Origin of the sequence: Enterococcus xiangfangensis (assembly GCF_005405365.1) — a bacterium.
Classification (GTDB): domain Bacteria; phylum Bacillota; class Bacilli; order Lactobacillales; family Enterococcaceae; genus Enterococcus_A; species Enterococcus_A xiangfangensis.
The window spans coordinates 1-57,671 of the sequence record NZ_BJDX01000004.1 but is presented as its reverse complement, the minus strand read 5'-3'; the positions used below and the strand labels follow the sequence as shown (position 1 = coordinate 57,671).

The 57,671-nt window shown below is 39.3% G+C and carries 51 protein-coding genes and 1 riboswitch (1 of these 52 running past the window's edge); of the genes, 7 read left to right on the top strand and 44 right to left on the bottom strand.

Going from position 1 to position 57,671, the window contains the following annotated elements:
- On the bottom strand, positions 1–137 hold the 5' portion of the coding sequence (locus FFM68_RS06075) for a xanthine phosphoribosyltransferase (RefSeq protein WP_137618534.1). 445 nt of this gene lie to the left of the window's left edge; only the first 137 of its 582 coding nucleotides appear in the window; its start codon is at positions 135–137; its stop codon lies off the left edge, out of view.
- Between the two features lie 76 nt (positions 138–213).
- Positions 214–311, bottom strand: a riboswitch (purine riboswitch).
- A gap of 241 nt (positions 312–552) precedes the next feature.
- On the opposite strand from FFM68_RS06075, the gene FFM68_RS06070 reads away from it, so the two are divergent.
- Positions 553–1,470, top strand: coding sequence for a magnesium transporter CorA family protein (locus FFM68_RS06070; RefSeq protein WP_137618533.1), 918 nt, complete (start codon positions 553–555; stop codon positions 1,468–1,470).
- 49 nt (positions 1,471–1,519) lie between these two features.
- Here FFM68_RS06070 and tdcB read toward each other — a convergent pair whose 3' ends face one another.
- The 6 genes from tdcB to clpB all read right to left on the bottom strand — a co-directional run bounded on the left by tdcB (position 1,520) and on the right by clpB (position 9,466).
- Positions 1,520–2,527 (bottom strand): bifunctional threonine ammonia-lyase/L-serine ammonia-lyase TdcB, encoded by a 1,008-nt coding sequence (gene tdcB / locus FFM68_RS06065; RefSeq protein ID WP_137618532.1) that lies wholly within the window; start codon positions 2,525–2,527, stop codon positions 1,520–1,522.
- Positions 2,527–3,636 (bottom strand): alanine dehydrogenase, encoded by a 1,110-nt coding sequence (gene ald / locus FFM68_RS06060; RefSeq protein WP_137618531.1) that lies wholly within the window; start codon positions 3,634–3,636, stop codon positions 2,527–2,529. Before ald ends, tdcB begins: the two co-directional genes overlap by 1 nt.
- Before the next feature lie 466 nt (positions 3,637–4,102).
- Positions 4,103–4,552 carry a Fur family transcriptional regulator gene (locus tag FFM68_RS06055; RefSeq protein ID WP_137618530.1) on the bottom strand — a complete coding sequence of 150 codons (450 nt, stop codon included), beginning with the start codon at positions 4,550–4,552 and terminating at the stop codon, positions 4,103–4,105.
- A gap of 93 nt (positions 4,553–4,645) precedes the next feature.
- The gene (gene cysK, locus FFM68_RS06050; RefSeq protein ID WP_137618529.1) at positions 4,646–5,575 is read right to left on the bottom strand and encodes a cysteine synthase A; all 930 of its coding nucleotides are present in this window, start codon (positions 5,573–5,575) and stop codon (positions 4,646–4,648) included.
- Between the two features lie 168 nt (positions 5,576–5,743).
- Complete coding sequence (locus FFM68_RS06045) at positions 5,744–6,601, bottom strand: glucosaminidase domain-containing protein (protein WP_137618528.1); 858 nt, start codon at positions 6,599–6,601, stop codon at positions 5,744–5,746.
- Positions 6,602–6,850: 249 nt separating this feature from the next.
- On the bottom strand, positions 6,851–9,466 hold the full coding sequence (gene clpB, locus FFM68_RS06040; protein ID WP_137618527.1) for an ATP-dependent chaperone ClpB: 2,616 nt from the start codon (positions 9,464–9,466) through the stop codon (positions 6,851–6,853).
- A gap of 157 nt (positions 9,467–9,623) precedes the next feature.
- On the opposite strand from clpB, the gene FFM68_RS06035 reads away from it, so the two are divergent.
- Entirely contained in the window at positions 9,624–10,634 is a 1,011-nt protein-coding gene (locus FFM68_RS06035) for a zinc-binding alcohol dehydrogenase family protein (protein WP_137618526.1), read from the top strand.
- 21 nt (positions 10,635–10,655) lie between these two features.
- Here the strand turns inward: FFM68_RS06035 and FFM68_RS06030 are convergent, their stop codons facing one another.
- The 31 genes from FFM68_RS06030 to pcrA form a co-directional block, all read right to left on the bottom strand.
- Positions 10,656–11,690, bottom strand: coding sequence for a lysylphosphatidylglycerol synthase transmembrane domain-containing protein (locus FFM68_RS06030; protein WP_137618525.1), 1,035 nt, complete (start codon positions 11,688–11,690; stop codon positions 10,656–10,658).
- A 98-nt stretch (positions 11,691–11,788) separates the two neighbouring features.
- Positions 11,789–13,018: a peptidase T gene (gene pepT / locus FFM68_RS06025; RefSeq protein WP_137618524.1), complete on the bottom strand. Its 1,230-nt coding sequence runs from the start codon at positions 13,016–13,018 to the stop codon at positions 11,789–11,791.
- Positions 13,019–13,041: 23 nt separating this feature from the next.
- Positions 13,042–14,157 (bottom strand): Nif3-like dinuclear metal center hexameric protein, encoded by a 1,116-nt coding sequence (locus tag FFM68_RS06020; protein WP_137618523.1) that lies wholly within the window; start codon positions 14,155–14,157, stop codon positions 13,042–13,044.
- Complete coding sequence (locus tag FFM68_RS06015) at positions 14,144–14,857, bottom strand: tRNA (adenine(22)-N(1))-methyltransferase (protein ID WP_137618522.1); 714 nt, start codon at positions 14,855–14,857, stop codon at positions 14,144–14,146. Before FFM68_RS06015 ends, FFM68_RS06020 begins: the two co-directional genes overlap by 14 nt.
- A gap of 117 nt (positions 14,858–14,974) precedes the next feature.
- Complete coding sequence (gene dnaI, locus FFM68_RS06010; RefSeq protein WP_137618521.1) at positions 14,975–15,901, bottom strand: primosomal protein DnaI; 927 nt, start codon at positions 15,899–15,901, stop codon at positions 14,975–14,977.
- Complete coding sequence (locus FFM68_RS06005; RefSeq protein ID WP_137618520.1) at positions 15,901–17,214, bottom strand: DnaD domain protein; 1,314 nt, start codon at positions 17,212–17,214, stop codon at positions 15,901–15,903. Before FFM68_RS06005 ends, dnaI begins: the two co-directional genes overlap by 1 nt.
- Before the next feature lie 12 nt (positions 17,215–17,226).
- Positions 17,227–17,700, bottom strand: coding sequence for a transcriptional regulator NrdR (gene nrdR, locus FFM68_RS06000; protein ID WP_137608356.1), 474 nt, complete (start codon positions 17,698–17,700; stop codon positions 17,227–17,229).
- Positions 17,701–17,883: 183 nt separating this feature from the next.
- Positions 17,884–18,483, bottom strand: coding sequence for a dephospho-CoA kinase (coaE, locus tag FFM68_RS05995; RefSeq protein ID WP_137618519.1), 600 nt, complete (start codon positions 18,481–18,483; stop codon positions 17,884–17,886).
- On the bottom strand, positions 18,483–19,319 hold the full coding sequence (gene mutM / locus FFM68_RS05990; protein WP_137618518.1) for a DNA-formamidopyrimidine glycosylase: 837 nt from the start codon (positions 19,317–19,319) through the stop codon (positions 18,483–18,485). Before mutM ends, coaE begins: the two co-directional genes overlap by 1 nt.
- A 92-nt stretch (positions 19,320–19,411) precedes the next feature.
- Positions 19,412–22,051 carry a DNA polymerase I gene (polA, locus tag FFM68_RS05985; RefSeq protein ID WP_137618517.1) on the bottom strand — a complete coding sequence of 880 codons (2,640 nt, stop codon included), beginning with the start codon at positions 22,049–22,051 and terminating at the stop codon, positions 19,412–19,414.
- 282 nt (positions 22,052–22,333) lie between these two features.
- Positions 22,334–23,017 carry a Bax inhibitor-1/YccA family protein gene (locus tag FFM68_RS05980; protein ID WP_137618516.1) on the bottom strand — a complete coding sequence of 228 codons (684 nt, stop codon included), beginning with the start codon at positions 23,015–23,017 and terminating at the stop codon, positions 22,334–22,336.
- Entirely contained in the window at positions 23,010–23,474 is a 465-nt protein-coding gene (locus FFM68_RS05975; RefSeq protein ID WP_371851309.1) for a MaoC family dehydratase, read from the bottom strand. Before FFM68_RS05975 ends, FFM68_RS05980 begins: the two co-directional genes overlap by 8 nt.
- A gap of 184 nt (positions 23,475–23,658) precedes the next feature.
- On the bottom strand, positions 23,659–24,993 hold the full coding sequence (murC, locus tag FFM68_RS05970; RefSeq protein ID WP_137618515.1) for a UDP-N-acetylmuramate--L-alanine ligase: 1,335 nt from the start codon (positions 24,991–24,993) through the stop codon (positions 23,659–23,661).
- A gap of 101 nt (positions 24,994–25,094) precedes the next feature.
- Positions 25,095–25,544, bottom strand: a complete 450-nt coding sequence (locus FFM68_RS05965; RefSeq protein ID WP_137618708.1) for a SprT family protein — start codon at positions 25,542–25,544, stop codon at positions 25,095–25,097.
- Positions 25,537–27,717 (bottom strand): Tex family protein, encoded by a 2,181-nt coding sequence (locus tag FFM68_RS05960; protein WP_137618514.1) that lies wholly within the window; start codon positions 27,715–27,717, stop codon positions 25,537–25,539. The genes FFM68_RS05965 and FFM68_RS05960 overlap by 8 nt, the downstream gene beginning before the upstream one ends.
- Positions 27,718–27,808: 91 nt before the next feature.
- Positions 27,809–28,723 (bottom strand): DMT family transporter, encoded by a 915-nt coding sequence (locus FFM68_RS05955; protein ID WP_137618513.1) that lies wholly within the window; start codon positions 28,721–28,723, stop codon positions 27,809–27,811.
- A 185-nt stretch (positions 28,724–28,908) separates the two neighbouring features.
- The gene (locus FFM68_RS05950) at positions 28,909–29,634 is read right to left on the bottom strand and encodes a metallophosphoesterase family protein (protein WP_137618512.1); all 726 of its coding nucleotides are present in this window, start codon (positions 29,632–29,634) and stop codon (positions 28,909–28,911) included.
- A gap of 38 nt (positions 29,635–29,672) precedes the next feature.
- Positions 29,673–30,044 carry a VOC family protein gene (locus FFM68_RS05945; protein WP_137618707.1) on the bottom strand — a complete coding sequence of 124 codons (372 nt, stop codon included), beginning with the start codon at positions 30,042–30,044 and terminating at the stop codon, positions 29,673–29,675.
- A gap of 477 nt (positions 30,045–30,521) precedes the next feature.
- A complete protein-coding gene (locus FFM68_RS05940) occupies positions 30,522–31,913 on the bottom strand; it encodes an L-cystine transporter (RefSeq protein WP_137618511.1) in 1,392 nt (463 codons plus the stop codon).
- 465 nt (positions 31,914–32,378) lie between these two features.
- The gene (locus tag FFM68_RS05935) at positions 32,379–32,762 is read right to left on the bottom strand and encodes a DUF1149 family protein (RefSeq protein WP_137618510.1); all 384 of its coding nucleotides are present in this window, start codon (positions 32,760–32,762) and stop codon (positions 32,379–32,381) included.
- Between the two features lie 152 nt (positions 32,763–32,914).
- Positions 32,915–33,538, bottom strand: coding sequence for an HAD-IA family hydrolase (locus FFM68_RS05930; protein WP_137618509.1), 624 nt, complete (start codon positions 33,536–33,538; stop codon positions 32,915–32,917).
- 30 nt (positions 33,539–33,568) lie between these two features.
- Entirely contained in the window at positions 33,569–34,237 is a 669-nt protein-coding gene (locus FFM68_RS05925) for a 2,3-bisphosphoglycerate-dependent phosphoglycerate mutase (RefSeq protein ID WP_137618508.1), read from the bottom strand.
- 52 nt (positions 34,238–34,289) lie between these two features.
- Positions 34,290–34,700: a hypothetical protein gene (locus tag FFM68_RS05920; RefSeq protein ID WP_239585103.1), complete on the bottom strand. Its 411-nt coding sequence runs from the start codon at positions 34,698–34,700 to the stop codon at positions 34,290–34,292.
- 30 nt (positions 34,701–34,730) lie between these two features.
- Positions 34,731–34,859 carry a hypothetical protein gene (locus tag FFM68_RS13295; RefSeq protein ID WP_275578068.1) on the bottom strand — a complete coding sequence of 43 codons (129 nt, stop codon included), beginning with the start codon at positions 34,857–34,859 and terminating at the stop codon, positions 34,731–34,733.
- A gap of 2 nt (positions 34,860–34,861) precedes the next feature.
- The gene (gene rlmD, locus FFM68_RS05915) at positions 34,862–36,226 is read right to left on the bottom strand and encodes a 23S rRNA (uracil(1939)-C(5))-methyltransferase RlmD (RefSeq protein ID WP_137618507.1); all 1,365 of its coding nucleotides are present in this window, start codon (positions 36,224–36,226) and stop codon (positions 34,862–34,864) included.
- Positions 36,227–36,460: 234 nt separating this feature from the next.
- A complete protein-coding gene (locus tag FFM68_RS05910) occupies positions 36,461–37,471 on the bottom strand; it encodes a diacylglycerol kinase (protein ID WP_137618506.1) in 1,011 nt (336 codons plus the stop codon).
- 11 nt (positions 37,472–37,482) lie between these two features.
- Complete coding sequence (gatB, locus tag FFM68_RS05905; protein WP_137608339.1) at positions 37,483–38,913, bottom strand: Asp-tRNA(Asn)/Glu-tRNA(Gln) amidotransferase subunit GatB; 1,431 nt, start codon at positions 38,911–38,913, stop codon at positions 37,483–37,485.
- On the bottom strand, positions 38,913–40,382 hold the full coding sequence (gatA, locus tag FFM68_RS05900; protein WP_137618505.1) for an Asp-tRNA(Asn)/Glu-tRNA(Gln) amidotransferase subunit GatA: 1,470 nt from the start codon (positions 40,380–40,382) through the stop codon (positions 38,913–38,915). Before gatA ends, gatB begins: the two co-directional genes overlap by 1 nt.
- Positions 40,382–40,687, bottom strand: coding sequence for an Asp-tRNA(Asn)/Glu-tRNA(Gln) amidotransferase subunit GatC (gatC, locus tag FFM68_RS05895; protein WP_137618504.1), 306 nt, complete (start codon positions 40,685–40,687; stop codon positions 40,382–40,384). The genes gatA and gatC overlap by 1 nt, the downstream gene beginning before the upstream one ends.
- A 206-nt stretch (positions 40,688–40,893) precedes the next feature.
- On the bottom strand, positions 40,894–42,912 hold the full coding sequence (gene ligA, locus FFM68_RS05890) for an NAD-dependent DNA ligase LigA (protein WP_239585108.1): 2,019 nt from the start codon (positions 42,910–42,912) through the stop codon (positions 40,894–40,896).
- Between the two features lie 83 nt (positions 42,913–42,995).
- A complete protein-coding gene (gene pcrA / locus FFM68_RS05885) occupies positions 42,996–45,233 on the bottom strand; it encodes a DNA helicase PcrA (protein ID WP_137618502.1) in 2,238 nt (745 codons plus the stop codon).
- A gap of 153 nt (positions 45,234–45,386) precedes the next feature.
- Between pcrA and FFM68_RS05880 the strand changes: the two genes are divergently transcribed.
- The gene (locus tag FFM68_RS05880; protein ID WP_137618501.1) at positions 45,387–46,961 is read left to right on the top strand and encodes a ClC family H(+)/Cl(-) exchange transporter; all 1,575 of its coding nucleotides are present in this window, start codon (positions 45,387–45,389) and stop codon (positions 46,959–46,961) included.
- Between the two features lie 7 nt (positions 46,962–46,968).
- Here the strand turns inward: FFM68_RS05880 and FFM68_RS05875 are convergent, their stop codons facing one another.
- Positions 46,969–48,429 (bottom strand): alpha-amylase, encoded by a 1,461-nt coding sequence (locus FFM68_RS05875; protein ID WP_137618500.1) that lies wholly within the window; start codon positions 48,427–48,429, stop codon positions 46,969–46,971.
- A 156-nt stretch (positions 48,430–48,585) separates the two neighbouring features.
- On the opposite strand from FFM68_RS05875, the gene FFM68_RS05870 reads away from it, so the two are divergent.
- The 3 genes from FFM68_RS05870 to FFM68_RS05860 are packed head-to-tail and all read left to right on the top strand — an operon-like array spanning position 48,586 to position 52,220.
- Positions 48,586–49,338 (top strand): DeoR/GlpR family DNA-binding transcription regulator, encoded by a 753-nt coding sequence (locus FFM68_RS05870; RefSeq protein ID WP_137618499.1) that lies wholly within the window; start codon positions 48,586–48,588, stop codon positions 49,336–49,338.
- Positions 49,335–50,255, top strand: a complete 921-nt coding sequence (gene pfkB / locus FFM68_RS05865; protein ID WP_137618498.1) for a 1-phosphofructokinase — start codon at positions 49,335–49,337, stop codon at positions 50,253–50,255. The genes FFM68_RS05870 and pfkB overlap by 4 nt, the downstream gene beginning before the upstream one ends.
- Before the next feature lie 51 nt (positions 50,256–50,306).
- The gene (locus FFM68_RS05860) at positions 50,307–52,220 is read left to right on the top strand and encodes a PTS fructose transporter subunit IIABC (protein WP_137618497.1); all 1,914 of its coding nucleotides are present in this window, start codon (positions 50,307–50,309) and stop codon (positions 52,218–52,220) included.
- Positions 52,221–52,275: 55 nt separating this feature from the next.
- Here the strand turns inward: FFM68_RS05860 and FFM68_RS05855 are convergent, their stop codons facing one another.
- Positions 52,276–52,461: a hypothetical protein gene (locus FFM68_RS05855; protein ID WP_137618496.1), complete on the bottom strand. Its 186-nt coding sequence runs from the start codon at positions 52,459–52,461 to the stop codon at positions 52,276–52,278.
- Positions 52,462–52,476: 15 nt separating this feature from the next.
- Positions 52,477–53,802 carry a hypothetical protein gene (locus FFM68_RS05850; RefSeq protein ID WP_137618495.1) on the bottom strand — a complete coding sequence of 442 codons (1,326 nt, stop codon included), beginning with the start codon at positions 53,800–53,802 and terminating at the stop codon, positions 52,477–52,479.
- 135 nt (positions 53,803–53,937) lie between these two features.
- Here FFM68_RS05850 and FFM68_RS13110 point away from each other — a divergent pair, with 135 nt between their 5' ends.
- Positions 53,938–54,090, top strand: a complete 153-nt coding sequence (locus FFM68_RS13110; protein WP_167483465.1) for an SPJ_0845 family protein — start codon at positions 53,938–53,940, stop codon at positions 54,088–54,090.
- Here FFM68_RS13110 and yihA read toward each other — a convergent pair.
- From yihA to FFM68_RS05835, 3 genes are all read right to left on the bottom strand, one after another.
- A complete protein-coding gene (gene yihA, locus FFM68_RS05845) occupies positions 54,087–54,683 on the bottom strand; it encodes a ribosome biogenesis GTP-binding protein YihA/YsxC (protein WP_137618494.1) in 597 nt (198 codons plus the stop codon). The genes FFM68_RS13110 and yihA overlap by 4 nt on opposite strands.
- A gap of 54 nt (positions 54,684–54,737) precedes the next feature.
- Positions 54,738–55,985, bottom strand: coding sequence for an ATP-dependent Clp protease ATP-binding subunit ClpX (clpX, locus tag FFM68_RS05840; RefSeq protein ID WP_137618493.1), 1,248 nt, complete (start codon positions 55,983–55,985; stop codon positions 54,738–54,740).
- A gap of 153 nt (positions 55,986–56,138) precedes the next feature.
- On the bottom strand, positions 56,139–57,527 hold the full coding sequence (locus FFM68_RS05835; protein ID WP_137618492.1) for a GH25 family lysozyme: 1,389 nt from the start codon (positions 57,525–57,527) through the stop codon (positions 56,139–56,141).
- Between the last annotated feature and the right edge of the window lie 144 nt (positions 57,528–57,671).

The following is a 57,671-nucleotide window of genomic DNA, read 5'->3' as shown; positions in this document are numbered from 1 at the left end:
AATACTTCTGCCAGACGTTTGCCCATTGCATCCATCAATTCAGGATCCACTTGGTGAGTGATAAATTCATCAACTTTTAAAACACCCTCACCCAAAACTCGGCCATTACTTTTGATGCGATCTGTTAATTCTTTCATTATCTTTTCTCCTTTTCTTGTCGTTTTTTGATTAATACAAAAAACGCACCTCATCTGCAAAGCAAAAAAGGTACGTAACCGTACGATTTTTACTTATAGTCTTGTGTTTACGGCACAAGGTAGAAACTGTCATCCATATTATGACGATATATAAGTTTACTATAGTGAAAATTTCCACTATAGTTTATGAAATATGAAAACTATTATATCAAATACTGTTGTCCTGTAAACCAGAATCTTTACAAATGAGAAGATTTATAGCTGAATTAAATGGTTGTCTCACTTTTTCTCAAAAAAATCCTTCTATAATATGTACAGAAAAAAACGAGCGATTGAATGATTCAAAATAATTGGCAATCATCTAGTAATTTGAGATGATTAACTAAAGCTGAGCCAAAACAAGGAGGTTCTTCTGTTGATTGATTACTTTTATATTTCAAATGATGGCTTGCAAAAAAATAAACAGCAAGCCAATTGGTTAGCTGTCTCCGATCCGACTGACGCTGAAAAAGAACAACTAGTAGCAGATTATGAATTACCTAGAAATTTCTTTTCGTTTGGACGAGACTTTTCGAATGTTTCTTTTTTTAAAAAATACCAAACAGACGATGAAAAATCACTTTGTTTGATGCTTTTTATCGACATTCAATCTATCCACCGACCTGAGTCTCTATCTTCGACTGTAACAGTTTTTTTAACCTCGGACATTTTGATTACCGTAAGTGAAAAATCATTGATCACTCAAGTTTTGAACACGTTTAAAACTGAAATTTTCACTAAAGCTGGTCTGATTTTACATACTTTACAGATAATCAATGAACATTATCTGGCCTTTTTAAAAGAACAGCGTAAAACGATTGAAGAAATCAGTTACGGGACGACTAAAGGCTCAAATAAAAATATTTTAGAAAAAGCGACTGATACCGAAAAAAATCTCGTTTATATCGACAATTTATTAAAAGAACAGCGCAAAACAGTCACACAGTTATTGGAGTCTGAATTGGTTTATTCCGATCGCGACTTAGCGATCGAACTTGAACTTCAAACCAAACAAGCGACGACTTCTGTTCAGATTTATCGCGAGATGTTGAGTTCGATCAGCGGACTGATCGATAGTATGATGGACAATCGATTGAATCAATTAATGAAGTTTCTGAATACAGCCTCGCTTTTACTGGCGTTGCCGACGTTGATTTTCAGCCTATGGGGAATTAACACCGGCGGGCTGCTCTGGCGCGACTCTGAACTTGGTTCATTCTTAGTCGTATTGCTGGCGCTGATCGTTTCCATTGTCAGTGGTATCTATCTCTTCAGAAAAGATTACAACGCATAAAAGACAAAAATGAAAAAGGTGCGACAATCTTGTCGCACCTCTTTTTTGCCTATTTTAATTCGTTCGCTACTGAGAAGTGTCCGATAACATCTGTGATCCGGTTCAAGTCAACATTTCCGCCAGATACGACAGCAACGACTTTCTTACCATTCACATATTTATCCACTTTACCAGAAAGAATGGCTGCTGTTGCTAAACCGCCAGCACCTTCCACAACGATCTTCGTCCGTTGGATCAAATCTTTCATCGCAAGTTCGATTTCTTGTTCAGATACTGTAACCATATCGTCCACAAGTTCTTCTACTACTTCAAAAGTAAGATTTCCTGGGAATTCAACTGCACATCCGTCAGCGATTGTTGCGGCTTCCTTATGACCCACTTTTTTACCTGCACGGAATGATGCTGTCATTCCATGGATGTTGTCAGCTTGGACACCAATGATATTGATGTTCGGGTTAAACGTCTTCATTGCTACAGCGATCCCTGCGATCAATCCGCCGCCACCGACAGGAACGATTACAGTATCGACATCCCAAATAGAATCAAGGATTTCAAGACCGATTGTTCCTTGGCCTGCCATTACAAATTCATCATCGTAAGGAGGGATGTAAGTTACACCAGTTTCTTCAACGATTTTTTCACAGTAAGCTTTTGCTTCATCGAATCCAGAACCATGAAGGATAACTTTCGAACCATAACCTTCAGTAGCTTCGACTTTTGCTTTAGGTGCTGTTTCTGGCATAACAATCGTACTTTCGATTCCTAATAATTTAGAAGTCAATGCGACCCCTTGTGCGTGGTTTCCGGCTGAAACAGCAATAACGCCTTTATCTTTTTCCGCTTGAGTTAAATGAGCGATCTTATTGAATGCACCGCGGAATTTAAATGAACCTGTCAATTGCATATTTTCTAATTTCAAGAATACTTGACCGCCAGTTTGGGCAGTTAAGAACATTGATTGGATCAATGGTGTTACACGACCATATTGTTTTACCACATTTTTTGCTTCATGGATATCTTCAATAGATACAGGTAGATCTGCCATTGTTTCAGTCATTACAAAACATCTCCTACTCCAGTATAAGGAACATCGATTGAATCTGCTAATGCTTTAGAAACTACTTTACCATTGTAAATACTTAAACCTGAAAATAATGATTCATCAGCTTTCAATGCTTCGTCTAACCCTTTCACACTAACTTCTTTAAGGAATGAAACATTTCCTTTCGCTAGAGCGATTGTTGCTGTTCTTGGTGTAGCACCTGGCATATTAGGAACAGCATAATGGATCACACCATGTTTAGTAAATACTGGATCTGCATGGTTCGTTGGTTTGTCGATTGTTTCAACTGTACCACCTTGGTCGATTGCGATATCAACGATTACAGAACCTGGTTTCATTGATTCAACCATGTATTCTTTTACTAATTTTGGTGGCTTAGCTCCTGGAATCAAAATTGTTGAAATAAATACATCTGCTTCTTTGATTTTTGCTTCTAAGTTTTCAGTATTTGAAACAATTACATCTACATTATGATCTTTGTAACGATCTTGTAATTGTTTGATTCGTTTTTCGTTCACTTCAAGAATGATTACGTGACAGCCAATACCAACAGCCATGTCTGCTGCATTTTCAGCTGCATTTCCGCCGCCTAAAATAACGATAGTTCCAGCTTCGACACCGTCGATTCCAGGAAGTAAGATTCCTTCGCCGCCATGTTGTTTTTCTAAATAATATTGGCCTAAATTAACTGCACGACGTCCAGCGATAGCACTCATTGGTTTCAACAATTCTAAAACGCCGTTGATTGAAATGTTTTCGCCAGATAAAGCTGTAACGCCAACTTCCATCATTTTCTCAACACAAGCTTTATTTGCAGCTAAATGCAAGAAGCCCCAAATGATTTGGCCTTTTTTGAAATAGTGGTATTCGCTTTCCATAGGTTCTTTAACTTTAACGATCAAATCAGCAGTCCACGCTGTATCAGTGTCCACGATTTTACCGCCAGCTTCGATATATTGTTCATTGGTGAAGCCTGAACCTGCACCAGCATTATCATCAACTAGTACTTCATTTCCTGCTTCAACTAAAATTTTAACATTTTCAGGGGTCATGCCTACGCGTGCCTCACCTTGTTTTGGATCTTTGATTACGCCAATTTTCACAGTAAATCACTCCTATAGAATTATTATCGAAGTTCTTCAACTTCTGAACATGTTTACTATATCACAATGATTTATTGAAACAACAATCACACCTCAAGTGTTATTGATATCTCATTATTCTGAAATTCATCCTCATTTTATTAAACTAAAAAGAACTAAAACGTTGTTATTACAGTATTTACAAATAATAGTTTTATCATTTTACCTGATGTTGTTCTCTTTAAATAGTTTTTTTAATAAATAAAATCGCAAACGTTATCAGTTTTTTATGTGATTATTCTAATTTGTGAAATCATTCAATTTCGATCATCTTCTTAAAAATAAATTACTGAAGGGCTTTTAGTCCGACTTAACCGAACTATTCAAGCGGCTTCCACCTAAACAATCGATTTGATTAAACAAAAATAGCCTGCAGATCGTAAATGATCTACAGGCTAAAAAAATATTTTTTTATGACTGATCTCAGCTAAGCAGTCGCGCCATCTTCAGCTTTCTTTTGACAATCTGGGCATAAGCCATAAACTTCCAAACGGTGCTTGTTAACTTGATAACCCGTTAGTTTACTCGATGCCATCTCAACATCTTCTAATCCAGGATAGAAAAAGTCAACGATTTTCCCACACTCTGTACAAATCGCATGATAATGTTGTTTGTTAGTATAATCAAAACGGCTTGCCGCATCGCCATAATTCATTTCTTGGACGATTCCGATTTCAACAAATTTTCTCAAGTTATTGTACACTGTAGCCACACTCATGTTTTGGAAGCGACTTTCAAGGGAGCGAAAAATCTCATCGGCTGTTGGATGACTACGATATTGGATCAGATACTCTAAAATGGCATAACGCTGCGGCGTAATTCTGACTCCGCTGGCTTTTAATCCTTTAACCGCTTGGTCAACTGCCTCATTTACCATATAAGCCCCTCCTATTCATATTCTCAGTTAAATAATACTATTATCTGAGGGGAAATACTAGTTTAGAATCAAAAATTAATAATTTTCATAAAACTATTGATTAAATTGAAACAATTCAGTAGATAAATAGCGTTCGCCATTATCTGGTAATAAAACTAGAACTTTCTGATCAGGATTCATTTTCTTCGCTACTTCAATTGCCGCAAACAATGCAGCACCAGAAGAAACGCCAACTAAAATCCCTTCTTTTTTCGCAATTTCACGCGCTGTCTCGATCGCATCGTCCCCTTTTACTGCTAAGACCTCATCATAGACGGCCGTATCTAAAACACTTGGAATAAACCCTGCACCAATTCCTTGGATTTTATGCGGGCCTGGCTGACCGCCCTCTAAAACAGCGGATTCCACAGGTTCGACTGCATAAATTTTAATCTCTTTATACATCCGCTTTAATTCATTTCCTACTCCTGTGATCGTTCCGCCAGTGCCGACACCGGCAACAAAAGCATCCAACCCATGGGTCTCAAAAACATCAACGATCTCTCTAGCCGTTGTTTCTTCATGAACCTTTGGATTTGACGGATTATCAAACTGCGCGGGGATAAAACCATTATTTTCTTCAGCTAATTCTTTTGCTTTTGCAATTGCACCTTTCATTCCATCGGCACCTGGTGTTAAAACTAACTCTGCACCATAGGCTTGCATCAATTTACGACGTTCGACGCTCATCGTATCCGGCATTACTAACGTTACAGGATAGCCTTTTGCAGCCCCAACCATCGCCAAACCGATACCGGTATTTCCAGAAGTCGGCTCAATAATCGGCATTCCAGCTTTCAACCTGCCATTTTTTTCTGCATCTTCGATCATTCGCAATGCAATCCGATCTTTTACGCTACCGCCAGGATTAAATGATTCTAACTTAACAAAAATCTGCGCCATATTATCTGTTGTCATATTGTTAAGTTTAACAATTGGCGTTTCACCGATCGTATCCAAAATTGAGTCATAAATTTTTGTCATGCTTCCTCGCTCCATTCCTTATCTTCTATAAATATATTAACGAATAATGAGAGAAGATGCGAGGATTTCGACTTTTAAAGCCTTTCCTTGATCTGCATTTGCCACATTTAAATCAACCGGTTAAATAAGCAAAAAAAGATGGAGCCTTTTGCTCCATCTTTAGAAAAATCAAATTGTGATTGTATCGCCTGGCATAATCGTCGTCTCAGTACTCCAACCATTATCTGCTAGTAATTGATCAACACTGATGCCGAATTTTTCTGCAATTCCCCAGACTGAATCGCCTGACTGAACCGTATACGATTGTCCACTTGCTGAAGCAGTGGTTGTTTGTGCTGCTTGTGTTGTTTCTGTACTTTGACTTTGCGTCGTCGTTTGTACCGCTGTACCCGCTCCTGGTGTATCAAAACGAGTTAGATTATATGATTGGATCAAAGAAATCAACTTGCCTGCATAACCTGGATCTGTCGCGTAACGGCCAGTTAAATAGACGGCCGCATCTTGATAGCTGTTAGTATGACTTTTACGTGCGCCAGCATAATATGAACTAGCTAGTAAACTCGCATGCGCTTGAAACGCTTCGCCGTAACTGTTGTATACAGCAAATGGTTCATCCATCGTTACCCATTGTCCGTTCAAATACTCTTGCGTTCCCATCGTCACCGATGCTCCACCGCCGTATTCTTTTACACCAAACAAATTATAGTAAGGTGCCGCTGATAATTGAGAAGATCCGAAACCAGTTTCAACTAACGCTTGAGCAACCATAATTGAGGCATAGAGGTCGTTGGCTGATGAAACTTGCATTGCTGAAGCACCTAATTGTTCGATAAACGCAGATTGGTTTTGTGCTTGACCTGTTTCTGCCGCACTTACTTCAACTGTGTTCATGCTTAAAACAGCCGGCGATAGGATCATCGCTGTTCCTAACAAAGGGACCGTTTTTTTCGCAACTTTTAGTTTTTTTGCTTTTTGCTGCATTCTTATATAATTGTATTTTTCGGTACGGGTTTTAAATTGATTCATCATATACCTCCAAGAAACCTTTACAGAGCTCTTCATTTTAATTTCTTTTAAAAGTATAATCTAAGAATCCCTAACAAACAATTCAAATCCTTTAAATTCACTAATTTGTCACGGCATCGTAATATGTGTAATAAAAAAGTTAATTTGTTGCTATTCAATAATCCTTGATTTTTTAAAAGAGCCGAAATTACTCAAACAGTCGCATCAAATGCAAATGTCTTGCTGTTTGATGCGACTACTGTTTTATTTCTATTTATTTGCTGACTCATCTGTATCTAGTTGATTCTGAAAAATCAATTGATCATTCCATAATTCGATTGCTACTGTTGTCTTTGGCATCACGCGACCGGCAATGATCTCCTTCGCTAAAGGTGTTTCAACTTCTCGAGTAATGAACCGTTTCAATGGTCGCGCCCCATATTGTGGCTCGTAGGCTTTTTCCGCAATCCAAGTTTTGGCATCTTCAGTAATATTCAACTGAATTTCTTGTTCTTCTAACCGATGAGATAACTGTTGAATAATTTTCTCGACGATTCCTTTGACATCAGCCAAACTTAATGGCGTAAATAAAATCGTATCATCAATTCGATTTAAGAATTCCGGTTTGAAATGTCCACGCAATAGTTCAAAAACTTGTTCTTTTGTTGTTTCAGGGATTTCCCCGTCTGCCGTCACACCATTCAAGAGTACTTGCGAACCGATGTTACTTGTCATGATCAAAACGGTATTTTTAAAGTCGACTAACCGTCCTTTTGAATCGGTCAAACGTCCATCATCTAAGACTTGCAATAAAATATTGAAGACATCTGGATGCGCTTTTTCAATTTCGTCAAGCAAAATGATCGTATACGGATTCCGGCGAACGGCTTCTGTTAATTGTCCGCCTTCTTCATATCCGACATAACCTGGAGGAGCTCCTACTAATCGTGATACTGAATGTTTCTCCATGTACTCACTCATATCGATCCGAACCATATGATTTTCTGAATCGAATAAATTTTCCGCCAAGGCTTTTGCAAGTTCGGTTTTCCCTACACCCGTCGGTCCTAAAAATAAGAATGAGCCTAATGGACGTGCAGGATCTTGTAACCCAGCACGAGAACGTAACACCGCATCACTTACAGCATCAACGGCTTCCTCTTGCCCAATTACACGTTGGTGCAGTGTACTGTTCAAGTTCAATAGTTTTTCCCGTTCGCCCGCAACTAACTTAGTCACAGGAATTCCAGTCAAGCGCCCGACAACTTGAGCGATTTCATTTTCAGTAACCGATTCTTGTACCATTTTAAGGTCGCTCTTTTTATTTTTTTCCTCTAGTTCAGCTAATTCTTTTTCTAAATTCGGAATGGTTCCATGGCGAAGTACCGCAGCCCGTTCCAAATCATAATTATTTTCGGCATCTTCTAATTCATGCTTAGCCTGATCAATTTCCGCCCGCTTGTTAGAAACAACGGCTACTTCTTCTTTTTCTGTCTCCCATTGCAATTTCATCGCATGGGTTTCTTCCCGCAGGTCAGCCAATTCTTCCTGCAAATTTTCTAACCGTTTTTTGCTGGCATCGTCGCTTTCTTTTTTCAGCGCGGCTTCTTCGATTTCTAATTGCATCAAACGACGAGTCGTTTGATCAAGTTCTGTTGGCATCGAGTTCATTTCTACTCGGATACTTGCGCTAGCTTCATCGATCAGATCAATGGCTTTATCTGGCAAAAATCGATCTGTAATGTAACGATCGGATAATGTTGCCGCGGCTACTAACGCATTGTCGTGGATGTTCACACCATGATGAATCTCAAAACGTTCCTTCAAGCCGCGCAAAATACTGATCGTATCTTCGACTGTTGGCTCTTTCACGAGTACTTTTTGGAAACGGCGTTCCAATGCTTTGTCTTTTTCCATATATTGACGGTATTCATCCAATGTCGTCGCACCAATCAAATGCAATTCACCACGTGCCAACATAGGTTTCAACAAATTGCCGGCATCCATACTGCCTTCTGTTTTTCCAGCTCCAACGATATTGTGGATCTCATCAATAAATAGTAAAATTCTTCCGTCTGATTTTTTAACTTCTTTCAAAACTGCCTTTAAGCGTTCCTCAAACTCGCCGCGAAATTTTGCCCCGGCGATCAATGAACCCATATCTAATGAGAAAACGGTTTTGTCTTTTAAATTTTCCGGAACATCTTTACGGACGATCCGTTGAGCTAAGCCTTCCACGATCGCTGTTTTACCAACACCCGGTTCACCAATCAAGACTGGATTATTTTTAGTCTTCCGTGAAAGGATCCGGATCACGTCACGAATCTCTTCGTCACGACCGATTATGGGATCTTGCTTGCCGTTTTTTACTTGTTGAACTAAATCAACGCCATATTTTTCTAATGCTTTATAAGTTTCTTCTTGATTTTGCGAAGTCACTCGATCTCCTCCTCGCATATCTTCAATATTTTTTTGGAGTTCTTTTTCATTCAACCCTTGTTGAACCAAATAGTTCGTCAAAGGATAATTTTTTAATTTCATCAACGCTAAAATGACGATCTCAGTTGATAAGAAGTCGTCGTTAAACGTTTCCCGTAATTGATCTGCTTCATTTAATAACGTAAACAGATTCTGACTCAAATTTTGACCATACTGAACGTTGCCGCTAACAGTTGGATACGCATCAAGCAACTTATCGATTTCTTGTTCAAAGCGTTCGACGTCGATCCTAGCATCTGCATAGAAATTACGACCAAAGTGATCTGGCTGAAGAAAAATTTTCCATACATGCGCGATATCAATTTCTTGATGATGTCTCGTTACAGCGATCTGTTGTGCTTCAGCAATCGCTTCTTGTAAAGTCGTCGTCATTTTTTCGATATTCATAAACATACCTCCGACCTGATTAATAATTTACACTTAAAAGTATATATCATTGGTCAATAAAGGTCAAACAATGTACTTGTTCTGTGCAACGTTTATTATTATGAAGAAAATCAAAATAATGCTACAATTCTTTCATTACTAGAAAGTGAGTGATTCAATGATTTCACGTGTAATTGGATTTGAAAAAGGATTTCTACTTTCGAATGGAAATTATTTTGAAACTTATGAAGTGATGCTTCCTAAACTGAATAAATTTGATCTAGCTGTAAAAAATTTAGCTGTGTCAATCAATCCGATTGATACAAAATTAAGACAAAACGGCAAAGGAATTCCTCAGCCTCACGTTCTTGGTTTTGACAGCGTAGGGATTGTGACCCAATTAGGCAGTCAAGTTGAAAATATTGAGATCGGTGATCGTGTTCTTTTTGCCGGTACGACTAGAAGATTTGGCAGCTATAGCGAAAGTCAAGTCGTCGATTCTCGTATCGTTGCAAAATTGCCAAACAAAATCTCAACAGATGAGGCTGCCGCTCTGCCGTTAACCTTTATTACTGCCTACGAGATGTTATTCGAAAAAATGGGATTGATAGCTGGAGAAAAACAAAATAAAGGAACATTGTTCATTATCAATGGTGCTGGCGGTGTTGGTTCGATTGCGATTCAACTGGCTAAATGGGCTGGTCTGAATGTAATTGCCACTGCCTCACGTAAAGAAAGCAAAGAATGGGTAGAAAGAATGGGTGCTGATTTAGTCATCGATCATCACAAAAATTTGACGAAGCAATTAAACAAACTCGGCTATCAATCAATCCCAAATATTTTGATTCTCCATTCAACTGATCACTATTTTGAAGAAATGTGCGACTTACTCGAACCCTTTGGCCACTTAGGCTCCATTGTAGGATCGAATAAAGATCTGGATCTAGCAAAATTAAAAAATAAATCTGGCAGCTTCGATTGGGAATACATGTTTGCTAAGACGGATTATGATTTTGATGTTGCTTCTCAAGGAAAGATTTTGGAACTCCTCGTTCAGCTGTTGCAAGAGAGAAAAATCAAAAGTACCTTAACGAAGATCATTCCCGGTTTTTCGCCAGAAGTTTTCTATCAAGCCCATCAAATCGTTGAAGAAAATCAAATGATCGGAAAATTGGTCATACATTATTAAACGAAAAGAAGTTAACGACTTTCAGTCGTTAACTTCTTTTTTTGCTTTTTTAAATTCATGATTGATCTGACGTTGTTTAGTAAATAATACATAGATCATGCCGATTAAAAATGGTAATAGATAGGTCGCATAACGATACAAGAGCAATGACGACACTGCATCTACCTTGCCTACGACATTTCGGAATAACAAAACATAAACAAATTCAAAACCGCCGATCCCACCTGGTGCCGGTAAAACACCGCCGAGAATCACGGTGAAACTGATCAGCGCCACCGTCAGCCAAATATCGATAGTCGGATGATCTTGAACCAAAATAAAAAATGGTAATGAATACCAGACGAATAATTTCGCCATGTTTGAACAAAATACGCGGACAACCGCTTTTCGATCACGGATAAATGCTTTGATCGCCGCACGCAATGAATACACTTGATTATTGATGCGGTCAACGATATCCCGTAATTTTTGATGTTTGATTACTCGATTGCAAAAGATCACTAACAATACTTGCGCATTGATGTTCAAACTTAAAATAAGCAATGTTGAAACAATCAGTAAAGTTACTGCTATTCCTGCAATCACTAATAAAGTCCCATTAGCCACATGTTGTTGGATTGCATCGTTTTTCAGTACCAAAAAAAACAACGCCCAAACGATCAATGCGATCTTATAAGTAATCATTCTCAACGCGCTAGTCCCTGTTCCTTCTGAGTATCTCAAGTTTTTTTTGTGATAATAAATTACCTCAGATACAATCGAACCGGTTCCAAATGTGATCACTCGATAGAATGTTGCATACGCAGAAGCAAAAAAACCATCAAGAACAGAAAATTTGCGATTAAATTCGTTTGCGATATTTTTAATGCTGTATCCTTCGATCATTTGACTGATCAATCCAAGAGCGGTGACGCCTAAAAGGACTGGCAGCGAAGTTTTGCCAAGCTCTGCAAAAATTTCACTTAAAGAATCGCGAATCACAAAAATAATCACACCGATCATCACTACAAACAACAAAATATTTAGAATCAATTTACGATTGATAGATAAATTCATTTTTTAGCCTCATTTTTTCTTTATTGCTATAGCCTACCACATGCTAATGGGCAAAAAAAGAAAAAGCTTCAAGTTTCCTCAAAGCTTTTCCCATAAACTTATTTTGCGTTGTTTTCAATGATCTTCACGATCACGTCAACTGCTTTTTCCATTGTTTGTAATGAGACAAATTCAAACCGTCCATGCATGTTTTCGGCGCCGGCAAAGATATTTGGTGTCGGAATACCCATGAATGAGATTTTAGAACCATCTGTACCGCCACGGATTGGTTCGATGATTGGTTTGACATCTACTTCTTCCATCGCACCTTTAGCTAGTTCAATGATGCTCATATCTTTTTCGATGATTTCACCCATATTGTAGTATTGATCGTACATATTGATCTCTACTCGTTCTTGGTCAAATTGGCTGTTCATTTTTTCTTGAATCTCTTTGATCATTTGTTTGCGTGCTTCAAATTTATCGCGATCATGATCACGAACGATATACGTCATTTTTGCTTCTTCCACGTTCCCGTCTAAAGCTAGCAAATGGAAGAACCCTTCGCGACCGTCCGTTTTTTCTGGGCGTTCATCTTCTGGTAATTGATTATGGAAATCAATTGCCATTTGCAACGCATTGATCATCGTATTTTTCGCCGTACCAGGGTGAACGTTTTTTCCGTGCATCGTAATTTCAGCTTGAGCGGCACTGAAAGTTTCATATTGCAATTCCCCGATTGGTCCGCCGTCCATCGTATAAGCAAAGTCTGTATTGAATTCTTTTACATCAAACTTATCTGCTCCGATTCCGATTTCTTCATCAGGACCAAAACCAACCCGAACTTCTCCGTGTTTGATTTCAGGATGAGCGATCAAATATTCCATCGCAGTCATGATTTCAGCGATCCCTGATTTATCATCAGAGCCCAGCAAGGTCGAGCCATCAGTAGTAATCAACGTTTGCCCCGTATAATTTTTTAAATTTGGGAAATCTTTTATGTTTAAAGTATACTTTCCAGCCGCATCTAATTTAATCGTTGATTGGCCGTCATAGTTTTCAACGATTTGCGGATTGACATTTGTCGCATTGAAATCGGCGGTGTCCATATGAGAGATAAATCCGATCGTCCGCGCTTCTTTATCAAGATTACTTGGCAAAGTTGCCATCACATAACCATTCGTCTCGTTATAAGCGATATCTTGCATGCCAATCTCTGCCAATTCTTTCATTAGCTCATGGGCAAAGTCTACCTGTGTTTGAGTCGTTGGTGTTGTGGTGCTTGTCGCATCAGAACGAGTTTCTGTTTTAACATAGTGTAAAAAACGCGGTAATAAATTTTCGTACATAGTACTCTCTCCTTTAATGCTATTTATTTAAATGAAAAAGGATCCGTGGAAACCTCAGATGCAAGGAAATCAACATTCCAGCCTTCTTCATTTTTCCATTGTTCAAATAGAGCCACCATTTTCTCTTTGCACAGCGACTCAATATAGTGTCCCGGGTCGATCACTAACATCCCTGTTTCTTGCATATCATGCGCAGTATGATAGTAAACATCGCCAGTAATATAAACGTCAGCGTTTGCCGCTAAAGCATCACGGTAAAACTTCTCGCCACTTCCGCCACAAATAGCAACCCGCTTGATTGTTTCTTTGTTCGCATGCGGATAGACTACTCGCAGACCTTGCAATCCGAAAACTTTTTTTACTTTTGCAATAAAGTCTTCTGCAGACATCTCATCTTTCAAATTACCGACACGACCAATCCCAAATTTTTCTGGCAAATTATCCAGCGGGTAAAGATCATAGGCTGGTTCTTCGTATGGATGCGCTGCAAACATCGCTGCTAATACTTCAGCTTGCTTGGTCTCAGGAAAGATCACTTCAATTCTGCTTTCTTGAACTTGTTCTGGAATATTTGCTGAACCGATTGCAGGATTTGCCTGACTTGTCGGCGTGAAGCGTCCCGTACCGTTCACTGTAAAAGAAGTCGCCTGATAATTGCCTTGCTCGCCGGCACCAGCTTCAGCTAGTGCTTGGCGCATTTTTTTTGCATCCGTCTGCGGAATATAAACTGCTAATTTTTTCATCTGAACAGTATGGGTATGAACCAAATATTCTGTATCATAAACAGCTAGTGCTTCACAAAACCAATCGTTTAAACCATTGTTGATGATGTCCATATTAGTATGTGCTGCATAGACTGCAATGTCATGTTTGATTAAATCAGCATACATTTTTGTCTGAATATCATCTGTCGTCAGTCGTGAAATCGGTCGAAAAATAGGCGGATGTTTGACAATCAATAAATCAACCTTTTTCGCGATTGCTTCTGCGACAACCGCCGGCCGAACATCTAAACTCATCATGATTTTTTTTACGTCTTTGTTTAGTGTACCGATGTGCAGTCCGACTGGATCGCCTTCTTCAGCCAGCCACTCAGGACAATACTGATTAAAACGTTGGATAAATTCATTTCCCTGCATCTACGAGTACCTCCTTGATCCATTCGATCTCTTGTGCGACTTCCTTGATCTTTTCAGCAACATCTTGATCACTTTGATGTAAACTAGCTAAGATCGTTTCACTCTTGCTTAATTTATGTTGCCATTTTTTTATAAAAATAGGACTTTTCTCAACTAATAAAACCGGACCAAAGAAAAGTTCTTTTGCTGAATAATCTGGTATTGTTTTAGTTTTTTCTGCCACAATGATCTCATAAATTTTATAATTTTCCTCGATCATGGCTTCATCGACGATTTGATAGCCTTCCGCGACCAACCATTGGCGCAATTGACGTTCACCGACATTTGGTTGCAAAATCAAACGTTCTTTGCCAGACAGTCGGTTCTTATCCTTGCCTCGTTGTAAAATATCACGGATCAAAACACCGCCCATGCCACAAATGGTGATGGCAGAAACGTGATCAGCCAGTTCTACTGCCTCAAGTCCATCAGCTAAACGGACAGCAATCTTCTCTTCTAAACCATTCTTTGCCACTTGCCTTTTGGCAGATTCATAAGGACCAGTAACAACTTCACCGGCAATTCCATACGATATTTTTTCTTGTAACATCAAAGCAACTGGCAGATATGCATGATCAGAGCCGATATCAGCTAGAATAGCAGCTGGCGGCACAAATTCTGCAGCTTTTTGTAAACGATTCGATAAATCTTTGGCGTTCATTTTTTCACATCCTAAAATAGATTATAACACTCCTTAAAAAAAGCGCCCCTAAAAAAGAGCTAAATGACAGCGCTTTTTAATAGGGCGTTTGTTTTTTTCTAAGAGAATTTTCGTTTTTTAACCGTTCCGACGATTTTCGCCAGTCATAAAAATTTCTTTGCTCAAATAACGAATCCGTTCCATGATCCGTTGCGCTTTCAATGGTTCTTCATCGCCACGCTGAGTGACAGATAAATGTTGTTCAAGTTGATCCATATTGAAATTCGAAGAGAAAAATGTCGGCAACTGTTCTTGCATCCGATGCTGTAAGATCACGCCTAACACTTCATCGCGAATCCAAGCACTCATCGAGTCTGCCCCAATATCATCGATCATCAAAATCGGTGCACGTTTGACTTCGTTTAATTTAGGACCCACGTTATCTTTGGAAATCGCTTGTTTCATTTCACCCGTGAACGTAGGGAAATGAAGCAGTGTCGTTTCAAACCCTTTAACTGCTAATTCATGTGCAACCGCTCCAAGTAAATATGTTTTTCCGACTCCGAATCCTCCAACTAAATACAAAGCTTTGTGAAACATTTTAGGATTTTCTTCGTATTGATTGATAAAGTCCAGCGACGCTTCAAGCGCTTCGCCACGGCCAGATGTGACCTCAAACGTCCGAATAGATGCTTTACGGATATCTTTTGGCATATCTAAAGAGTTCACGCGATTACGGATTTCTTCCTCTTTTTTTACCCGCAGCAGTTCATCTGTAGGAACATATGTCACATCAATAAAGTGAAAGTTCAACCTTAATTGAGGTTCATAACCTGGCGCAATCATTGTAGGATCAGAGGCTAAGTACTTTTTCTTTTCTTGGACGAATTCATATAATTTTGCAAAAGATTTTTCAATATCTTCTTGTGTCAATTTTTCTTTATGTTCCTCAATAAATTGACGCACATCAGGATCGGCCAAAATTTCTTCCATCATTTGACGATAACGACCATCGACCCCACGGCTTTTGATGATACGATTCAACTCTTTTCCGACATCTTCCATTAAGCGTCACCTTCTTTACTTAGATATTCCGCTAACTTGCGGTTCAGTTCTGCTTCTTTTTCTGGTGCTAATTTAGTTTCCTTTGGTGGTTGTTTGATGTGCTCTGGCAATGCTTCTCTACGAACAGCCCCGCGTTTTTGATAGGCCGGTCGACTTGTTTGCGGTTTGCGCACCAATTTTTGATTGTTTTCCCGTACATGTGCAATCGCACCTTCTGGGGTAACGATTTTTTTCTGTGCCCAGTCATTTGCGATCGCATTTAAATAATTCGCGTTGATCACCGCTTGATCTTGGATCACTAAAATATAATTGATAATGATGTTGATGACACTTTTAGGCAGCAAGTTGCGACCAATCAATTCTTCTAACAGTCGAACTTCTGTATTTGTCTCAAATCCGCCTTTTTCCCGCTTGATTGCCCGTAAAAAAGTGACTGGCGCGATTTTTTTGCTTTGTGCAATAATCTCCAATTCTTGAGACGAAAAATTACTTGTCGTTTCTGAATGCTCCGCTACAGCTGTTTGCTGTTTAGCAGAGACAATTGGGCGTTTTTCTTTATTGATCAACTGGCGCAAATAATTAAAGTTCAACCCTATTTTCTCTCCAGCAGCGGCTTTAGCCACATATTCTGCTAGATCTAATTCATTCAACCCGTACAATGTCTGAAAAGTCTGTAATTTTTCCCGCTCTTCCTGACTCAATAGCAGATTGAACCGTTTCAACTGCTGGGTAAATAATGACCAATCAAACTCGGGATTTTCCGTAAATGCTACTTGTGTTTGTTCCAATATCTCGCCCTGACTAGTAAAAGCTTTTTCATCTAGCCGATAGACATCACGAAAACGTTTCGTAATATTTTTCAGATTTTTCTTATCAAAGGAAGTTGCTTTAAAGCGCTCAACCAACCGTTCGTAACGACTTTTTCCGACTTTATCTAACAATAAATAGGCCATTAACGGGTCTTGAAAAAATTTTTCAGGGGACAATGGCAAGCGCAATTGATAGATCAAATTCAAACCGATCTCATGATCAACTGCTTGATAGCTCTCTAGCAGTCCCATTCCTTCAAGGCGTTCACGAGCCTTGATCAGATTCATCAATCCGGCATCAATCGCTGCCAACAAATCCGTATGCATCAGACTCGGACTTTTGCCTTCCAGTGTAAGATCACTCACTAAAGTTAGGTATAAACTAGCAGCAGTGCTGCCGATGATCGGCTGATACAAATAAAGCAGTGACTCCTGTTTGCTTTGATCGAGCCGCGGTTCGCCGTAGACCGTGTAAAAGGTACTAGGTTTTAGTTCTTCTGCCACTAAAAAAGCCTCCTACTCTTCTTCCGTTGTCTTCGCTTTGTCGACAATCTCCTGCAGCTCTTTTAAAAATACAGACATGTCCTTAAACTGGCGATAAACGCTCGCAAAGCGGATATAGGCAATTTCATCGACATCCATCAAATCTTCCATGACAAATTCGCCGACTTGGCTCGTCGGTACTTCGTTTTCACCCATACTACGGACGCGATTTTCTACGTGATCAACGATTTGTTCCATCTGTTCCATTGCTACCGGCCGCTTTTCAGCTGAACGAATCAATCCGCGTAAAATTTTATCCCGGCTGAATTCTTCACGATCACCATTGCGCTTAACAACTAATAATGGTGCCGCTTCGATTCGCTCAAATGTTGTGAACCGAAAACCGCAGCTCTCACATTCTCTTCGCCGACGAATTGCTCGCCCATCATCCGTTTGCCGGCTGTCGATTACTCGAGAATTATTATGATTACATCTTGGACAACGCATGATTTCACCTACACTTTCTTAACCATGATTAAATTCACGAAACGTGAATATTTTTTTGTTATATAGAATAATTTTTTAAAAACAAATATCGTTCAAAAGAAAAAAGTTATTTGTTTATATAACATGAGTTTACCATAACCAGCTCGCTAAAAAAAGCGTCGTAAAGCTACGACGCCGAATTCATTAAGAAACAAATTTATTTTCTTTTAACCAGTCTGAAACTTGCTTGTGCGTTGTTTCTTGTGAACCGCAATTATCGAAGACGATCGTCGCCCTTTTTTTCTTTTCTTCTAACGAAAGTTGGCTGTTGATTCGTTCTAGTGCTGCTTTTTTAGTCAAATCATTTCTGGTCATCAAACGGTTTAACTGAATGTCCGGTGTCACGTAAACCACGGCTATCGCATCCATCATCGCTTCATAATGTCCTTCGTATAATAGCGGAATGTCGGCGATTACTAACTCTGCTGTTTTTTTCGCTGCTTGAATTTGGCGTTTGATCTCCCCCCGAATAAATGGATCGAGAGTTTTGTCTAACAGTCGGCGTTTTTTTTCATCCTGAAAAATAATGGTGCCTAATTTTTTACGATCTAAACGGCCATCACTTTGTAAAATAGTTGTACCAAATGCCTGTTTCACTGCCTCTAAGCCATCCGTACCAGGCTCTACCACTTCTCGTGCAACCATATCACCATCTATGATTGGAAATCCCTTTGCTTTGAAAAAATTTACAACTGTTGTTTTCCCGCTGGCGATCCCACCAGTTATTCCTAGAATAAAGCTCATCATTCCACCTTCTTTAATTTTTGACAGTGAGGACAAAGATGCGTACCTCTTTGTGCCACTTTGATTTTAATGATCGGTGTTTGGCAGCGAGAGCAAGGTTTGTCGGTTTGACCATAGACATGCAATTCTTGTTGAAAATGTCCCGCTTCGCCCAAGGCATTTAAATATGTTCTGATCGTCGTCCCGCCGGCTTCTTTTGCTTTTGCGATGACTTCAATGATCGCTTCGCGCAAACGCTGAACAGCCTGTCCATTTAATGTATTCGCCGGTTGTTCAGGATGGATCTTCGCTAACCATAGAACTTCATCGACATAGATATTTCCTAACCCAGCGACGATTTTTTGATTTAATAATAATGGTTTGATCATCGTTGAAGACTTTGCCAACTGTCTTTTAAAATCGGCTAGCTTAAATTCTGTCTCAGTCGGTTCAGGTCCTAATTGCACCAATCCTTTGTATTCTTTTGCCGCCCCTTTTTTCAATAAAGCCATCCGACCAAATTTTCGTACATCACGGTACACTAATTCTGTCCCATCGGTGAAAATAAATCGTACATGGCTGTGTTTGTCTAACGGTGTTGGCGCAGCAAAGTACTCATATTTCCCCTCCATCCGTAAATGAGAGACCATTTCATAATGGGTGAATTGAAAAATCAAATACTTTCCACGCCGGTCAATTGTCTCGATTTTTTCTCCGACTAATTGTTGTTGAAAAATTTCTACTTCTGGAAACTCAATGATCCGCGGCCAATAAACATCTACTTTTGCAATTGTTTTTCCTTTAACTAAAGAGACGAGTCCCTTTCTGACCGTCTCAACTTCTGGCAGTTCCGGCATCTTTATCATCCTAACTCAATTAACATTTTTGTTTTTTGTCAACTTAATAATATCTAGAAAAGAAGAAGCTGGAATGTTCTCCAGCCTCTGCGTTATTTTGCTTCGTACCAAGTTTTTCCCCAACTACTGTCGGTTAATAATGGGACATCTAATTGAACGGTATTTTCCATCACTTCTTTGACTAAGTTGTCTAATTGTTCCAATTCGCTTTCTGGGACTTCAAAGACAAGTTCATCATGTACTTGCAGTAACATCGTTGCTTGAAGTTTTTCTTCTTTTAAGCGTTTTGCCATTTCGATCATCGCCAGTTTTAAAATATCTGCCGCACTGCCTTGGATCGGTGTGTTAATCGCAGTCCGTTCTGCAAATGAACGAAGATTGTAGTTGCGAGCGTTGATGTCTGGCAAATACCGACGGCGATTATATAATGTCGCGGTATAGCCTTTATCTTTTGCCTCACGAACACTTTCTTCCATGTAGCGTTTCACATCTGGATAATTTTCAAAATAAGTATCGATATACTCTTGCGCAGCTTTACGCGTGATGCCTAAATTCTGCGATAATCCATAATCTGAAATACCATAGACGATACCAAAATTCACTGCCTTAGCATTTCGCCGCATATTCGGTGTCACTTCTTCTTGTGAAACATTGAAGACTCGCATCGCTGTACTTGTATGGATATCCATCCCGTCATGGAACGCTTGTTTCAAATGTTCATCGCCAGAAATATGCGCTAGAACCCGCAACTCGATTTGTGAATAATCTGAAGAATAAATCAGCCAATTTTCAGCTCGCGGTACAAATGCTTGACGGATTTTCCGTCCTTCTTCCAACCGGATCGGAATATTTTGCAAGTTTGGATCAACTGAGCTTAAGCGTCCCGTCTGTGTCAATGTTTGAATATAACGCGTGTGGATCTTATTGTCACTTTGGATAACTTTTAATAAACCTTCGACATAAGTCGATTGGATTTTAGCAATTTGGCGGTAATTTAAAATGTATTCGGCAATCGGTGCTTGTTCGCGTAATTGTTCTAAAACATCTACAGCAGTTGAATAACCTGTCTTTGTCTTTTTGATCACAGGCAGTTGCATTTTTTCGAACAAAATCACGCCTAACTGTTTAGGTGAATTGATGTTGAATTCTTCGCCGGCTTCGCGGTAGATTTTTTCTTCAATTTCTTGCAGCCGTTTTGAAAATTCTCCACGCATGGATTGAAGCCGCTGCGCATCGACGGTGATCCCGGCGATTTCCATCTCGGCTAAAATACGAGAAAGCGGCAATTCCATCTGATAAAATAATTTATCTTGCTGTTTTTCTTCCAATTCTTTTTCTAATTTATCATTTAAAAAATGAATTGCTTTGATTTTACGTGCTAAATGACCGAATAAAAGTTCCTCTTCTTCCGGCAATCCTTTTTTAGCACCTTTGCCGTAAATCTGCTCATCTGTTTGAATCTCCGTGTAACCGTAATACTGCGCCACACCAGCGATATCATTGCTGTTATCCGTCGTATCTAATAAATAAGCAGCCAGCAATACGTCAAAATTGATTCCTTCCGTTTTAGTAATATAACGATTCAACGCAACATACGTGCGCTTAGCATCATAGACTTTCTTTCCATTTGCAGTTTCCAGCCATTTTTTAAAAGCTTTATTTTCAAATAATGCCAATTCATTTGTTACATAGATCTTTTCACGGGTTCCCCATGCAACACCTACAATATCTGAAAAATGGTAATTTTCTTCCAGCATTTCAACATATAAAGCAGAATTTGGCTCAAACATATCCGCACTGAATTCTGAGACAACCTCAAACTTGATATCTTCTAATTCGACTTCTTCTTCAACTACGTTTAACTTATTCAAGAAACCTTTGAAATCCATTTCTTTGAAGAACGGAATCAATTTATCTAAATCTTTTCCATCATAAACTAATTCATCAATTGAAATACTTACGGGTGCGTCTAACTTGATCGTCGCCAGTTCTTTTGAAAGAAAGGCTTGTTCTTTGTCGTTGATCAAATTTTCTTTCATTTTACTTTGTTTTAATTCAGCAATGTTTTCGTAGATCCCTTCGACGCTGCCAAATTGTTTTAGTAATTTGATTGCGGTCTTTTCGCCGACCTTGGTTACGCCGGGATAATTATCCGAAGTATCTCCTGCTAAACCTTTCATATCGATGATTTGATTAGGTGTTAGTCCATCATATTTTTCAGCCACGTGCTCAGGTGTATACGACTCGATTTCACTAACTCCTTTGACCGTAATATCTACTTTGATCTTTTCTGTCGCTAATTGTGTTAAATCACGATCGCCTGATAAAACGACTACTTCAAATCCTTCATCGGCTGCCCGATGTGCCAATGTCCCAATGATATCATCTGCTTCATAATTATCTAATTCATAATGTTTTACACCTAAACCAGCTAATAGATCCCGTAAATACGGCATTTGTTCACGGAATTCTCCAGGAGTTTTCGAACGTCCACCTTTATATTCAGCATACATCGCTGTTCGAAAGGTCGTATTTCCCGCATCAAAAGCAACCAAAACGTGTGTTGGTTTTTCTCGTTCCATAACATTTTCAAACATATTATTGAAAGCATAAATCGCATTGGTATGGAGCCCATTCTTATTTTTAAAACGTTCCAAAGAATTATGCAGGGCAAAAAAAGCACGGAAAGCAACACTGTTTCCGTCTACTAATAATAATTTATTCTCACTCATGTCCTCGACTCCTAATTCATAAAAAGTATTTTTTTCTCAATTTCTCTAAATCAGCCGACGAATCGTTACTGATGTCTTTTATTCATCATGTTTCTTGCAACAAGTCGTACTCCAAATTAAAGATGGCAAGATGACTGTTTGAGGTGGATTCACTGATCGATCCAACCACTTTTCTTCCACCCTTCATTTTAACAAAGTATTTAATGAAATGAAAAGAATGGCGTCGCTTTTTGCAAAATTATTCTAATCGCTGAAAATAAAAAAAGAGACGAATATTCGTCTCTATTTGCTGCTGCCAAAAATTCTTAAAAATGAGATGAACAAGTTAATGAAGTCTAAATACAATTGCAAAGCCATAAAGACCGCTACCCCATTACCTGCCTCACCATTTGTCCCTAGATAGATCTTGCGGATCATTTGATTATCGTAAGCTGTGATCCCTGACATGATTACTACCATTAAAATTGAAATAAAGAAATCAACTGCACTGCTTTGCAATAAGAAGACATTCAACAACATTGCAATGATGATCCCAAACAAACAGCTCAAAGCAGCTCGGCCGATACCAGAAAGATCACGTTTAGTGAAAGAACCGATCAATGACATTACTAAAAATGTCGCTGAAGCTGTAATAAACGCTTGAGTCACAGTTCCTAGGTCATACATCGCCAAAGTAACGGCCAATGTCAATCCGTTCAATGCTGAATAGACGATAAATCCGCCGATCGCTAACGTGGGATTTTTCTGTGCTTTGAATCCCAGAAAAACAACAAGGGCGATTTCAGCAATCCAGATTCCCCAGAAACCTAGCGGAAAATTATTGATAAAGTTTTGAACTTGGAATATCCATGGTCCTAACGCCATGTATGAAATCACAGCACTGATCCCGATTCCTAATGCTAAAAAAGCATAGATTTTGCCGTAGAAACGGTTCAATCCGTATACACGTGCTTCTTGATTATTCATTTAGATCATCTCCTATTTGTACTTGTGGCGGTTTTACCATGACCACAGCATCCAAGATGCGTTTTTCTTCGTTGTCAGTGGATTCTACCGCTTCAACAGAGATCGTTACGACATCTTTCATTTTATCTACTTTGATTACTTCAAACTCAAACGTTAATGTTTCATAGTGAAAAACTGGATCAATAAAATTGATGGAGAAATTCACTACATGAGAACCCGGTCCTGGTAAATGTTTTGAAATTGCGCTTGTAATGATTCCCATCACCATAATCGATGGTACAAGCGGTTGTTCATACTCAGTTTCTTTTGCGTAATCGTGTTGGATGTATAAAGGATTTGCATCATTTGTCAAACCCAAATACAAAAGAATCTGATTATCTTCGATTGACTCCGTTAACGATAACGAGTCGCCTTCCTCAATCTCATCAATCGTCTTGCCTATTTTCCGAGCCTTCATATTATACAAACTCATTCCCTCCGTATTGTGTTCTACCTCATCATTTTATCAGAAAGCAATGAAAACACAAGTTTGTGTATGCTTTGTGCTAAAGATTTTTAAAATATAAATAGTTGTTCTTCATCTGCTTAAACGTTGTTAAAAGAAGGGCTCTGACAAAAGTTGTCTGAACCCTCCTTAAAAATTATAATACGTTGCGTGTTGTATTGCTCAATAGATCTTCATACGCCCGTTCAAATTTTTGAACATCTCCGGCACCCATAAAGATGACTACAGCATTTTCATGGTCCAATAATGGTGACATGTTTTCTTCTTTGATAACTTGTCCGCCTTTTTGGATTTTTTCGCCTAAATCTTCAATCTTCACATCACCAGCGATTTCGCGGGCTGATGAGAAAATATCACAAAGATAAACTTTATCGGCACGATCCAACGCTTCAGCAAATTCATCCATCAAAGCAATCGTCCGTGTGAACGTATGCGGTTGGAAAACGGCGATCAATTCTTTTTCTGGATATTTTTGACGAGCAGCGTCAATGGTCGCTTTGATTTCAGCTGGATGATGAGCATAATCATCGACAATAATCATGTCGGCAACTTTTTTCTCTGTAAACCGGCGTTTCACACCAGAGAAAGTCAACATTTCTTCTTTGACCTTATCCATATCCAGATTTTCAAAATATGCGACTGCAATCACTGATAAAGCATTCAAAATATTGTGTTTACCAAATGAAGGAACGGCAAAACGTCCGATGAATTTTTCTTTATGATAGACATCAAAAGCTGATCCGTTCGTTGTTCGAACAATATTACGTGCTTGGATGTCATCATTTTCAGATAGACCGTAATAATAAATCGGCACATCTGCTTTTAATTTACGTAAGTATTCATCATCTCCATATGCAAAGATCCCTTTTTTGACTTGAGAAGCCAATGTTTGGAAGGCTTCAAAAACATCCTCGATACTCTTGAAATAATCCGGATGATCAAAGTCGATATTCGTCATGATCGAATAATCCGGAGCATAGGCTAAGAAATGACGCTGGTATTCACATGCTTCAAAAGCAAAGAATGTCGCATCTGGAACACCGTGACCTGTTCCATCACCAATCAAATAACTGGTTGGTGCTAAACCGTTCAACACGTGTGCCAACAATCCAGTCGTACTTGTTTTACCATGAGAACCAGTCACCGCGATACTTGTGTAAGGCTGGATAAATTGACCGATGAAATCATGGTAACGCACGATCTCTAGTCCTAATTCTTTTGCTTGTGCGATTTCCTCGTGTGTATCAGGAAACGCATTTCCTTGAATGATTGTCATGCCTGCTTTAATGTTGTCTTTATTAAATGGCAAGATCGTGATCTTGGCTTTTTCTAAATCACGTTGTGTGAAAAAATATTTTTCGACGTCAGAACCTTGTACATCGTAGCCCTTTTCATGCAGGACCAATGCTAGCGAGCTCATACCCGACCCTTTGATTCCAACAAAATGATAAAGTGTATCTTTATTATTCATTTAATCATCTTCCTTATATGTACAAAATTGTTTGCGGTTCACATTATCATATAAAACAGTAAAAATAGCAATCTTTTCTTCTTCATGGGATCGAACAAACACTATGCTTCGATCGTCTTCAAAAATTTCAACTTCCCTTGGCAGCCTCCACACACATACTTTTTCGTATCGATTTTGCGACGGCGTTTGACCATTTTTTGACACTGCTGGCATTGATACACTTGAAAAACAACGGGTGCTAACAGCGGCGCAAAACGAGAACCACCAGTCTTTTTCAGCAATTGTTTAAACTCCAGATCTTTATGCTGATAGCCGCGACCAGCTAAATGCAAATGATAATGGCACAGCTCGTGTTTGATCACTTTGATCAATTCCGCCGTTCCATATTTTTCAAAAACCAAACGATTAAAGTCCAGATCATGACTTTGTAAATGATAGCGTCCACCGGTTGTTTTCAAGCGCTGATTGAAACGAGCATTGTGACAAAACGGTTGTCGAAAAGATTCTTGCGAAACCTTTTCGACTAGCGTTTGTAATTCTTGATCAGTCATTTTTTTCACTTTGGATCATCGTCAAACTGATTCGGCCTTTTTTCACATCAATTGCTTCAACCCAAACAGTGACCACATCGCCAACAGAAACAACATCAGTTGGATGTTTGACATAATTTTTGCTCAATTTAGAAATATGGACCAATCCGTCTTGTTTGACCCCGATATCAACGAATGCACCAAAATCGATCACATTACGTACCGTTCCTTGTAATTCCATACCCGCTTGCAGGTCTTCCATCGTCAACACATCTTGACGCAGCAATGGTGCCGGCATTTCGTCACGCATATCTCGGCCCGGTTGAACCAATGCTTGTAAAATATCTTTGATTGTTTCTTTCCCAATCTCAAGTTCTTGTTGCAATTGTGGGACTTGCAATGCTTTGATTTTTTCAGCAGCTTCAGTTGAGCCTAACGTTTTCAACTCGACATCAGCTAATTTTAAAATCTCTTTGGCACTAGCATAACTTTCTGGATGAATCGCAGTCGTGTCTAAAATATTTTTTGCATCAGGGATTCGTAAAAAGCCAATTGCTTGTTCATAAGCTTTTGGTCCTAAACGTGGGACTTTTTTTAATTGCGGCCGTGAAGTGAATGCGCCATTTTCTTCACGATAGTCCACGATATTTTTAGCCGTCGTTTTATTTAAGCCGGAAGCATATTGCAGCAGTTGCGGACTTGCTGTATTGACGTTGACACCCACTTGGTTCACTGCTGTTTCAACAACAAAGTCTAATCGTTCTGATAAACGTTTTTGAGCAACATCGTGTTGATATTGGCCGACTCCAACTGCTTTGGGATCGATTTTTACTAATTCAGACAGCGGATCTTGAAGGCGTCGAGCAATGCTGACGGCACTACGTTCTTCTACTTGCAAATCAGGAAATTCTGTCCGTGCGATGTCACTAGCTGAATAGACAGAGGCTCCCGCTTCGTTAACGATCACATAAAAAACTTCTTGTTGGACTTGCTTTAATTGTTCAGCAACGAATAACTCTGATTCGCGGCTCGCTGTCCCATTCCCAATTGCTACCATTTCAACGCCGTATTTTTTTATCAACATTTGAAAAGCAGGTCCAGCGGCTTGCCGTTTCGCTTGCGAAGCCGGTTTATGGGGATAGATCACTTCGATTGCTAAAACTTTTCCCGTTTCATCGACTACCGAAAGTTTGCAACCCGTCCGATAAGCCGGGTCAAACCCTAAGACGACTTTTCCCTTCAATGGCGGTTGCAGCAATAGATTACGCAAATTTTCACCAAAAATATTAATTGCTTGTTCATCGGCTTCTTCCGTTAATTCATTACGGATCTCCCGTTCGATTGCAGGTCCAATAAAACGTTTATAACTGTCTTTGTACGCTTCTCGAACAAATTCAACGGTAATCGCGCGACTATTTTCCACTAATTGATTTTCTAAATAAGCGAAAATCTTTGTTTCTTCCGCAACGATCGCGACTTTCAAAATGTCTTCTTTTTCACCCCGATTAGAAGCCAGCACTCGGTGTGAAACCATCTTATTGATCGGTTCGGTAAAATCATAGTACATTTCATAAACGCCTTTTTCATCTTTATCCGCATCTTTAACTTTACTTTGATAAACACCGTTTTTCTTAGTAAAATTACGAATCCAAGTACGATAATCGGGATTGTCGCTAATTTGTTCGGCGACGATTTCATGCGCCCCTTGCAACGCTTCTTCGGCATTTGCGACCGTTTCATTGATAAATTCTCCCGCTTTCGCATAAACATCTCCAGTTTGCGGGAAACTCAGCAAATACTGCGCCAAAGGTTCTAAACCATTTTCTTTAGCGATTGTAGCTTTAGTCCGTCGTTTTTGTTTATAAGGACGATACAAGTCTTCAACCTTTTGTACTTTGACAGCTTGTTGAATTTTTTGGGCTAGTTCCTCAGTTAATTTTCCTTGTTCATCAATCAGACGCAAGACTTCACTTTTGCGCTTTTCTAGATTTTCTAAATAATTGTAGCGTTCCTCGATTTCGCGAAGTTGTACTTCATCCAGACTGCCAGTCATTTCTTTACGATAACGAGCGATGAACGGAACCGTGTTGCCTTCTGCTAACAAATTCAATGCAACTTTGATTTGTTTTGCACTATAATCAGTCAGTTCCTTGTTCAGTAGTTGAATGATCTCTTGGTTTAAATTTTCTGCCATTTTACTTCCTCATTTCATTCAAAATCCTATTTATTCTACCATACTTCAAGTAAGAATGCTTCTTCAGTAAAATCAAAACGCCTTCACGTTATCAGTCGTGAAGGCGTTTGTTAGCCCGTATTTTTCTTTGGCGCAAAAAATTAGGCAATTCTGATAATACCAAACCAGTCAGGGTTAACAAAATCCCGAAAAAGGTTCTAACAGTCAGTGGTTCTGCTAAAATTAAAACAGACGCTAACGTCGTTAACATCGGGATCGTATAAATATAAACAGCAGCCCGAACAGCTCCAAGAGTTTTCACGGAAAAATTCCACGTGACAAAACATAGAGCCGACGCTCCCACTCCTAAAAAGATGAGATTGCCGAAATTTGTGATTTGGGTGAATCGTGAGAAATCGAAAGTATCGATACTAAAGAATAAGACCGGCACCATCCATAATAACCCATAAAAGAAAATCCGTTGCGTCGCAGCAATCGTCCCCTGACCAAAAGTACTGATCTTTTTGACGATCAAGGAATATGCTGCCCAACAAACCGTAGCCAATAGCGCTAAGCCATCACCAAGCGGATTCACGTTTAACGTTCCAGAAAAGCTAATCAATGAAATACCGATCATTGAACAAATAAAACCTAAAACAAAGACCCGTGGAATCGTTCCTTGCTTTAAAATGAACCGGCTGATTAATGCTGTCATAAATGGACTGACCGACCCGATCACGCCTACATTCATAGCTAAAGTAAAGGTCAATGCAACATTTTCTAAATAATAATAAAGAAAGACACCTAATAGGCCTGCTATCAAATAATATCTCTCTTCACGCCAGTTTCTAAATGGGACTATTTTTCGTGAAACGATCAATAAACTAATAAAGCCAATCAAGAAACGAATAAATAAAATTTCAATCGGCAAAAAATCTTTTAACAGGACTTTGGTTGAAATAAAGGTCAATGCCCAAATAGCAACTGTTAAACCGGCTGATAGATGACCTTTGGCTGTCTCTGACATCTTTGTGCCTCCTAATAAATTCAAAATACGAAAGTTATTTTATCATGCTTTGCCGCTGTATAGACCTCGCTGCAAGAAAATTCAGAAAAGAGTTTCTGCAATAGATTGGATACCTATTGCAAATCATTAGAAAGCTGTTAACTCTAATTTAAAAAAAGGATGCGACAATTTGTCACATCCACTGCTTAAAAATCAGGTCGCCATGCAGTCGTATTTGGTAATTCATAATCTTTTACGATCCCATTTTTATCAAAGACAACCCCATGAAGACTGCCACCAAAGACTGCGCCGCCATCAATCCCAATTTTTCCATCGGATTGCCAAAGCGCGGTCGTTTGCATATCACCATACAGCATCGGTGTGATCGTATGACCAAATACGATCGTCTTGCCCGTCTGATTCTTGCCTTCATGAAACGGTTCGCGAATCCATAAAAAGTCTTGCAGTGAGCTTTCCTGCCAAGGCTTCGTTAAATCTACGCCGGCGTGGACGAAGAGATAGTTGTTCCATTCATAATAAAATGGACGCTCCGCCAGAAATTCCACCAGCGATCGATACCGACTGCGGATCATCATTGCGATTTCAGTAGGAGAATACTCCTCTGTCGCACCTTTATGCAACAAACTTTCAATCGTTTCTTTTCCGCCATTATACATGTAACTTGGAAACCAATCTTCTGGACTCTCCATAAATTCTAAGAAATATTGCTCATGATTGCCTCGTAAATAAATTGCTTGATATTTTTCAACTAATTCCCTACCTAATAACCAACAATCTTTACTTTTCGGACCACGGTCGTTTAGATCCCCAATCAAGATTAGCTGTTGTTTGTCCGGCTGGAATTTTTTCAAAGTTTCTTGAAATAATGTATACTCGCCGTGAACATCGCCAATTACAAAAACTTGATCCATTCTCACTCGCTCCTTCCAGCCAAACAAACAAACACAAACTATTTGCCAGATACTACAAAATAATTGCCGTCTGTATCCACAAAATTGAAGACATATTCTTCACCAATCTGAGTTAAATCTCCTAATTGAATGCCAGCTTCTTGCATTTTTTTGTACAAGTCGATCGTATTCTCGCTGCCAAAGATCAAAGCTGGTGCAGGTTCAGTCGCTTCATCATCATTCTTTTCAATAAATGCCCGATCATAAATCACCAAATGCGTCGTACTGCTTTCACTCATTGCTACTTCCGCAACTTGTGATCCATCCAATTCTTCAAAACTAATCTCAACAAAACCGATCGTTTGCCAAAATAAACTGGCTTTTTTTACATCGTTCGCATATAAAATCACTTTTACTTGTTCATTAAACAAATTAGTCACTTTCCTCTCGAATTCCTGTTTGCTTATTTTGCTAGATAACTACTAACGTATTACTGTTGTTCTATAGTTTGAACTTACTACTGGTCATACTTGGCTCGCACGTTTGAATGTTCGATTATCGCCTCATTATAAAAAATTTAAAAAGACTTTTTGAATCAGCAACTAATCAAGAAATGTCGTTATGATTTCCGAATAAATAAAACAAAAAAAGTACTTCCAATCGCTAGATATCCAAGTAAACCAAAGAGGTTGAGGTATCCTCGAATATTTTCTGGCATCATCCTATTTATGATTAATAACTAATGTATATATTAATAGGAATCTTGTCTTTCTATTCATTTTATTCCTCTCTTCTCTAATTAAAACTGGAATCAGCTACAACGTACATTTTAGTAATCCGAGCCTACCATTCCCACAAAAAAAGTGTACCAAAAAAGGCTTGGTTGCGCTAGCCAAGCCTTTTAATTATTATGAATTCACTTCAATAGAAGCATTTTGATCACGCAAGATGTCGCGATCCAATTCATGAATGCGTTCGCTGGTCACAACACCGGCAACCATACTGCCGCTAACGTTAACCGCTGTCCGAGCCATATCGATCATTGGTTCAACAGAGATAACCAAACCAACGATTGCGACTGGCAAGTTCATCGCACCTAGGACGATCAACGAAGCAAAGGTTGCTCCGCCGCCGACACCGGCAACACCAAATGAACTGATCGTTACGATCGCAATCAACATCACGATGAATTTCAAATCAAAAACATCCACACCGACTGTTGGTGCAACGATTGTTGCAAGCATTGCTGGGTAAACACCCGCACAGCCGTTTTGACCAATCGAGATACCGAAACTACCAGCAAAGTTTGCTGTTGCTTCATCAACACCTAAAGCCTTTGTTTGTGTTTCGATATTCATTGGCAATGTTCCCGCACTTGAACGCGAAGTAAACGCAAAACTCAATGCAGGAAAGGCTTTTTTAAAGAAATTGATTGGACTAACTTTAACACCTAGAAGAATCAACGAATGCATCAATAATACAACGATCAATGCACTGTATGACGCCAAAATAAATTTCCCTAAATTAACAATTGCTTCGAAATCACTTGTTGCTAACACGTTTGTCATCAATGCGAAGACTCCATATGGTGTTAGACGCAAGACTAATGTCACGATTCGCATGACGATTTTATACAAACTGTCAATCAAGTTCGCAAAAAATTCTGCTTCTTTTGGCGCTTTGCGGCGTACTCCTAAAAAGGCGATACCGACAAAAGCCGCAAAGATCACCACGCCGATCGTACTTGTTGGCCGAGTGCCTGCAAAATCAGCAAAGACATTGCTTGGGATAAACGATAAAATTTGTTGCGGAATTGAAAAGTTTTGAACCATTGATTGACGATCCGCCAATTCTTTGATTCTAGCCGTTTCAGCCGCACCTTTCGTAAAGGTCGCCCCATCAAGACCAAAGACCATTACAGCTAAAATACCGATCAAAGCGGCGATTGCTGTCGTAGCCAATAAGGTTACTAAAACATTGGCACTAATTTTACCAAGCTTTTTACTTGATTTCATTTTGGTGAACGCACCAACGATTGAAATAAATACTAAAGGCATTACTAACATTTGTAATAATGAAATATAACCATTACCAACGATCCCGATCCATTCCATCGCTTGCGTGATAATCTTGCTACCATTACCTAAAAGAAGTTGTAAAATACCGCCAAAAATAATTCCGGCTCCTAATCCTGCAAATACACGATTGGAAAATTTCACATGTTTTTTTTGCATTTGGTAGAAAGCTACAAGTAATGCAACGAATACTAAGATCACTAATACAGTGAACAGAGTTGTCATTGTATTCCTCCTTATGTGATGTGCTGAATTAATTTTTCCGAAGAAAAACCAATCCGCTTCGAAAGTCGTCTATCATTCAACATTCTGCTTTTCCACTCATAAATAATGATTTGATTTTCTAACGTAAAAATTTAAAAAAATTTTGTACGTATACGATTGCTAAATACAAAAAAGAGCAGATAACTGTGAAAAATTGAACGGATAGTATCAAAAAACTTTCTAAATGACAAGTCTGTCAAAGGAAGTAAAGGTTCCCGGTACCCGTTCTTCAACGAACTACCCTAAAATATAGCTGCGCGACGCCTACACTTCAGTGACTTGAATATTATACCCTAGATAAAATAATCTGTCTTATATTTTGCATTGTTACATGAAAAATTTCAAAAATTCCAGCACAAAAAATCCTCCGGCTTAAAAAGAGACTAAACTAGCATGTTAGACTCTCTTTAAGCCGGAGAAAACAAATTATTTGGTATTAGAAGAAAAATTAATTTTCACCCCAGGTTTATCTAAGGCGATCTCAGTAACTTCATAAACCATTCGCTCGATCAATTTCAAAAGTGGGCGAATCATCTCGTTAGCTTCAGCTTCAGTCAAATCATTTTGCTGTCTAACTTGGCGTCCAATCACATGGACTACTTGAGAAAACACTCCACCAATAATAAATTCTTCAAAAGGAATAACACATTCGACTCGTACACCCATAATACTATTTTCAGCTGGATAGTTCGGATCAACAGCTTCCAAAGGACTAAAATTAATCAATAATTTCTGTTTCACGACTTGATCTTTCGGTGGAAGACCGTAATTAAAAGACTCAACAACTTCTTGATCGCGTTGTAATTTCATTTCGCATCTCCTTGCTTCTTACCAATATTTTTGCATTGATCTGATCACTTCAGCAGTCCCACTCAATCCAAACAAAAAATGCTCTGCTGCAGTCCCTCGCTGAGATCATATACTGCCAGTTTACCAACCATTTCAGCGGATCAGCAATTTATCTAATTATAGCTTTCTGTACAAAAAATTTGTACCATTTCTTTTAAATTATTTATATAATGTGTCGCCTTGATTTTTTGACCAAAATGATCGATATCAAAAAATACTGTCTGGATGCCCGCATTGCTGCCAGCTTCAATATCTAATCTGCGATCGCCGATCATCACCGTCCGGGTAGGATTAAGCCGATAATTAGCAATGAAATAATTGATGGCTGCTGGATCAGGCTTTCGTGGAAAATTTGAATCACTGCCAATGATTGCTGTGATCAATCCGTCTAACCCATCACGCGTTAATAATTTCCAAGTCGACTCCACCGTACGATGCGTCAAAATAAAGTGCTGACCGCCTTTTTCATGCAATATTTTTAGGGTTTCTTTCGCTTCAGCAAAAGGAAACGACGCTTTGTTTTGTTGCGCCTCATAGGCGTGGTACTTCTGATCAAAAGCAGGTGCCGGCAACTGCCAGTCGCTAATCATTTGGCGAATCGATTCTTCTTTTATTTTTCGATAAACTGTTTCTTCATTTACTTCCAGCTCAAATTCGTTGAAAGTCGTCATCAGCGCCTTCAGCATAATTGGATAGGAATCATAGATTGTCCCATCAAAATCCCAAATATAATTCATAATGAACCTTTCTAAGTTAACATAATAATTTTATAAAATTTCTTTTTTACTAATTTTTAATTGCGAATCAAATGTATAGACTACAGGCGTTGCGTTAGGAATATCAATTTGGTCAACTTGATCTGTAGGAATCGCTTCAAGGTATTGGACCAAAACACGTAAACTATTGCCATGCCCACAAACTAAGACCGTCTTTTCATCCAATAAAGCAGGAGCGATTTTGTCTTGCCATAACGGAATCACTCGCTGTGAAGTCATCCGCAAACTTTCTCCTAGAGGAATTAAACCGGGATCTAAATTATCATAACGTCGATCAAAATGATTCTCTTTGACTAATGGCGGCACCTCATCAAAACCTCTACGCCATTTTTTTACTTGCTCCGCGCCAAATTCTCGCTTGATGATATCTTTATTTTTTCCGACTAATGCACCGTAATGACGTTCGTTCAACCGCCACGTTTTGTTTTCAGGAACAAAATGTGCCTCTGCTTCTTGTAAAATCATTTGTGCCGTTTTAATAGAACGCTTTAATACAGATTCATACGCAACGTCAATTACTACCCCTGCTGCTTTCAGTTTTTTGCCGGCATTTTTTGCCTGTTCGATTCCTTTAGTTGTTAGATCGACATCCAACCAGCCTGTCCAATAATTTTCAAAATTTGCTGCACTTTCACCATGACGAACTAAAATCAATTTCATTTACTCTCACCCTCTCTTTTTAAGGATATCAGAAAAAGCCTAGTTTAAAAAACTAGACCTTTTTCACGAATTGCGTATGACAATTTTTACAAGTCACTTTGATTTTCCCACGACCTTTTGGTGCCCGCATCTTTTGTTTGCATTCAGGACATTTGAAATAGCGATAGGTCGCCTTGCCTGTGAAGAAATCCTTTACACGAGCGATCCATTGAATGAATTTTTGGTTTTCATTGCTTCGCGGATAGATTTTTTTTGAACAAAAGCGATAAAGAACCAATGCCAAAGCTGCTAACGCAATGACATTTCCAATATAAAAAGGGCTCCAACGGTCAAAAATCAGCATGACCGCCCAAACAATCAGCAGCGCTTTATTAATCTGGTCTACTCTACCGTAACGCCCGCGCATCAAATACGCATACTTTTGATAAAATTTCGTCAGTCGCTGCATCCAACTATTTCCCAATGAAATCGCCTCTCTTCTGTGATTTCTACTTTATTTATTAAAAATCTTTGGTCCTTTGCGCATGTTTTTTCGATCATTTTTTGGCAGATCCATTTGTTTTGAGCGTCCGCCGCCTTGTTTCTTTTTGATCAATTCTAACATTTTTTCTTTTTGATTCATTTTTACACCGCCTTTACTAGTAAAGTAACGGATTCGACATGATAAGTTTGTGGGAATAAATCTACTGGCTGAACTTTCACAGCATGATAGCCAAGGTCTTCATATCTTCGCAAATCTCTAGCCAATGTCGCAGGGTTGCAAGAAATATAAATAATCTTTTCTGGGTTTGCAGCTGCTGAGGCTTCGATGAATTTTTCGTCTAATCCTTTTCTTGGCGGATCGACAAAAATCACTGTTGGTTCGATTCCTTCGCGTGCCCAGCGTGACATGATCTTTTCAGCTTTGCCGACTTCATAATTGGCATTTTTGATTCCATTTGCTGCAGCATTCGCCTTAGCATCTTCAATTGCTTGTGGAATAACCTCGACTCCATAAACATGCTTCACTTTTTCAGCAAAGGACAAACCAATCGTTCCAATCCCGCAATACGCATCAACTACGATATCTTCATCGCTAAGTTCAGCAAACTCAATGGCAGTCTGATACAACACTTCTGTTTGTTCAGTATTTACTTGATAAAAGGATTGCGGGGAAATACGGTAAGTTTTTCCTAGCAAAGTATCATTGATTGTCGTTTTTCCGAAAAGGATCTTTTCTTCGCGTCCCATAATCACGTTAGTTTTTTCAGGATTGATATTTTGAATGACTGAAACAACTTCCGGCAATTCTTTTTTGATCGTTTCAGCAATTTCCATTCCTTTAAAGAAACGTTCTGTTCTAGTAACTAGAATCACCATCATCTCATGACTGTAATGACCGCGCCGAATTATAATGTGTCGAATAAAACCGGTATTCTCACGTTCATTATAGGCTTTCACATTAAACCGCTGCAAGATATTGCGGACTGCAATGATTGCTTGATCGATTTTTGGTTCTTGAATGAAATAGTCTTCGATCGGTAATAACACGTGGGAATTTTTACGATAAAACCCCGTCGTTAACTGATCATTTACTTTTTGGACAGGGATCTGTGCTTTGTTTCGATAACCAAAAGGCTGCTCCATTCCGATTGCAGGTGCTACCGGTAATTCTGGCAATTTCGCAATTGTTTTTAAAACTTTTTCAATTTGTTGTTGTTTGAATCGCAATTGATAACCATACGTCATATGGCTTAATGGTGCGATCCCGCTTCTTAATAAATCTAAGTCTTTTACTTCTTGACGTTCCGGATTTGCAGTAAAACGTTCGATTACTTTTCCGTAACCGAATTTTTTGCCGACTTTGACTGCTTTAATCGTCATTTCTTCTGCAGGCAAAGCATTTTCGATAAATAACGGATACCCATCGATATGAGCAACGCCTAATCCTTCATGGGACAAGTCATCGATCGTGACGCTGTATGTTTGATTTTTTTCTACTAAGGTCATTTCATTCTCCTTCAAGGCTGATTTACCTATTCTAATGAATTCTAATCGAAAAAGCAAGGTAGCGCTAAGCGTTAGACCCTTAAGAGTTTTGTAAGAATAAATCCCTCGCCGGTCAGTTTTGTGTGAATTTTTCGATGTTGCTGAGCCTCTACTTTTTCAAAAGTTTATTTTTAAAAAATTTAATGGCACTAAGCTGCAAAAAACGTTCCTGCCGTACGACAGAAACGTTTAGTCTTACTCTTCTGAATCTTCTTCTTGAATCTTTTCATACTCTTTAACAAGCTCAATTCCTGCTTCACGGGTCTGATCATCATCGCCCAAAATCGCATCGTCATTGATTTCATCAGTATTTGCGTAAAACTCAATGTGTTGATGAAGATTTTCAAAACGCATGGGAGCATCACCGCCGTATTCACCATCTAAATTGATCATCATCTTTTTATCAGTATCAATTAAGCTGGCATCCAAGAAACTAGTTTTAACGTATAAAACTTTTGAATCATTGACATGTTTTCCGCCGTTCAATACTAACGTAATCAAGCGGACGATTTCAAACAGATTGGCTGTTTTCACAACAATCAGCGAAAACTTTCCATCGTCTAATTTAGCATCTGGTGCAATCGTTTCAAAGCCGCCGATAGAATTTGTCAATCCTAAGAAAAACATTGAAGCGTTACCTTCATACTCGCCGCCTTCATAGACTAACCGCATCTTAGTCGGCTTGATCCGCGGAAGCATTTCGGCACCTTTGGCTAAATAAGCCAAGTAACCAAAAATACTTTTCAGTTCAGAAGGGACCTCATAAGTCAGCTCAGTCAACGAACCGCCAGCTGCAATATTGATAAAATATGTCCCTGCAGCTTTTCCGATATCCATTTTGACCGTTTGTTGTTTTTGAATGACTTCTGCTGCCGCTTTGACATTACCACGTGGCACTTTTAAAGCGCGGGCGTAATCATTCGTAGTCCCCGCAGGAATAATCGCCATTTTCGGACGTTTTTTTAAACCAGCAATTCCGTTAACAACTTCATTGATCGTTCCATCCCCGCCAGCTGCAACAACTAGGTCAAAACCAGCTTCTGCAGCACGGGTCGCTTCATTTTTTGCTGAATCGGGTTCAGGAGTCGTAGCAAAGGCACTTGCTTCATAACCTGCTTTTTCAATGGCATCTAAGATATCTGCCAAATTATTACGCATGATCTCTTTTCCGGATACTGGATTATAAATCAGTCGTGCTTTTCTCATGATCGAGCTCCTTACCGTTTTGCTAATTCCTCTTGAAGCAATTTATTTACCACACCAGGGTTTGCTTTCCCTTTCGTTGCTTTCATAATTTGTCCAACTAAGAAACCAACTGCACGGTCTTTCCCATTTTTGAAGTCTTCTACGGATTGTTCGTTATTATCTAATACTTCATTGATCATTGGCAATAATTGTGCAGGATCAGATAATTGAACAAGTCCTTTCGCTTCAACGACTTCTTTTGCGTCGCCGCCGTTTTCAATCAATTCGCGGAAAACTTTCTTCGCGATCTTAGAACTGATTGTTCCATCAGCGATTAATTTAATCATGCCGGCTAAATTATTTGGTGTTAATTTTGTATCGGCTAATTCTAATTTTTCACTATTCACATATGCCGAAACTTCACCCATCAACCAGTTAGAAGCTTGTTTGGCATCGGCGCCTTCTGCTAATGTTTCTTCAAAGAAGTCAGACATTTCACGGCTCAATGTTAAGACCATTGAATCGTACTCTGGTAAACCTAAATCATTTACGTAACGTTCACGACGTGCTGCTGGCATCTCAGGCAATGATTCACGGACTTTTTCAACCCATTCACTGTCTATTTCAAAATGTGGAATATCAGGTTCTGGGAAGTAACGGTAGTCGCTTGATCCTTCTTTTACCCGCATTAAGATCGTTTTATTTGTCCCTTCATCATAACGGCGAGTTTCTTGTTGAATCGTTCCACCGGATAATAAGACTTTTGTTTGACGTTGAACTTCAAAGGTCAATCCTTTTTTTACAAAACTGATTGAGTTCAAGTTTTTCAATTCCGTTTTAGTCCCAAATTCTTCTTGACCATAAGGACGCAACGAAATATTTGCATCACAACGCATTGAACCTTCTTCCATCTTCACATCACTAACACCTGTAAATTGGATGATTGAGCGCAATGCTTCCAAATAAGCATTGGCTTCTTCCGGTGAACGCATGTCTGCTTCAGAAACGATCTCAATCAATGGCGTGCCTTGACGGTTCAAATCGACATAAGAATAGCCGCCGATTCCGTGCATGTTTTTACCGGCATCTTCTTCTAAATGAACCCGTTCGATCCGGATTTTTTTCTTTTTGCCGTTGACGTCGATCTCGATCCAGCCATCATGACCGATTGGTTCATCAAATTGTGAGATTTGATAAGCTTTTGGATTATCAGGATAGAAATAATTTTTACGGTCAAAGTGCATATTTTGTGAGACTTCACAGTTTAAAGCAAGTGCAGCTTTCATTCCGAATTCAATCGCTGCTTTGTTCATGACTGGTAAGACACCTGGGTAGCCCCAGTCGATAATATTTGTATTTGTGTTTGCTTCTGCACCAAAGTGAGCGGGCGCAGGTGAAAAGATTTTAGAGTTTGTCTTTAATTCCACATGGACTTCAAGCCCAATAACTGTCTCTAAGTTCATTATTTGTCCCCCCCTAAAATCACAGGTTTTTGTTTATGGAAATCTGTAGCTTGTTCAAAAGCATAAGCCGCTTTATACATTGTTGATTCATCAAAATGTTTCCCAATGATTTGTAGACCTACCGGTAAGCCTTCTGAGAATCCAGCTGGAACAGACATCCCTGGTAAACCAGCCAAGTTCACTGGAATCGTCAAAATATCATTTAAATACATCGTAATCGGATCATCAACATTTTCGCCAATACCAAAAGCAACAGTTGGTGAAGTTGGGCCGATGATTAAATCGTAGTCAGCAAAAATCTTATCAAAATCTTGTTTGATCAAAGTCCGGACTTGTCCTGCTTTTTTGAAGTATGCATCATAGTAACCCGCTGAAAGTGAGAATGTTCCCAACATGATCCGGCGTTTCACTTCATCGCCAAAACCTTCAGTCCGTGTATTTACATAAACATCTTCCAAGTTTTGAACATCTTCTGAACGGAAGCCGTAGCGAATCCCATCAAAACGTTGCAAATTTGAACTTGCTTCTGATGAAGCAATAATATAATACACTTCTACACCATATTTTGAATGAGGCAAGCTGACTTCCTCAACTGTTGCGCCTAATGCCTTGAATGTTTCTACTGCTTTGACGATTGCTGCTTTAACACCAGGTTCGATTCCTTCTGCCATATATTCTTTTGGTAAAGCGATTTTCATCCCTTTGATGTCTCCTGTTAAACCAGCCGCAAAATCAGGGACAGAAACACCAGCTGAAGTGCCGTCTTTTGGATCGTATCCGCTAATTGCGTTCAATGCTAAAGCATTGTCTTTGACCGTACGAGTAAACGGTCCAATTTGATCTAATGATGAAGCAAAAGCAATCAAGCCAAAACGTGAAACGCGTCCGTAAGTTGGTTTTAATCCTACGATTCCGTTAAACGCAGCTGGTTGGCGAATACTCCCACCTGTATCGCTCCCTAAAGAAACCGGAATTTCACCGGCAGCGACTGATGCTGCTGAACCGCCTGAAGAACCACCAGGAACTTTTGTTTGATCCCAAGCATTTTTTGTTTTCTTGAAGTAAGAAGTCTCACTTGAACTTCCCATCGCAAATTCATCCATGTTAAGTTTCCCAACTGGAATCAAATCTGCGCTGTAAATTTTCTCCATAACAGTCGCATCGTAGATTGGTTGGAAATTTGACAAGATTTTAGATGCTGCTGTCGTTAAGATTCCCTTAGTTACAATATTGTCTTTAATCCCAATCGGAATCCCTGCCATTGCATTTTCTTCAGTGATTCCTTTGGCATCGATTGCTTTCGCTAAATCCATTGCTTTTTCTTCATTTAATGTAATGAATGCATCAATGTCTTTTTCTGTTTCTTTAATTCGAGCATACGTTTCACTCGTTAAGTCAGTTGCTGTGATTTCTTTTGAAACAAGCAGACTGTGTAATTCTTCAATTGATTTATCATATAACTTTTCCATTATGCACCAGCCTCTCCGTTGTCGATGATTGCCGGAACTTTGATGAAACCATCTTCGCTTTCCGGTACATTTTTCATTAACTCATCGCGTGACCAGCCTGGTGCAGCGACGTCTTCTCGCATGACATTGATCATTGCTGAAACATTAGAAGTAAATGGCACACCTTCCGTATCCACTTCGCCTAATTGTTCAACCATGTCGATTATTTTCCCTAATTGATCGGTAAACCCAGCCAATTCATCATCTGAGAAAGAAAGTTTCGCAAGTTTTGCCACATGTTTGACTTGTTCTTCATTGATTGCCATAATATCCCTCTTTCTTTTGTCAATTTTCAATTATTTTATCATAACTCTATTAGAATTCATGGTTTTTTCTTGAAATTTCTTGAAAAAAAATATTCAATTCAAACAATTTAAACAAGACAAATTTTAATAGAGCCGACGCTTTTTTATAATACTCGTTCGTTTATAGACTCGTCAACAATCTTCTATAATCTTCTATCTAAAATTAGCTAATCTAGCTGACTTTCTTCGATTGCTTGAATCATTTGTTTTTCATTCCAGACTTCAACCCCTAAATTTTGAGCTTTTGTCAGCTTACTGCCAGCTTCTTCACCGGCTACTACGATGTCGGTTTTTTTAGAAACACTACCGGTCACTTTACCGCCGAGTTTTTGGATCTTTTCCTTAGCCTCTTCCCGAGTGTAGTCCACTAATTTCCCGGTCAATACGATCGTTTTATTTTTAAAAGGTGATTCAACGGCTGCCAACTGACTGGCACGCAACCCTTTGTAATTCAAGTTTACACCACGTTCAGCTAGCTCTTGCATCAGTTCATGGACTTCCTCATTTTCAAAATAAGTCACAACACTGTCCGCAATTGTTTCACCAATCGTATTTAGACTGACAATTTCTTCTTTTGTCCCTTGACTCATCGCTGCCAGACTGCCGAAGTGTTCCGCCAAAATTCCAGCGGCCTTTGCCCCAACATGACGGATCCCTAAACCAAAGATCAAACGTTCCACCGAATTTTCTCGACTTGCATCGATCGCTGCTAAAATATTTTCAGCTGATTTGTCTTTGATCTTGTCTAATGTCAATAATTGTTCTTTATCTAATTTATAAAGATCAGCTACATCTGAAACTAGTCCTTTATCAAACATCTGTGCCAAAACACGTGGTCCTAAACCATCGATGTTCATCGCATTTCGTGAAACAAAGTGGCTTAATCCTTCCTTGATTTGAGCTGGGCATTTGGGATTGATACAGCGCAGTGCAACTTCTTCATCTAAATGGACCAATTCGCTGTTACAAATCGGACAATGAGTCGGAATCGGATACGGCTTGCTATCTTCCGGACGTTTTTCTAACACAACTTGTGCAACCTCTGGAATAATATCCCCCGCTTTATAAACTAAGACTGTGTCTCTTAAGCGGATATCTTTTTTCTCGATGTAATCACTATTGTGCAAACTTGCCCGGCCAACTGTCGTTCCGGCTAAACGGACAGGTTCCATGATTGCAGTTGGCGTCAAGACTCCCGTTCGTCCAATCGTCCAATCGATATCTAATAAAGTTGTTTGGGCTTCTTCTGGCGGGAATTTATAAGCCGTCGCCCAGCGTGGCGCTTTAACTGTAAAGCCTAATTCCTCTTGCAAATCAAATTCATTTACTTTAATCACGATACCATCGATTTCATATGGCAGCTGGTCTCTTGTCTCATGAAAATTTTCGATATATCCCCATACTTCATCGATTGTTTTGCAGACACGATGTTCAGGATTTGTCCGAAACCCTAAACGTGCCATTTCATTCAGCGCGTGATCTTGTGTCGTTGATTCTAATGGTCCAAAATCAGCTAACGTATACAAAAAAGTACTCAAGTTGCGTTTTGCAGCAATTTTAGTATCCAATTGCCGCAAGCTTCCTGCCGCAGCATTTCGAGGATTTGCAAAAACTTCTTTCCCCTCTTCTTCACGGCGTTGATTTAATTTAATAAATGAAGCTTTAGGCATATAACATTCGCCTCGAACTTCGATCGTCAGTGGCTCTTTTAAACGCAACGGGATCGACTTGACTGTTCTCAAGTTCTCTGTGATATTTTCGCCGACTGTCCCATCTCCGCGGGTCGCTCCTTGAACAAACTGCCCAGCTTCGTATTTCAAAGAGATTGATAGACCATCAATTTTTAATTCGCAGCAATACGAAACTGGGTGTCCTACAGCTTTTTTTACTCGCTCGTCAAAAGCAATCAGCTCTTCCTTGCTGAATACATCATTTAAACTATACAGCGGAATATCATGGACAACTTTTTCAAATCCTTCCAACACTTTGCCGCCAACTCGTTGAGTAGGTGACTCAGGAGTGATCAAATCTGGATATTCTGTTTCGATTGCGACCAATTCTTGATATTTTTTATCATAAACAAAATCTTCCACTGATGGTTGATCTTGTACATAGTATTCATGTGCATATTGATTGAGTTCTTCGCGGAGTTCGATGGAACGTTTTTCCGCTGCTTGAAAAGTCATTGGTTCCAAGAAAATCCCTCCTAATTTATATTAAAGGACACATACAACTTATTTTTGATTATTACCTTTACAAAAAAAGAAAGTTACATCTTTTCAATCGGTGCAAAAGCCGCTAATAATCGTTTGATCCCTTGTTGCGGAAATGCGATGTCTAATTCGATATCTTGGGCTTTGCCGCTGACTTTTACTACCGTACCGACGCCCCATTTTCGATGTTGGACCTTGTCGCCAGGATTCCAATTTTCTTTATCCCCGCCGGAAGCCGTCTTATCCATCATCGGTTCACGAGTCGCGTGTTGATATTTAGGTTTCAGCGGATTATTTTTAAATGGACTATTGAAACTAGCTTTTGGCTGCGGCTGCATCCCTACAGCATTCAGCAAATTGTCATCGATCTCTGCAACAAAACGAGAAGGCTGATTGTATTGCGTTTTCCCATAAAGGGTCCGTGAAAAGGCGTTTGTCAAATAGAGTTGTTCTTCTGCTCGCGTAATGCCTACATAGGCTAAGCGTCGTTCTTCTTCTAACTCCGCTTCTTCCATCAATGACCGCGACAATGGGAAGATTTTTTCTTCCATCCCAATCAAAAAGACGATCGGAAACTCAAGCCCTTTGGCTGCGTGTAACGTCATCAAAGTAACTTGTGCGCTGTCTTCTTGATAATCATCAAGATCAGACACTAATGCCAAGTCATTCAAGAAGACGGCCAGTTTTTCTGCTGCGTCAGTTTCTTCGTCTTGCACCGTATTGCGTTTATCAAATTCTTGTGTAACAGAACGGAATTCTTCTAAGTTTTCCAACCGTGATTCAGCTTCTAAAGTCCGCTGATTTTTTAACTCTGCTAAGTAACCTGTTCGTTCCAATATTTGATCGACTAAGTCCGTTACAGGAAGATAAGCGACCATTTCTTGGAACTGTGTGATCATCGTACCGAATTCCCCAATCATCCGACCAGCTTTACCAGAAATATTGGCTAAATCTACATTTTGAGCCGCTTCGACCAAAGACCAATCATGCATCGCCGCAAAATTTCTTAATTTTTCAACTGATGCGGCACCGATCCCACGTTTTGGCGTATTGACCACTCGTTCAAAGCTGACGCCATCTCGCGGATTATTGATAATATTCAAATAAGCGATAATGTCTTTGATCTCTTTTCGATCATAGAATTTGTGTCCGCCGACCATCGTATAGGGAACATTTGATTTCACTAATGTGTCTTCGATCACCCGTGATTGTGCGTTCGTTCGATACAAAACCGCAAAGTCATTATAGCTGCGATTTTGGCTTTGGATTTCTTCCTTTATCTTGCTGACGATGAATTGTGCTTCGTCTCTTTCGCTATCTGCACGATAATACGTGATTTGTTCGCCGGCTTGATTATCCGTCCAAAGATTTTTATCTCGGCGATTGCTGTTATTTTTTATGACTTGATTTGCCGCGTCTAAAATACTTTTAGTTGAACGATAGTTTTGTTCTAATAAAATAACTGACGCATCATGATAATCTTTCTCAAAATCTAAAATATTTTGCATATCCGCACCGCGCCAGCCGTAAATACTCTGATCCGCATCGCCTACTACACACAAATTGCGGAATCGAGCGGCCAACATATTCACCAATGTGTACTGCGCATGATTGGTATCTTGGTATTCATCGACATGTAAGTAATGGAATTTATGTTGGTAATAGGTCAAGACCTCTTCGTTTTCTTCGAATAGTCGAATCGTATTCATGATCAAGTCATCGAAGTCCATACTTTGATTGTTTCGCAGCGCTTTTTGATACGCTTCATAACAACGAGCTACAATTTCTTCAAAGAAGGATCCTTGTCGCTCAGCATAAGTTTCTGGGGTCAACAGTTCATTTTTAGCATTGCTGATCGCACCTAGAATAGAACGAGGATCGTATTTTTTAGGATCGATATTCAAGTCCTTTAAGATTCGTTTCATCAAGGTCAACTGATCCGATCCATCCAAAATGGTAAAATTCCGATCATAACCAATCGCATCGACATCTCGTCGTAAAATACGGACACACATCGAGTGGAAGGTCGAGACCCAAACATCCTGACCGCCTTGACCTAAAATGCTATTAACTCGTTCTTTCATTTCGCGTGCAGCTTTATTCGTAAATGTAATCGCTAAGATATTCCAGGGATTCACATTTTTTTCTTCTATTAAATAAGCGATCCGATGGGTCAAGACCCGTGTCTTCCCACTTCCTGCTCCTGCCATAATCAATAGCGGTCCTTCGGTATGAAGTACCGCTTCTTTTTGTTTAGGGTTAAGTCCTGCTAACAACTCCTGTTTGTTTGGCATGCAAAACGTCCTTTCTCTATTCAATCTTTTTTATTATAGCATCTCAGAAAGTTTCGCGACACTAGCAACAATTTAAAAAAGCGGATTCATTGATTCAGTCTTGTTTTTATTAGAGATTCGCGCTAAATTGGATAGTAGTTATGGAGGAAAGATATGAAAAACGAGCATGAAATCAAACGTTTAGATGGTACAAAAGTCATTTTTATTTTAAAAGGTGTTTTGATCGGCGCTTTGGCCGGTGTAGTTGTTAGTTTGTTTCGTCTGCTGATTGAAAAAATGATGGAACAGATTGTGACCCTTTATCTCTGGTTTCGAATACACCCATTGGGACTGATTCCGTGGAGTTTGGTTATGCTGGGTATCGCATTAATCGTCGGGCGCTTGATAAAATCAGAACCGAATATCAAAGGTAGCGGCATTCCTCAAGTGGAAGGAACGTTGCAAGGAGATATTAAGTTGAATTGGTTTTCCGTTCTTTGGAAAAAATTTGTCGGCGGCGTTTTGTCTGTCGGTTCCGGTTTATTTCTTGGCCGTGAAGGTCCATCGATCCAATTGGGTGCAATGGTCGGTCAAGGATTCAGCGAATACACACATGCTTCAACATCAGAGAAAAAAATCTTTATTTCTAGTGGTGCAGCTGCTGGACTAGGTGCTGCCTTCAATGCACCGATTGCTGGATTATTATTTGTAATAGAAGAAGTCCATCACCATTTTTCACCTTTGATTTGGTTAACTTCGCTAACAGCAGCATTAACAGCAAACTTAGTTTCACTCAATTTTTTTGGTTTAAAACCCGTTTTGTTTATTGCTAACGTTCCATCTTTACCCCTTAAATATTATGGATTATTGATTCTACTAGGAATCATCCTAGGTATTCTTGGCTACTTCTATCAGGTTGTTCTTTTATCATTGCCGCAATTGTATAAACGATCGCACTTGCCAGAATATCTTTATGGAATCATTCCCTTTTTATTACTCATTCCAGTCGCTTTCTGGTTTCCACATTATTTAGGTGGCGGAAATCAAATCGTTTTAGCAATCGGTGCAAAGAATTTTTCATTAAGTTTATTGATTCTTTTGTTTTTGCTCCGCTTTATTTTTTCGATGATTTCATACGGCGCAAATCTTCCCGGCGGTATTTTCTTGCCAATCCTAACTTTAGGTGCGCTGATTGGTGGTATTTATGGGACTGTTTTACATCAATGGTTTGGAGTAGATTCTGTTTTGATCAGTGATTTTGCTATTTTTGCTATGGCTGGTTATTTCACCGCGATTGGTAAAGCGCCTTTGACTGCTATTATTTTAGTCACCGAGATGGTCGGTAATATCACTCATCTAATGCCGTTAGCCGTTTGTTCATTGACCGCATATGTCATCAATGATCTATTAGGAGGAAATCCTATCTATGAATCATTGCTTGAACGTTTGTTGTCTGGTCATCTTCCTAGTATTACAGGAAATAAGACCGTGATCGAAATTCCTGTTACTGCTGAAAGTACATTAGATGGAACGATGGTCCGCGATTTCAATTGGCCTGAAGAAATGTTATTGATCTCAATTCGCCGCGGCTCAGCGGAGATACTTACCCACGGCGATACGGTTATGAAAATCGGTGACTTGCTGATGATTTTAACGGATGAAGGTCATACTCAAATAATCAAAAAACAAATTCGCAACCGCTCTAATGCCGCGATTGCGAAAAAACAAGACAAAGCAATCCGAGACTGAGTTCGACTCACCCTCGGATTTTTTTTGCTAACTTTTCATTTACATAGACTGATACTTGGCCGTCATTTACAGGAAATACGCCTTGACCATTTTCATCTAAGATAACTTTTGCTTCGTTGTTTCCTAATAAATCGACAAAAGTCGCACCTTCATGAATAGCGCTGACAGTCATCGTTTTTTCTCCGCCTTGGGCATTGGTCATCATAATTGCCGCTCCTGAATCCGCTTGATCAAATTCTCCCGTTAAGGTCCAACCAATCACGCTTGGATCATCAAGATAATCCGTTTGATTTCCAAACTCTAATTCTTCCCGTAATTTAATCAAGGCATCCAAACCGTCCCCAACAGCCTCAACGTTTTTAGTACCATAAAGATCGCCCCAAAAAATTACAGGTATTCCCTCGTTTCTTAATAGAATCAGGCTGTACGCATGCAGTTTGAACCAACCTTCTATCCAAGACTCCAAACTTTGCCCCTGTTGAGTATCATGATTATCAACAAACGTTACTGCCCAGTCTGGCCGCGTCTCAATCAACGTACCGGTAAAAATTTGCCGCATATCGAATTTCCCTAGCGATGAAGATGCTTGAAGGAAATTGAAGTGCAACGGCACATCAAAAAGCGCAATTAGATTTCCTGACGATTCTAAATATCTCTGCAATTTCTCCAACTCATCGGACCAATACTCCCCAACGACGAACAACTCTCCTCCCTTTTCTTTCCGACGATTTAACAGCCAATCGACAAATAAATCAAATCGAATATGTTTCACTGCGTCCAATCGATACCCATCTACATCCGTCAGTTCTTGATACCACTTCCCCCACTTGTCTAGCTGTTCTATCGTCACTGGATTTTCCATATCCAAATTACAACCCATTAAATAATCAAAGTTGCCTTTTTCATCATCAACCTTTGGTTCCCAGCCTTTATCAGTAAAATTAAAAATTGCATGATCTTTTTCACGAGCATCGTAATCGACCCCAGAAAAATTTTTCCAATTCCATTGATACGAATTGTATTTTCCTTGACGACCAGGAAATGTAAATTTTGTCCATGCTTCTATCTCTTCTTCGCCAGAACTCGGTTTGGTCCGATCGTCAAACTGATAAGCAACTGCTGAAACCTTTTCTGTTTCGTCCGCACCCATGAAGTGATCAAAGACAATATCCGCATAAATTTTTAATCCAGCTTTTTTTAACGCAACGATGCTATTTAAATAGTCTTCTTTTGTTCCATACTTAGTCCCAATGCTACCTTTTTGATCAAACTCGCCAAGATCATAAAGATCATACGTCCCGTAACCCACATCTTCTGCTCCTGCCGCGCCTTTGCATGCTGGTGGTAGCCAGATTGCACCGATTCCTAAATCACGTAGCTCCTCTGCTTTTTCTGCTAAGGTATTCCAATGAGTGCCGTCCGCAGGAAGATACCATTCAAATCCCTGTAAGATTGTTTGTTTTTCCATCGCTTTCACCTCTATTTCTATCATACAGAAAATAAACATCTCTTCAAACTAAGACGAGCTGAAATCCTATTTTAACGTTAGTGAACGTTTTTGGCTGTTTTCGGTTGTATTGTAAAAAAATTTATGCTACTATTTCAATTGAAGGAGGGTTTGAAAATGCTTACAGAAGAGCGACACAGAAAAATCATTGAATGGTTGGAACGCGACGGCTTAGTAAAATCACAAAATTTAATTCATTGGTTAGACTCCTCTGAATCAACAATTCGACGAGATTTGCACGAATTAGAAGAGTTGGGATTATTAGAACGCATCCACGGTGGTGCCAAACGGCCGCAACATTTAGAACAAGAACTCGGCATGATCGAAAAATCAGCCAAAAACGTTCAACAAAAGAAAATGATCGCTGAATACGCAGCTGATTTCATCGCTGATGGCGACGTGATCTATTTGGATGCCGGTTCAACGACTGCTGAAATGATTCCTTTTATGAAAAAACGAACAGTTACTGTTGTGACAAATTCAGTTGGTCTGGCTGCTCGTTTAGTTGAAGCCCAAATCACTGTGATTGTCCTTGGCGGACGAATAAAACTGACGACTGATGCAGTTGTTGGCTCTCAAGCGCTTGAACAGTTAAAACAATATCGATTCAATAAAGCGTTTATGGGAATGAACGGTATTCAGACAGACAGCGGCTACTCTACTCCCGATCCAGAAGAAGCCATTTTGAAAAGAGCGGCGATCCAACAGGCTGAAGAAGCTTTTGTATTAGTTGATCACAGTAAATTTAATCAAACTAGCTTTGTCAGTGTCGCACCTTTATCCGCAGCTTCAATCCTCACCGATACCTGTCCTTTGATTATCCGTGATCAAATCACAGAGCAAACTACCTTGAAGGAGGTTTCTGTATGATTTATACAGTAACATTAAACCCATCGATCGATTATATCGTGCATGTCGATCAGTTAACGATTGGCGCAGTCAACCGAATGAAGAACGATTTAAAATTGCCCGGCGGTAAAGGTATCAATGTTTCCCGCATTTTAAGACGAATCGATCATAACTCGACCGCATTAGGATTTATTGGCGGTTTCACCGGAGACTTTATCAACGAATGGATGGAACGTGAGACGATCAAAACAAACTTTACGACAGTTGCTGATGACACACGAATCAATATCAAATTGAAAGCTCACGAAGAAACTGAAATCAACGGCCAAGGACCGCGTGTCTCTGCCGATGAAATGGCGGAACTAAAAAAAGTTTTAGCAAACCTGACTTCAGCTGACATCGTCGTTTTGTCTGGTAGCAAACCCGCCAGTGTCCCAACTGGTTTTTATCAAGAATTGATCGAAATTATCAAAGCACAAAATGCGGCTTTTGTCATTGACACTACAGGTGCAGATTTGATGGATGCTTTAGAAAAAAATCCCCTGCTAGTCAAACCAAATAATCATGAATTAGCCGAGTTGTATCAGACAACTTTCAATTCTGTTGAAGATATTTATCCCTTTGGTCAACGTTTGTTGGATGAAGGTGCACAGCATGCACTAGTTTCTATGGCAGGTGATGGCGCGTTGCTGTTTACTAAAGATGGAATCTATCGTTCGAACGTTTTAAAACGACCAGTTAAAAATTCAGTCGGCGCCGGTGATTCAATGATCGCAGGCTTTGTCGGCAATTTTACTAAGACACAAGATCCTGTTGAAGCATTTAAATGGGGTGTTGCATGCGGCAGCGCTACAACTTTTTCAGATGATTTAGCAACAGCCGAATTTATCCAAGAATTATTACCAGAAGTACAGATCACACAAGTCAAATCGTTCTAGCCTTGCCTTCTGTTAAAAATATGTAGCAATTTAGAAATCGGAGGAATTATGATGGATATTAAAGAGTTATTGATCAAAGATGCCATGATTATGGATTTGCAGGCTGTGACTAAAGAAGCTGCGATCGATGAAATGGTTCAAAAAATGTATGACGCCGGACGAATCTCAGATATCGATGTGTATAAAGAGGGGATTTTAAAACGTGAAGCTCAAACTTCAACCGGACTAGGCGATGGTATTGCGATGCCTCATGCAAAAAATAGTTCAGTAAAAGAAGCTACCGTTTTATTCGCAAAAAGTCAAAAAGGAGTAGATTATGAAGCATTAGATGGGCAGCCTACTTATCTATTCTTTATGATCGCGGCTCCAGAAGGGGCAAATGACACTCACCTTCAAGCCTTAGCCGCTTTATCAAGACTATTGATTGATCCTGATTTTGTCACAAAGTTAAAAGCTGCTGAAACACCGGACCAAGTACAAGCAACTTTCGAAGCTGCTGAAAAAGCGAAAGCAGAGGAAGAAAAAGCCGAAGCTGAAAAAAGTCAAGAAAATGATACGAACCGCCGCTACATCGTCGCAGTAACGGCCTGTCCGACTGGTATCGCCCATACTTATATGGCAGAAGACGCTTTGAAGAAAAAAGCCAAAGAAATGGGTATTGATATCAAAGTCGAAACAAATGGTTCTGAAGGCATCAAACATCGCTTGACTGAAGAAGATATCGCTCGTGCAGAAGGCGTCATCGTTGCTGCTGATAAAAAGGTTGAAATGAATCGATTCAATGGTAAAGAATTAGTTAACCGTCCAGTCAGCGACGGCATTCGCAAACCAGAAGAATTGATCAATTTAGCGCTAAGTGGAAAAGCCCCTATTTATCACGGAAATAGCGAAGATGTTGCCGCTGAAGATGAAAGTGATAATGGAACACTCGGTCAACGAATCTACAAAGATCTGATGAACGGTGTTTCCCACATGTTGCCATTTGTTATCGGCGGCGGAATCATGATTGCTTTATCATTCATGATCGACCAATTCATGGGTGTTCCTCAATCTGAATTAGCAAATCTTGGTAATTATAATCAAGCTGCTAGCTGGTTCAATCAAATCGGCGGTGCAGCATTTAGCTTCATGCTCCCTGTCCTTGCTGGTTTCATCGCTTCTAGTATCGCTGATCGCCCAGGTTTAATCGTTGGTTTTTCTGCCGGTGCTTTAGCAAATGCTGGCGGCGCTGGTTTCTTAGGTGCTTTGATCGGCGGTTTCTTAGCTGGTTATGTTATTATTTTCTTGAAAAAAATCTTTAAAAATCTACCAAAATCACTCGAAGGGATCAAAGCGATTCTCTTCTATCCTTTCTTTGGCTTATTGATTACCGGTTTCTTGATGCTTTTAGTCAATGTTCCGATGAAAGCAATCAACGATGGCCTAAACGGTTTCTTGACTGGTCTTAGTGGATCTAACGCTATTTTACTTGGTGCCTTGCTCGGTGGAATGATGGCAGTCGACTTAGGCGGCCCAATCAACAAAGCGGCTTATGTCTTTGGTACGGCTACCTTAGCTTCAAGTGTCGCACAAGGTGGCTCAATCGTGATGGCTGCAGTGATGGCCGGCGGGATGGTTCCACCATTAGCAATTTTTGTTGCCACACGTTTATTCAAAAACAAATTCGAAAAAAGCCAAGTGGATGCTGGTTTGACAAATATCGTTATGGGGTTATCTTTTGTAACAGAAGGTGCGATTCCATTTGCGGCGGCTGACCCAATTCGTGTCATTCCAAGTTTTGTAGTCGGCTCTGCTCTTGCTGGCGGTTTAGTTGGTGCGGTTGGTATCAAATTGCTTGCACCTCATGGCGGAATCTTCGTAGTCTTTTTATTAAGCCACCCTTTGCTTTATCTTTTATTCATTGCAATTGGTGCGATCGTTTCAGGAATTATCTATGGTTTAGTTAAAAAACCAGTAGCTAAATAACTCTAAAAGATCCGTTCTCAAATTGAGAACGGATCTTTTAGTCTAGTAAAAGGGATTACATCCAACGATCTTTTCTACGAACACGGACTGGTTGAGGTTTTGGTTTGATTGCAAACAAGACGATACCGATAAAAAATACTGTAATTGATAACGGAATTGCTAGTGATGCAATCGGCAACATAAATATTAGCCCAACAATCAATAAACAACTACCCATAATCTTGATGTATCTTTGATCCATAATAAACCTCTCCTCTCAAATCTCAAGTATATCTAATTGATTTTTTAACGCGACTTTCTTTTGATCGATAAAAGAAACAATCAAGTGCTTCTTTTCTTTTTCTAATGAAAAAGTAAGTGAATCGTTTTTACGACTGATTTGGTGGATTGTGATATCATTTAATGCTCGCCTCAATTCTTCCAGAGGAAAATCTAAGAATGCTTTTTTAGGAATGAACAGTTGCAAAATGGCGGTATAATCTTTGTACCGCTTATCACGGATCTCAAATTCCATTGAATCCCGAATATAATATTCAAAAGCCGCTAAGCCTTGATCCAAAGTTAATTCTGGATACAAAATATGATAATTCATCATCCGTTCACTTTTATCATCAATCCACGGAAAATAGGCCAGCGCATTTAACCCACCCTTCATTCGGTTGACTCGGTACTGATCGGTTAAAAAATTATACGTACGCGTCACAAAATACGAAGCATTTCGTTTTTCGGTTGGCTGAAATCGTTCGTTTTGATATTGGACTGTTTGGATCACAGTATCTTCAAAAGCAAATTCGATATAGGGCTGTTTCAATAATCCAACCCCATTAGTATAAGATAGTTGCGGGATGCCTAATTGATCACGAAACAACTGTTGAAATTTTAAATTTGCTGCTTCTTCCCACTGAAACGGATCTTTATATAATTCAAAGACGACACCCTCGCCAAGTTCTGCCACTTGTTCAACTTGTTGGATCTCCAATAACAGCTGCTTAGCAAATAATTTTTTGTAAGGCGCTCCCAAAAATAACCGCCAACAGGCTGTCAAACAAACACCTTTATAAAAAACATCGTATCCTGGAAAAGCATTACAATCAACGACGACATCCCAGTTAAGCCCTTTCATTTTTGGCAATACTCTAGTTTCTTCCGCCGGTTCAAATGAACGACGCTTAACTAATTCACTCGTATTGTGATACAAATATTCCGAATACGAACGCATATAGGCAAACGAGCCATGTTCAATCAAACGTGTTTTTAAGTAATCTAGATAGACCTTTTCCCAATAATAAAAAGTTTTTTCATTCAGAATGCTTTTTTCAAATAATCGATCTCCCATTAGATGGATGGTCATTTCTTCTTCGTCATTTTGCAGCTGCAGCCAATAATCTTCATTCAAGCCAAGTTTAACAATCAGTTGTTGCAAAATTCGTTGATCAAACACCTGAGTTTTTCCATTGATCGACATTTTAGCCGGTTCCAGCAATAGACGGCTCATTATTAGCCAGTCTTCCATTTTCAATCGGATATCTTCTTGCTTTAACTCATACAGCTGACTAACACAGTATAATTGATTTTTTCCCATTGCCTTCCCCTTTCCTATTTATCTATTATAATTATATCGTAAAGATTAAAAAATCCCTATAAAATTGATTACTATGTTTTAAAGAATTGTATACTATAATAAATTATGTTAAAACTAAAAAATGGAGGTGTTCAAATGGGACTAAAATTTGAAAAAACCGATGATTTGGATAAATTATTTGAATCGTTTGTAGTTGATCCAGATAAAAAAGTGCAGAAAGACGAAGATATTCAAAAGTTTTTAAAGCCAAAAGTAGAGCCAACAGATAAAAAAAAGGACCGAGCTTAAGCTCGGTCCTTTTCGATTGCGGCTTCAATTGCTTGCCAAGCCTCTTCTTTTCCTTTTTTTGTTTCAGAAGAAAATAAGATAAAGGTATCATTTGAATCAAAATCTAGTTTTTTCTTGATTGCACTTGTGTGTTTATTCCATTTCCCACGCGGGATCTTATCCGCCTTTGTTGCAACTATGATCACAGGAATATCATAATACTTCAAAAATTCATACATTTGGATATCTTCTTTACTAGGATCATGACGCAAATCAACTAATGAGACCACTGCCCGCAACTGTTCGCGAGTAGTAATGTACGTCTCGATCATTTCACCCCATTTTGCCCGCTCTGTCTTAGAGACCTTGGCATAGCCATAACCAGGCACGTCGACAAAATGTAAAGCATTCTCGATCAAATAAAAATTTAAAGTCTGAGTTTTCCCAGGTTTTCCCGAAGTCCGTGCCAGATTCTTGCGATCAATCAATGTGTTGATAAAAGAAGATTTACCAACATTGGAGCGACCCGCCAAGGCAATCTCAGGCAATTCAGTTTCAGGATATTGTTTAGGTGAGACCGCACTGATGACGATCTCTGCATTATGCACTTTCATTCTTCCACGCCTTTCAAAAAGGGTCCACAAATTACTTTGTGAACCCTCCATTCGCTAACCTGCTTTTTTTGTATCGTTATGATACTTAATAATTGGTTTACCTGATCCTTCAACAGAATCTTTTGTAACGATTACTTTTTCAATCGATTCATCTGAAGGAATGTCGAACATGACATCCATCATTACATCTTCAATGATCGAACGCAATCCACGCGCACCTGTATTACGAGCAATCGCTTTTTCAGCAATCGCGTTCAGTGCATCTGCATCAAAAGTTAATTCAGTCTCATCATAAGAAAGTAATTTTTGATATTGTTTAACCAACGCATTTTTTGGTTCTGTCAAAATACGAACCAAGTCTTCTGTCGTCAGTTTTTCTAATGCTGTCGTAACCGGTAAACGTCCAATAAATTCTGGGATCAACCCAAATTTCAATAAGTCTTCCGGAATGATTTGCTGCATAACACTTTCGGTTTCATCAAGTTTTTTATTGTTTTGACCAAAACCAATCGTTTTTTCACCTAGACGGTTCTTAACGATCGTTTCGATCCCGTCAAATGCGCCGCCTACGATAAATAAAATATTTGTTGTATCGATTTGGATGAATTCTTGATGCGGATGTTTGCGCCCTCCCTGCGGTGGAACACTAGCAACCGTGCCTTCAAGAATTTTAAGCAACGCTTGTTGAACCCCTTCGCCTGAAACATCACGTGTAATTGAGACATTTTCACTCTTACGGGTGATTTTATCGATTTCATCGATATAAATAATCCCTTTTTCAGCACGTTCAACATTGTAATCAGCAGATTGTAATAGTTTCAATAGAATATTTTCAACGTCTTCACCGACATAGCCGGCTTCAGTCAAACTAGTAGCATCTGCAATCGCAAATGGCACGTTCAACGTTCTTGCCAAAGTTTGTGCTAAAAATGTTTTCCCTGAACCAGTTGGTCCAATCAAACAAATATTGCTCTTTTGCAATTCAACTTCGTCAACTCCATCATTTTCAGCATTCACTCGTTTGTAATGATTGTACACAGCAACGGACAATGCTTTTTTCGCACGATCTTGGCCAATCACATATTGATTTAAAACATCTAATAATTCTTTAGGTTTTGGTACATCAATAAACTCACGAATAGCTTCTTCATGGAATTCTTCATCTATGATCTCTTTACAAAGGTCGATACATTCATTACAAATGTAAACGCCCGGACCTGCAACGACTTTTTTTACTTCTTCTTGGGTCTTTCCACAAAATGAACAGCGGACTGTTTCACCTGCGCCTGTGCTCTCATACATGGTTTTCACCTCTTGTTTCTTTCTCTACAAGTGTTTCCACGATTGCAGTCTTTATCTATAATAACATAAAGCCCTAAAAAGACAAAGAATCCAAGGAAATTTAGAAAGAATTTCTAAAGAAAAAAGTTCTCGAAAAATCGAGAACTTTTCTGATTATTTTGCGTACCAAGCTAAACCTTCATATCTCCAGCCATGCTTAACTAAATTATTTTTTTCATTCGTATTCAATGTGTAATGATGCGCTCCTGCTTTAGCATTCGGATTATATAAGCGATGCAATGCATTTGAGCCGCCCGAATACCAAGACACGCCTTCATAGCGCCAGCCTTTTTTGACTAAGTTGTCTTTCTCATGAGAATTCAGTGTGTAATGGTGATCCCCAGCATTCGGATTATACAGTCGATAAACTGGATTGCCTGATGTCGGACCATTCCAACCAATTCCCTCATATTTCCATCCTTTTGAGACTAGATTATTTTTTTCAGCGACGTTTTGTGTATAAAAATGTTCCCCGCTGTTTGGATTATATACTCGATGCATTTGGACCGTATTTGCCGGTGGTGTTGTCGTTGGGTTACTGAATATCCCTGTATAGTCGGCATTGATATCAAAGTTTCCACTAATCCCTGAAAATGATAGTTGAGATGACCACTGCCAAGCACCGTATTGTGTATAAAGGTTCGTCGTTGAAAGATTGTACGGATAAGCTGCTACCCAAATATTTTTATTTCCAATTGTTCCAGCATTGATATGGCCGGCAGTCAACCAGTGTAAACCAATATAATGGCGAACATTTCCATACCCTAGAGCTTTCAGCCGATTTTCAAAGGCTTTAGAATTATTAGTGTGATTGCCTTTACCTAAAATTTTTGGTTCCTCAATATCATTCACCATCACAGTACTGCCGCTTAGTCCGAATTTTTTGGCAGCTGCCGCAAAATAATTTGCTTCTGCAACTGCTAAGGCATCACTTGTAAACCAGCTGTAATGATAAGCAGAAACTTTCATTCCGGCAGCTTTTGCATTAGTGATCTGAGCTTGTGCATACGGATTGATGTAGGTTGTAGATTCCGTTAATTTAACAACGACACCTGTGATACCATAGCTTTTCATTTTTTGAAAATTTGCGACAGAGATATTTCCATTATGAGAAGAAATATCGATAAAACTCTTACGTGGCGTGTTAGTATTTGTCGCTGAAACAGCCGGCAGCGATGCAAATAATTGGATTGTCGGATAAAGATCCGAGCGTCCTCGCGGTAAAGACATCATCCCATCAACTGTAGCCATTTGTGTCTGCGGAGTCACTGTTTCTTCTGCTGCTTCAACACTTTCGCTTTCAGTTGTCTGCTCGATCTCAGTACTTTCAGATTGCTCAGTAGACGACACTGCCTCCTGTGAAGAACTATCAACTGTTGAATTGATAACTGCTGCAGTTTGTTGCTCACTGATCGGTACTTGATTTTCTTCAGCTAAAACCGCTGTAGAAACACTCAAGCACAAAACTGCTAAAAAGCTTAAGCCAAAAATTTTTTTCTTCATACTCTTCTCCTTAATATTCAAAAGTACTAATTAATTACAAAAAATGGCATTGATAAAAAACTAATTTGATAGCGTAAAATATCTTGTGTAAATAGATATTTAGGGTAGAAAAAAAGAAAGTCCATTCTGTAAAATTAAAGTTAC

Bases quoted from the DNA above. Each gene is read 5' to 3' on its own strand.
- FFM68_RS05975 (WP_371851309.1), bottom strand. From the start codon at position 23,474: ATGAAGGCTCGGAAAATAGGCAAGACGATTGATGAGATTGAGGAAGGC.
- FFM68_RS05930 (WP_137618509.1), bottom strand. From the start codon at position 33,538: ATGAATTATATTTGGGATTTTGATGGGACAATCTATGATTCCTATCCA.
- nrdR (WP_137608356.1), bottom strand. From the start codon at position 17,700: ATGCGTTGTCCAAGATGTAATCATAATAATTCTCGAGTAATCGACAGC.
- FFM68_RS06030 (WP_137618525.1), bottom strand. From the start codon at position 11,690: ATGAATTTATCTATCAATCGTAAATTGATTCTAAATATTTTGTTGTTT.
- gatB (WP_137608339.1), bottom strand. From the start codon at position 38,913: ATGAACTTAGAGACAGTTATTGGGCTTGAAGTCCATGTGGAATTAAAG.
- FFM68_RS05860 (WP_137618497.1), top strand. From the start codon at position 50,307: ATGGATATTAAAGAGTTATTGATCAAAGATGCCATGATTATGGATTTG.
- FFM68_RS05950 (WP_137618512.1), bottom strand. From the start codon at position 29,634: ATGGATCAAGTTTTTGTAATTGGCGATGTTCACGGCGAGTATACATTA.
- FFM68_RS06045 (WP_137618528.1), bottom strand. From the start codon at position 6,601: ATGAATCAATTTAAAACCCGTACCGAAAAATACAATTATATAAGAATG.
- FFM68_RS05965 (WP_137618708.1), bottom strand. From the start codon at position 25,544: ATGACTGATCAAGAATTACAAACGCTAGTCGAAAAGGTTTCGCAAGAA.
- yihA (WP_137618494.1), bottom strand. From the start codon at position 54,683: ATGAAAGTGCATAATGCAGAGATCGTCATCAGTGCGGTCTCACCTAAA.
- FFM68_RS06015 (WP_137618522.1), bottom strand. From the start codon at position 14,857: ATGAACGCCAAAGATTTATCGAATCGTTTACAAAAAGCTGCAGAATTT.
- pcrA (WP_137618502.1), bottom strand. From the start codon at position 45,233: ATGCCAAACAAACAGGAGTTGTTAGCAGGACTTAACCCTAAACAAAAA.
- FFM68_RS05960 (WP_137618514.1), bottom strand. From the start codon at position 27,717: ATGGCAGAAAATTTAAACCAAGAGATCATTCAACTACTGAACAAGGAA.
- pepT (WP_137618524.1), bottom strand. From the start codon at position 13,018: ATGTACGAAAATTTATTACCGCGTTTTTTACACTATGTTAAAACAGAA.
- FFM68_RS05855 (WP_137618496.1), bottom strand. From the start codon at position 52,461: ATGGATCAAAGATACATCAAGATTATGGGTAGTTGTTTATTGATTGTT.
- cysK (WP_137618529.1), bottom strand. From the start codon at position 5,575: ATGACAAAAATTTATGACTCAATTTTGGATACGATCGGTGAAACGCCA.
- FFM68_RS06035 (WP_137618526.1), top strand. From the start codon at position 9,624: ATGATTTCACGTGTAATTGGATTTGAAAAAGGATTTCTACTTTCGAAT.
- dnaI (WP_137618521.1), bottom strand. From the start codon at position 15,901: ATGGAAGATGTCGGAAAAGAGTTGAATCGTATCATCAAAAGCCGTGGG.
- FFM68_RS05870 (WP_137618499.1), top strand. From the start codon at position 48,586: ATGCTTACAGAAGAGCGACACAGAAAAATCATTGAATGGTTGGAACGC.
- rlmD (WP_137618507.1), bottom strand. From the start codon at position 36,226: ATGACCTTAGTAGAAAAAAATCAAACATACAGCGTCACGATCGATGAC.
- FFM68_RS05835 (WP_137618492.1), bottom strand. From the start codon at position 57,527: ATGAAGAAAAAAATTTTTGGCTTAAGCTTTTTAGCAGTTTTGTGCTTG.
- clpX (WP_137618493.1), bottom strand. From the start codon at position 55,985: ATGTATGAGAGCACAGGCGCAGGTGAAACAGTCCGCTGTTCATTTTGT.
- FFM68_RS05875 (WP_137618500.1), bottom strand. From the start codon at position 48,429: ATGGAAAAACAAACAATCTTACAGGGATTTGAATGGTATCTTCCTGCG.
- FFM68_RS05940 (WP_137618511.1), bottom strand. From the start codon at position 31,913: ATGACAACTCTGTTCACTGTATTAGTGATCTTAGTATTCGTTGCATTA.
- FFM68_RS05925 (WP_137618508.1), bottom strand. From the start codon at position 34,237: ATGAAATTGATTTTAGTTCGTCATGGTGAAAGTGCAGCAAATTTTGAA.
- FFM68_RS06020 (WP_137618523.1), bottom strand. From the start codon at position 14,157: ATGCAGGGAAATGAATTTATCCAACGTTTTAATCAGTATTGTCCTGAG.
- FFM68_RS05910 (WP_137618506.1), bottom strand. From the start codon at position 37,471: ATGAGAAAAGCACGACTGATTTATAATCCAGTATCCGGAAAAGAGATC.
- mutM (WP_137618518.1), bottom strand. From the start codon at position 19,319: ATGCCGGAACTGCCAGAAGTTGAGACGGTCAGAAAGGGACTCGTCTCT.
- FFM68_RS05955 (WP_137618513.1), bottom strand. From the start codon at position 28,723: ATGTCAGAGACAGCCAAAGGTCATCTATCAGCCGGTTTAACAGTTGCT.
- FFM68_RS05850 (WP_137618495.1), bottom strand. From the start codon at position 53,802: ATGGGAAAAAATCAATTATACTGTGTTAGTCAGCTGTATGAGTTAAAG.
- polA (WP_137618517.1), bottom strand. From the start codon at position 22,051: ATGAGTGAGAATAAATTATTATTAGTAGACGGAAACAGTGTTGCTTTC.
- murC (WP_137618515.1), bottom strand. From the start codon at position 24,993: ATGAATAATAAAGATACACTTTATCATTTTGTTGGAATCAAAGGGTCG.
- tdcB (WP_137618532.1), bottom strand. From the start codon at position 2,527: ATGACTGAAACAATGGCAGATCTACCTGTATCTATTGAAGATATCCAT.
- FFM68_RS13110 (WP_167483465.1), top strand. From the start codon at position 53,938: ATGGGACTAAAATTTGAAAAAACCGATGATTTGGATAAATTATTTGAA.
- FFM68_RS05880 (WP_137618501.1), top strand. From the start codon at position 45,387: ATGAAAAACGAGCATGAAATCAAACGTTTAGATGGTACAAAAGTCATT.
- coaE (WP_137618519.1), bottom strand. From the start codon at position 18,483: ATGAGCTTTATTCTAGGAATAACTGGTGGGATCGCCAGCGGGAAAACA.
- gatA (WP_137618505.1), bottom strand. From the start codon at position 40,382: ATGGAAAAGTTATATGATAAATCAATTGAAGAATTACACAGTCTGCTT.
- FFM68_RS05935 (WP_137618510.1), bottom strand. From the start codon at position 32,762: ATGAAATTACAACGCGATCAAGAAGTTGTTGAGTCTTTTAATTACGGT.
- pfkB (WP_137618498.1), top strand. From the start codon at position 49,335: ATGATTTATACAGTAACATTAAACCCATCGATCGATTATATCGTGCAT.
- FFM68_RS06055 (WP_137618530.1), bottom strand. From the start codon at position 4,552: ATGGTAAATGAGGCAGTTGACCAAGCGGTTAAAGGATTAAAAGCCAGC.
- FFM68_RS13295 (WP_275578068.1), bottom strand. From the start codon at position 34,859: ATGAATCAAAAAGAAAAAATGTTAGAATTGATCAAAAAGAAACAAGGC.
- FFM68_RS05980 (WP_137618516.1), bottom strand. From the start codon at position 23,017: ATGAATAATCAAGAAGCACGTGTATACGGATTGAACCGTTTCTACGGC.
- clpB (WP_137618527.1), bottom strand. From the start codon at position 9,466: ATGAATATCGAAAAAATGACGACGACTTTACAAGAAGCGATTGCTGAA.
- ligA (WP_239585108.1), bottom strand. From the start codon at position 42,912: ATGACTTTTCAAGCAGCGGAAAAACGTTCCATCGAACTCCGCGAAGAA.
- gatC (WP_137618504.1), bottom strand. From the start codon at position 40,687: ATGGCAATCAATGAAGAACAAGTCAAACATGTGGCAAAACTTGCGAAA.